Annotated in this window: 62 protein-coding genes and 1 pseudogene; 46 read left to right on the top strand and 17 right to left on the bottom strand. The window is 71.0% G+C overall.

Going from position 1 to position 52,890, the window contains the following annotated elements; genetic code table 11:
- Window positions 1-166 precede the first annotated feature (166 nt).
- From ACZ61E_RS28080 to ACZ61E_RS28045, 8 genes are all read left to right on the top strand, one after another.
- Window positions 167-1,156, top strand: coding sequence for a helix-turn-helix domain-containing protein (locus tag ACZ61E_RS28080; protein WP_469702759.1), 990 nt, complete (start codon window positions 167-169; stop codon window positions 1,154-1,156).
- The gene (locus ACZ61E_RS28075) at window positions 1,143-1,469 is read left to right on the top strand and encodes a hypothetical protein (RefSeq protein WP_469702758.1); all 327 of its coding nucleotides are present in this window, start codon (window positions 1,143-1,145) and stop codon (window positions 1,467-1,469) included. Before ACZ61E_RS28080 ends, ACZ61E_RS28075 begins: the two co-directional genes overlap by 14 nt.
- Complete coding sequence (locus ACZ61E_RS28070) at window positions 1,466-1,978, top strand: Lsr2 family DNA-binding protein (RefSeq protein WP_469702757.1); 513 nt, start codon at window positions 1,466-1,468, stop codon at window positions 1,976-1,978. Before ACZ61E_RS28075 ends, ACZ61E_RS28070 begins: the two co-directional genes overlap by 4 nt.
- Window positions 1,975-2,184, top strand: coding sequence for a hypothetical protein (locus tag ACZ61E_RS28065; protein ID WP_469702755.1), 210 nt, complete (start codon window positions 1,975-1,977; stop codon window positions 2,182-2,184). The genes ACZ61E_RS28070 and ACZ61E_RS28065 overlap by 4 nt, the downstream gene beginning before the upstream one ends.
- A 91-nt stretch (window positions 2,185-2,275) precedes the next feature.
- A complete protein-coding gene (locus tag ACZ61E_RS28060; RefSeq protein WP_469702754.1) occupies window positions 2,276-2,482 on the top strand; it encodes a hypothetical protein in 207 nt (68 codons plus the stop codon).
- A complete protein-coding gene (locus ACZ61E_RS28055; protein WP_469702752.1) occupies window positions 2,455-2,808 on the top strand; it encodes a hypothetical protein in 354 nt (117 codons plus the stop codon). Before ACZ61E_RS28060 ends, ACZ61E_RS28055 begins: the two co-directional genes overlap by 28 nt.
- A 2-nt stretch (window positions 2,809-2,810) precedes the next feature.
- Window positions 2,811-2,990: a hypothetical protein gene (locus ACZ61E_RS28050; protein WP_469702751.1), complete on the top strand. Its 180-nt coding sequence runs from the start codon at window positions 2,811-2,813 to the stop codon at window positions 2,988-2,990.
- The gene (locus tag ACZ61E_RS28045) at window positions 2,983-3,675 is read left to right on the top strand and encodes a zinc finger domain-containing protein (RefSeq protein WP_469702749.1); all 693 of its coding nucleotides are present in this window, start codon (window positions 2,983-2,985) and stop codon (window positions 3,673-3,675) included. The genes ACZ61E_RS28050 and ACZ61E_RS28045 overlap by 8 nt, the downstream gene beginning before the upstream one ends.
- A 55-nt stretch (window positions 3,676-3,730) precedes the next feature.
- Here the strand turns inward: ACZ61E_RS28045 and ACZ61E_RS28040 are convergent, their stop codons facing one another.
- Window positions 3,731-3,982: a helix-turn-helix transcriptional regulator gene (locus ACZ61E_RS28040; protein ID WP_469702748.1), complete on the bottom strand. Its 252-nt coding sequence runs from the start codon at window positions 3,980-3,982 to the stop codon at window positions 3,731-3,733.
- 209 nt (window positions 3,983-4,191) lie between these two features.
- Here ACZ61E_RS28040 and ACZ61E_RS28035 point away from each other — a divergent pair, with 209 nt between their 5' ends.
- From ACZ61E_RS28035 to ACZ61E_RS27870, 34 genes and pseudogenes are all read left to right on the top strand, one after another.
- Window positions 4,192-4,527, top strand: coding sequence for a hypothetical protein (locus ACZ61E_RS28035; protein ID WP_469702747.1), 336 nt, complete (start codon window positions 4,192-4,194; stop codon window positions 4,525-4,527).
- Entirely contained in the window at window positions 4,527-4,685 is a 159-nt protein-coding gene (locus ACZ61E_RS28030; RefSeq protein ID WP_355178605.1) for a hypothetical protein, read from the top strand. Before ACZ61E_RS28035 ends, ACZ61E_RS28030 begins: the two co-directional genes overlap by 1 nt.
- 71 nt (window positions 4,686-4,756) lie before the next feature.
- A pseudogene (locus tag ACZ61E_RS28025) lies at window positions 4,757-5,473 on the top strand (DUF2637 domain-containing protein); the annotation flags it as partial.
- Window positions 5,474-5,790: 317 nt separating this feature from the next.
- On the top strand, window positions 5,791-6,426 hold the full coding sequence (locus ACZ61E_RS28020) for a hypothetical protein (RefSeq protein WP_469702746.1): 636 nt from the start codon (window positions 5,791-5,793) through the stop codon (window positions 6,424-6,426).
- A gap of 9 nt (window positions 6,427-6,435) precedes the next feature.
- Window positions 6,436-6,882: a hypothetical protein gene (locus ACZ61E_RS28015; protein ID WP_469702745.1), complete on the top strand. Its 447-nt coding sequence runs from the start codon at window positions 6,436-6,438 to the stop codon at window positions 6,880-6,882.
- A complete protein-coding gene (locus ACZ61E_RS28010; RefSeq protein WP_469702743.1) occupies window positions 6,882-7,511 on the top strand; it encodes a hypothetical protein in 630 nt (209 codons plus the stop codon). The genes ACZ61E_RS28015 and ACZ61E_RS28010 overlap by 1 nt, the downstream gene beginning before the upstream one ends.
- Window positions 7,512-7,842: 331 nt before the next feature.
- Entirely contained in the window at window positions 7,843-8,073 is a 231-nt protein-coding gene (locus ACZ61E_RS28005; protein ID WP_469702742.1) for a hypothetical protein, read from the top strand.
- Entirely contained in the window at window positions 8,070-8,249 is a 180-nt protein-coding gene (locus ACZ61E_RS28000) for a hypothetical protein (RefSeq protein WP_469702741.1), read from the top strand. Before ACZ61E_RS28005 ends, ACZ61E_RS28000 begins: the two co-directional genes overlap by 4 nt.
- A gap of 161 nt (window positions 8,250-8,410) precedes the next feature.
- Window positions 8,411-8,686 carry a hypothetical protein gene (locus tag ACZ61E_RS27995; RefSeq protein ID WP_469702739.1) on the top strand — a complete coding sequence of 92 codons (276 nt, stop codon included), beginning with the start codon at window positions 8,411-8,413 and terminating at the stop codon, window positions 8,684-8,686.
- Window positions 8,687-8,700: 14 nt separating this feature from the next.
- Entirely contained in the window at window positions 8,701-8,985 is a 285-nt protein-coding gene (locus ACZ61E_RS27990; RefSeq protein WP_469702737.1) for an HNH endonuclease signature motif containing protein, read from the top strand.
- A 4-nt stretch (window positions 8,986-8,989) separates the two neighbouring features.
- Window positions 8,990-9,430, top strand: coding sequence for an AAA family ATPase (locus ACZ61E_RS27985; RefSeq protein ID WP_469702736.1), 441 nt, complete (start codon window positions 8,990-8,992; stop codon window positions 9,428-9,430).
- Between the two features lie 327 nt (window positions 9,431-9,757).
- Window positions 9,758-10,021 carry a hypothetical protein gene (locus ACZ61E_RS27980; RefSeq protein WP_469702735.1) on the top strand — a complete coding sequence of 88 codons (264 nt, stop codon included), beginning with the start codon at window positions 9,758-9,760 and terminating at the stop codon, window positions 10,019-10,021.
- Complete coding sequence (locus ACZ61E_RS27975; RefSeq protein WP_469702734.1) at window positions 10,018-11,583, top strand: terminase; 1,566 nt, start codon at window positions 10,018-10,020, stop codon at window positions 11,581-11,583. The genes ACZ61E_RS27980 and ACZ61E_RS27975 overlap by 4 nt, the downstream gene beginning before the upstream one ends.
- Complete coding sequence (locus ACZ61E_RS27970) at window positions 11,565-11,771, top strand: hypothetical protein (RefSeq protein WP_469702733.1); 207 nt, start codon at window positions 11,565-11,567, stop codon at window positions 11,769-11,771. The genes ACZ61E_RS27975 and ACZ61E_RS27970 overlap by 19 nt, the downstream gene beginning before the upstream one ends.
- Window positions 11,768-13,087, top strand: a complete 1,320-nt coding sequence (locus ACZ61E_RS27965) for a phage portal protein (RefSeq protein WP_469702731.1) — start codon at window positions 11,768-11,770, stop codon at window positions 13,085-13,087. The genes ACZ61E_RS27970 and ACZ61E_RS27965 overlap by 4 nt, the downstream gene beginning before the upstream one ends.
- A gap of 1 nt (window position 13,088) precedes the next feature.
- The gene (locus ACZ61E_RS27960) at window positions 13,089-13,910 is read left to right on the top strand and encodes an HK97 family phage prohead protease (RefSeq protein WP_469702730.1); all 822 of its coding nucleotides are present in this window, start codon (window positions 13,089-13,091) and stop codon (window positions 13,908-13,910) included.
- Window positions 13,907-15,364, top strand: a complete 1,458-nt coding sequence (locus ACZ61E_RS27955) for a phage major capsid protein (RefSeq protein ID WP_469702729.1) — start codon at window positions 13,907-13,909, stop codon at window positions 15,362-15,364. The genes ACZ61E_RS27960 and ACZ61E_RS27955 overlap by 4 nt, the downstream gene beginning before the upstream one ends.
- A 63-nt stretch (window positions 15,365-15,427) precedes the next feature.
- Complete coding sequence (locus ACZ61E_RS27950; protein ID WP_469702728.1) at window positions 15,428-15,823, top strand: hypothetical protein; 396 nt, start codon at window positions 15,428-15,430, stop codon at window positions 15,821-15,823.
- Window positions 15,820-16,242, top strand: coding sequence for a hypothetical protein (locus ACZ61E_RS27945; protein WP_469702726.1), 423 nt, complete (start codon window positions 15,820-15,822; stop codon window positions 16,240-16,242). The genes ACZ61E_RS27950 and ACZ61E_RS27945 overlap by 4 nt, the downstream gene beginning before the upstream one ends.
- A 10-nt stretch (window positions 16,243-16,252) precedes the next feature.
- Window positions 16,253-16,810: a head-tail connector protein gene (locus ACZ61E_RS27940; RefSeq protein WP_469702724.1), complete on the top strand. Its 558-nt coding sequence runs from the start codon at window positions 16,253-16,255 to the stop codon at window positions 16,808-16,810.
- Window positions 16,811-17,263 (top strand): hypothetical protein, encoded by a 453-nt coding sequence (locus ACZ61E_RS27935; RefSeq protein ID WP_469702722.1) that lies wholly within the window; start codon window positions 16,811-16,813, stop codon window positions 17,261-17,263.
- A 14-nt stretch (window positions 17,264-17,277) separates the two neighbouring features.
- Window positions 17,278-17,460, top strand: coding sequence for a hypothetical protein (locus tag ACZ61E_RS27930; RefSeq protein WP_469702721.1), 183 nt, complete (start codon window positions 17,278-17,280; stop codon window positions 17,458-17,460).
- On the top strand, window positions 17,460-17,957 hold the full coding sequence (locus ACZ61E_RS27925) for a phage tail tube protein (RefSeq protein ID WP_469702719.1): 498 nt from the start codon (window positions 17,460-17,462) through the stop codon (window positions 17,955-17,957). Before ACZ61E_RS27930 ends, ACZ61E_RS27925 begins: the two co-directional genes overlap by 1 nt.
- 1 nt (window position 17,958) lies before the next feature.
- Window positions 17,959-18,471 (top strand): hypothetical protein, encoded by a 513-nt coding sequence (locus ACZ61E_RS27920; protein ID WP_469702717.1) that lies wholly within the window; start codon window positions 17,959-17,961, stop codon window positions 18,469-18,471.
- A gap of 8 nt (window positions 18,472-18,479) precedes the next feature.
- Window positions 18,480-18,926 (top strand): hypothetical protein, encoded by a 447-nt coding sequence (locus ACZ61E_RS27915; RefSeq protein ID WP_469702716.1) that lies wholly within the window; start codon window positions 18,480-18,482, stop codon window positions 18,924-18,926.
- Window positions 18,927-19,059: 133 nt separating this feature from the next.
- Window positions 19,060-21,834, top strand: a complete 2,775-nt coding sequence (locus tag ACZ61E_RS27910; protein WP_469702715.1) for a hypothetical protein — start codon at window positions 19,060-19,062, stop codon at window positions 21,832-21,834.
- Window positions 21,835-22,812, top strand: coding sequence for a phage tail family protein (locus ACZ61E_RS27905; RefSeq protein WP_469702714.1), 978 nt, complete (start codon window positions 21,835-21,837; stop codon window positions 22,810-22,812). It abuts the gene before it with no gap.
- Complete coding sequence (locus ACZ61E_RS27900; RefSeq protein WP_469702712.1) at window positions 22,809-23,990, top strand: siphovirus ReqiPepy6 Gp37-like family protein; 1,182 nt, start codon at window positions 22,809-22,811, stop codon at window positions 23,988-23,990. The genes ACZ61E_RS27905 and ACZ61E_RS27900 overlap by 4 nt, the downstream gene beginning before the upstream one ends.
- Entirely contained in the window at window positions 23,990-24,928 is a 939-nt protein-coding gene (locus tag ACZ61E_RS27895; protein ID WP_469702710.1) for a hypothetical protein, read from the top strand. The genes ACZ61E_RS27900 and ACZ61E_RS27895 overlap by 1 nt, the downstream gene beginning before the upstream one ends.
- Window position 24,929: 1 nt before the next feature.
- Window positions 24,930-27,506 carry an SGNH/GDSL hydrolase family protein gene (locus ACZ61E_RS27890; RefSeq protein WP_469702709.1) on the top strand — a complete coding sequence of 859 codons (2,577 nt, stop codon included), beginning with the start codon at window positions 24,930-24,932 and terminating at the stop codon, window positions 27,504-27,506.
- A 68-nt stretch (window positions 27,507-27,574) separates the two neighbouring features.
- Entirely contained in the window at window positions 27,575-27,808 is a 234-nt protein-coding gene (locus ACZ61E_RS27885; RefSeq protein WP_469702707.1) for a hypothetical protein, read from the top strand.
- Window positions 27,809-27,811: 3 nt separating this feature from the next.
- The gene (locus ACZ61E_RS27880) at window positions 27,812-28,579 is read left to right on the top strand and encodes an N-acetylmuramoyl-L-alanine amidase (protein WP_469702705.1); all 768 of its coding nucleotides are present in this window, start codon (window positions 27,812-27,814) and stop codon (window positions 28,577-28,579) included.
- 46 nt (window positions 28,580-28,625) lie between these two features.
- Window positions 28,626-28,805 carry a hypothetical protein gene (locus ACZ61E_RS27875; protein WP_469702703.1) on the top strand — a complete coding sequence of 60 codons (180 nt, stop codon included), beginning with the start codon at window positions 28,626-28,628 and terminating at the stop codon, window positions 28,803-28,805.
- A gap of 14 nt (window positions 28,806-28,819) precedes the next feature.
- Window positions 28,820-29,113: a hypothetical protein gene (locus tag ACZ61E_RS27870; RefSeq protein WP_469702702.1), complete on the top strand. Its 294-nt coding sequence runs from the start codon at window positions 28,820-28,822 to the stop codon at window positions 29,111-29,113.
- 666 nt (window positions 29,114-29,779) lie between these two features.
- Here the strand turns inward: ACZ61E_RS27870 and ACZ61E_RS27865 are convergent.
- The 11 genes from ACZ61E_RS27865 to ACZ61E_RS27815 all read right to left on the bottom strand — a co-directional run bounded on the left by ACZ61E_RS27865 (window position 29,780) and on the right by ACZ61E_RS27815 (window position 42,217).
- A complete protein-coding gene (locus tag ACZ61E_RS27865) occupies window positions 29,780-30,313 on the bottom strand; it encodes an NUDIX domain-containing protein (protein WP_469702700.1) in 534 nt (177 codons plus the stop codon).
- Window positions 30,314-30,358: 45 nt separating this feature from the next.
- Entirely contained in the window at window positions 30,359-31,693 is a 1,335-nt protein-coding gene (locus ACZ61E_RS27860; RefSeq protein WP_469702699.1) for a transcriptional regulator, read from the bottom strand.
- A gap of 827 nt (window positions 31,694-32,520) precedes the next feature.
- Window positions 32,521-32,775, bottom strand: a complete 255-nt coding sequence (locus ACZ61E_RS27855) for a helix-turn-helix domain-containing protein (RefSeq protein ID WP_469702698.1) — start codon at window positions 32,773-32,775, stop codon at window positions 32,521-32,523.
- Window positions 32,776-33,283: 508 nt separating this feature from the next.
- On the bottom strand, window positions 33,284-34,666 hold the full coding sequence (locus ACZ61E_RS27850; RefSeq protein ID WP_469702697.1) for an MFS transporter: 1,383 nt from the start codon (window positions 34,664-34,666) through the stop codon (window positions 33,284-33,286).
- Between the two features lie 225 nt (window positions 34,667-34,891).
- Window positions 34,892-35,692, bottom strand: coding sequence for an APH(3'') family aminoglycoside O-phosphotransferase (locus ACZ61E_RS27845; protein ID WP_469702762.1), 801 nt, complete (start codon window positions 35,690-35,692; stop codon window positions 34,892-34,894).
- 149 nt (window positions 35,693-35,841) lie between these two features.
- Window positions 35,842-36,624, bottom strand: coding sequence for a hypothetical protein (locus tag ACZ61E_RS27840; RefSeq protein ID WP_469702696.1), 783 nt, complete (start codon window positions 36,622-36,624; stop codon window positions 35,842-35,844).
- Window positions 36,625-36,840: 216 nt separating this feature from the next.
- Entirely contained in the window at window positions 36,841-37,374 is a 534-nt protein-coding gene (locus tag ACZ61E_RS27835; RefSeq protein WP_469702695.1) for a DUF6630 family protein, read from the bottom strand.
- Between the two features lie 115 nt (window positions 37,375-37,489).
- A complete protein-coding gene (locus ACZ61E_RS27830) occupies window positions 37,490-39,106 on the bottom strand; it encodes an MFS transporter (RefSeq protein WP_469702694.1) in 1,617 nt (538 codons plus the stop codon).
- 193 nt (window positions 39,107-39,299) lie between these two features.
- Entirely contained in the window at window positions 39,300-40,631 is a 1,332-nt protein-coding gene (locus ACZ61E_RS27825; protein WP_469702692.1) for a DUF4032 domain-containing protein, read from the bottom strand.
- A 55-nt stretch (window positions 40,632-40,686) separates the two neighbouring features.
- Window positions 40,687-41,970 carry a damage-control phosphatase ARMT1 family protein gene (locus ACZ61E_RS27820; protein ID WP_469702691.1) on the bottom strand — a complete coding sequence of 428 codons (1,284 nt, stop codon included), beginning with the start codon at window positions 41,968-41,970 and terminating at the stop codon, window positions 40,687-40,689.
- 115 nt (window positions 41,971-42,085) lie between these two features.
- Entirely contained in the window at window positions 42,086-42,217 is a 132-nt protein-coding gene (locus ACZ61E_RS27815) for a hypothetical protein (RefSeq protein ID WP_469702690.1), read from the bottom strand.
- Here ACZ61E_RS27815 and ACZ61E_RS27810 point away from each other — a divergent pair.
- Window positions 42,216-42,992, top strand: coding sequence for a class I SAM-dependent methyltransferase family protein (locus tag ACZ61E_RS27810; RefSeq protein ID WP_469702689.1), 777 nt, complete (start codon window positions 42,216-42,218; stop codon window positions 42,990-42,992). The genes ACZ61E_RS27815 and ACZ61E_RS27810 overlap by 2 nt on opposite strands.
- Here ACZ61E_RS27810 and ACZ61E_RS27805 read toward each other — a convergent pair.
- Window positions 42,973-43,446 carry an anthrone oxygenase family protein gene (locus ACZ61E_RS27805; RefSeq protein ID WP_469702688.1) on the bottom strand — a complete coding sequence of 158 codons (474 nt, stop codon included), beginning with the start codon at window positions 43,444-43,446 and terminating at the stop codon, window positions 42,973-42,975. The two genes, ACZ61E_RS27810 and ACZ61E_RS27805, sit on opposite strands and share 20 nt — an antisense overlap.
- Window positions 43,447-43,768: 322 nt before the next feature.
- Window positions 43,769-45,361 (bottom strand): vWA domain-containing protein, encoded by a 1,593-nt coding sequence (locus ACZ61E_RS27800; RefSeq protein WP_469702686.1) that lies wholly within the window; start codon window positions 45,359-45,361, stop codon window positions 43,769-43,771.
- A gap of 368 nt (window positions 45,362-45,729) precedes the next feature.
- Here ACZ61E_RS27800 and ACZ61E_RS27795 point away from each other — a divergent pair, with 368 nt between their 5' ends.
- Complete coding sequence (locus ACZ61E_RS27795) at window positions 45,730-46,587, top strand: helix-turn-helix transcriptional regulator (RefSeq protein WP_469702685.1); 858 nt, start codon at window positions 45,730-45,732, stop codon at window positions 46,585-46,587.
- A gap of 53 nt (window positions 46,588-46,640) precedes the next feature.
- Here the strand turns inward: ACZ61E_RS27795 and ACZ61E_RS27790 are convergent, their stop codons facing one another.
- Window positions 46,641-47,516 (bottom strand): ABC transporter permease, encoded by an 876-nt coding sequence (locus ACZ61E_RS27790; protein WP_469702683.1) that lies wholly within the window; start codon window positions 47,514-47,516, stop codon window positions 46,641-46,643.
- On the bottom strand, window positions 47,513-50,155 hold the full coding sequence (locus tag ACZ61E_RS27785; RefSeq protein ID WP_469702682.1) for an alpha/beta fold hydrolase: 2,643 nt from the start codon (window positions 50,153-50,155) through the stop codon (window positions 47,513-47,515). The genes ACZ61E_RS27790 and ACZ61E_RS27785 overlap by 4 nt, the downstream gene beginning before the upstream one ends.
- 155 nt (window positions 50,156-50,310) lie before the next feature.
- Here ACZ61E_RS27785 and ACZ61E_RS27780 point away from each other — a divergent pair, with 155 nt between their 5' ends.
- Complete coding sequence (locus tag ACZ61E_RS27780; RefSeq protein ID WP_469702761.1) at window positions 50,311-50,727, top strand: GNAT family N-acetyltransferase; 417 nt, start codon at window positions 50,311-50,313, stop codon at window positions 50,725-50,727.
- Between the two features lie 21 nt (window positions 50,728-50,748).
- Here ACZ61E_RS27780 and ACZ61E_RS27775 read toward each other — a convergent pair whose 3' ends face one another.
- A complete protein-coding gene (locus ACZ61E_RS27775) occupies window positions 50,749-51,600 on the bottom strand; it encodes a class I SAM-dependent methyltransferase (RefSeq protein ID WP_469702680.1) in 852 nt (283 codons plus the stop codon).
- A gap of 209 nt (window positions 51,601-51,809) precedes the next feature.
- On the opposite strand from ACZ61E_RS27775, the gene ACZ61E_RS27770 reads away from it, so the two are divergent.
- Entirely contained in the window at window positions 51,810-52,745 is a 936-nt protein-coding gene (locus tag ACZ61E_RS27770) for an aldo/keto reductase (protein WP_469702678.1), read from the top strand.
- Window positions 52,746-52,890 lie beyond the last annotated feature (145 nt).

Here is a 52,890-nt window from a genome sequence, read left to right as displayed (position 1 = left end):
GGGGGGGGGTTGGGGGGGGGGGGGGAAGAGGCTCCCCTCCACCACTCCCCCCTCCCCGCTCTGCTGGGGAGTTGTGTGTTGCGGGGGGGGGGGGGGGGGGGGGGGGGCCCACCCCCCCCCCCCCCCCACGCCTTCACCTCCCGCACCACCACGAGAAAGAGAGCCCGTGAGCAGCAGCGAGAGCGACCGCGTCCAGTCCGTGCGCAACGCCTGGACCAACATGCTGCGCGCCGAGGTCCTGCGGTCCGATACCCCGGACCTGCCCCGGGTCGCTGCGGTCGGCATCTGGCTGGCTACGTACGCCGACGCCGACGGCAGCAACGCCTTCCCGTCCCGCGAGACCCTGGCCCGCCTCGCCGGATGCAGCGTCGACACGGTCACGAACGCCGTCAACGTGCTGATGCACGCCGGCGTGCTGGTGCGCCGGCGACGGCCCAACGCGAGCGCGGTCTACCAGTTGCTGCTCCCGATGGAGCGTCCCGACTGGGGATCGCACATGCACCTGATCACCGACACCCGGCAGCGGCGTGCGCACGCCGCGAAGAAGAAGCGCGAGGCCGAAGCCCGGACCGCGTCCACGGACGCTGTCCGGAAAGCGTCCGTGGCGGGGGTTCCGGAAAGCGTCCGTGGCGGGGGTTCCGAACTCCCGGGGGCGGCCCCGGAAAGCGTCCGTGGACGCCCCCGGACCGCGTCCACGGACGCTGTCCGGAAAGCGTCCGTGGCGGGGGTCTACCAGTACCCCTCTACCTACGGTAGAGACCCACTCCCTGACGAAGACACCGCCGGCCTTTCACCTCAGCCACAGGCCGCGGGGGCGCGCGAGGACGAGGGAACGATTCCTCCCCCCAGCAGCCAGCCGGACACCACCGAGCAGGACGCGCCGCAGCTGCACGCCCTGCCGACGCCGCCCGGCACCCAGGCCAAGACCGGCGGGCAGCGGCCGTTACTGCTCTCCGTCCGCACCGCCGCCGACGTCACCGCCGAGGACCGCATCGCGCTGCGCCGCGCCGCCACGCCGGATCTCGTCCGGCAGGCCGTCAGCGAGCTGGGCCGCCAGGAGGCCATCGCCCTCTACGGCATCCAGCGTGTCGCCATCGACGCCCCCGAGTCCTTCACCGACCACGGCCTCCAAGGAGACGCCCGTGCAGCCACCTAGCCGCCACGTGACCACCTGCCGACGGTGCCCCGCCCTCATCTGCTGGGCGCTCACCACCGCCAACGGCAAGCGGCAGCCGGTCGACGCCGAACCGAACCCCGCGGGCAACCTCGCCGTCTCGCGGGGATCGGACGACGTCCTGTACGTCCGCGCGCTGTCCGCCGCCCGGCCCGAGCTGAAGGCCGGCGAGTGGCAGGCCATGCCCCACCACGCCACCTGTAAGAACCCGCCGCCCAGGCGCACCAGCGCCAGCGCGCCGCGGCGCCGTACGGGCGTGCGGCCGGTGCCCTGGCAGACCCGCCCGGGCCCATGACGATCGCGGCCCTGCGCGCCCTCATCGATGAGGAGCTGCCGCACGTCCGCCGCCTTCCCGCCCCACGCCTTCCCGCCCAACACTTCAGCGCCAAGGAGACCGAGCCCGTGAACACGACCACCACCACCCCGGCCGGGACGGTCCCGCCGACGGCGCCGACGGACCCCGCGCCCCTACCCGTGGGCAAGCTCCTCGCCTGGGCCGCCTCACACCCGGACAAGACCCTGCGTGACCACGCCGAGAAAGCCCGCACCAGCCTCGACGCGCTGCGGGAGCGGCACGCCGCCGCCGAGGAACTGGCGCGCATCAGCACCGAGACCGCCGAGCTGGAGCAGCGCCTCGCCCAGCTCCGCGCACGCGAGACCGAGCTCAACCCCGCCGCCCGCAAGGGCCGCGACTACGACCTGGCAGAGGTCCGGGCGTGGGCTCAGACACAGGGCCTGACGGTCTCCGCCCGCGGTCGCGTGCCGAAGTCGGTCGTGACCGCGTGGCGGGAGCGGGCCCGGTGACCACGGAGTCCGGCGCCCTCGACGGCCGCCGGCCCCTCCACCTGGTTCTCGCGGAGTGGTGGCCGGACGGCACGTTCGGCGGCGTACGGACCGTCCCCGGCGTCCCGTCCGAGCCCATACGCATCCCGAACCCCGACCCCGAGGCGTCCGAACACGTGGCCGCCCTGGTGGCCGCTCTCCACCGCAGACGGAAGGACGCACCGTGACCCGCCTGTTGGACCTGCTCGCGTTCATGGCCGTCGTCTCTGCGGTCAGCGGCCTGGCCCTCGCCCACCACCTCCCCCGCGGACGGCGCTGATGACCACCACCCTCGACCCGGCGCCCGCGCCCACCGAGACCGACGACGGCGACTCCCTGACCCACATCTGGTGCTGTACGCCGGAGCGCGCGCTGTGCGGCGTCGACCTCGTCGCCTCGCCGGAGGGCTCGTTCGAAGACGTCGACTGCATCGTCTGTATCGACCTGTTCAAGCAGCCGTGCCCCCACTGCGGACGGGCCGGCTGATGGCCGCGGCGCGCGCCCTGGCCGTCGGCCTGGTCCTCACTGGCTTCGGGAACTTGGCACTCGCGGCGCTGTACGCCCACGCCCACGTCTGGCCGCTCGCCTTGTGGCTGGCCACCAGCGCGTGGATCTGCCCCGTCGCCGCCGGCTACCTCCTCCGGGCCGCCACGCAACGCCGCGCCAATGCCGTCGCCGCCGAGCAGCGGGCCCGTCGGCTCGCCATCGAGGACGAGGCCGCCCTCGCCATGGACGACTGCTGCGAGACCTGGTGGACCTCCGCCGGCGGACAGCACGAACCCACCTGCCGCAACCACGCAAGGAGCAACTGAACGTGTTCGCCCGAGGCTTCCGCCTCCACACCCGCGAAGGTGCGCTGGACGGCGCCGAGTTCCCCAGCGGCCAAGTCGTCGTCCTGGACGACGCCGAGTACCTGATCCTCACCGGCGCGCCGTCCATCGCCGCACTCCTCGCCGGCCACCCCTTCAGCCGAGTCGAGTGGTCTGATGACTGAGCCCACGCCCGCAGCCTGCCTGCTGTGCCACCGATCCGCTGACGGCGGATACCTGTGCGTCAGCTGCACGAAGGACACCCGGGTGCGGCTGGAGTGCTGGCCGGACCTGTACGTGGGCCTGGCGGCGTTCCTCGCTCCGCCCGGGGGCGCGAACCAGCTGCGCGGTTCACGGCCCGCGCACGCGCCGCTGCCGGTGTCGGAGGAAGTCCTCGACCTACGCGGCCCCGGCGGGCTCGTCGGCACCGCAGACGGCTGGGTGAGCGCCATCCGCCAGGAGCGGGGACGCGGGCCGGACCAATTCGACCCCGCCTATGCGACCGCCCTATGGGGCTCGCTGGCGGTGGCGGACCAGCTCAGGGCCACCGTTACCGAGCTGCTGGGCCATCTGCCGTGGGTGGCGGTGTCGTGGTCGTCCGCCGGCGCATTCGCCGTGGACATCCGAGACGTCACACGGTCGGTCGCCTCGATCGTTTCACCGCCCGAACCGGTCGACCGCGGTACGGTTCTCGGCCCGTGCCCGGCGCAGCTGCCCGACGGCTCGCTGTGCCGTACGGTCCTGCGGCTGTTCACCGGAGCCACGGTGGTGACATGCCCGAGCTGCGCGTCGACGTTCCCGCCGGCCACCTGGCCGGGGCTGAAGATCCTCATGGACTCGGATTCGGTGGCACCCAGCGATGCCACATGAGCGAGGGCCCACCGCAACTCCACTGCGGCGGGCCCTCGTTGCGCTGCCTCCACTGCTACTGCTCGGGCCGTTCGAGGTCGGTACGGCGTCCCGGCCGCGGCGGATGCTCGGCAAAGTACGCGGCCACCGCTCGCCGAGGGAACCTCGGCCGGGTGCTGCCCGGTGTCACGACCGCAGCAGGGAAGCCGCTGCGCGAGTTGGTCCGCAGCGCGTGGAGGGTCTGCCTGCTGATGCCGTGCTCGGCACAGACCTCGGCGATCGTCATGGGCTCATCACCGCTTTCGGGCGTCGTCTGCTCGTCGGGCACGGCCGTATCATCTCCTGACCTCTTGACAATGTAAAGAGGTTGCTTCTACGTTGGGCACGCATGAAAAACCCCCGTCCGGTGGTGAGACACCAGGCGGGGTCGCAGAACGGTCGGGCCCGGTGGTGAGACACCGGACCCGACCAGAACCCCGTCCGGTGGTGAGACACCGCGCGGGACATCCGACACCCTGCTGTGAACAGGAGTCAGACATGCGTGATCGTATCCGCGCCGCTGCCGCCCAGGCAGCCCCCACGGCCGACGAGGGCCTGAGCCGCATCCTCGCTCTCCCCAGCCTCGCGAGCCAGCTGCTCACCGCCGCCGCCGACGACCTCGCCGAGCGACGGCCCGCCGACGAGCTGACCGTCGCGGGGTGGGGCCGCGCCCTCGCCCGCGCCGACGCCCGCGTCCTCTCGGGCTACCCGTCGTACGTCGCGCAGCACGCAGGACGCCGCGCCCTGCGTGCGCTGAGCAACGACTTGTGGGCCAGCTCCCGTACCCGAGGCGAGTGGGCCCTGTGCCTGCGCGCAGCCGCGGGCACCGTCTGATGGCCGCCGACAAGCCGCGCCCGAGCCCCATCGTGGACGCCCCCGCGACCGTCGCCGCCTGCGCCGCCGACCGCGCCGAGGCGAAGGGCCAGGGGGCCGCGAACAACCAGCTCGCCGAGGCCCGGCAGCACGCAGCTGAGCAGGCCGCGACCCGCTGACCACCTGACCGGCCGGGCCCGCGACCACCCCCGCGCGGGCCCGGCCTCCCACGCCTGAAAGGCACGCCACCGTGCAACTCACCACGACACAGCGCCGTGTGATCGGCTCCGTCGTCGCCGGCGCGGTTCTCATCGCCGCGATCGGCTTCGCCGGGTCGTACGCCGCCGTGCGCGAGCTCGCCGAGGAGAAGGGCTTCGGGCAGTTCGCGCTCGTCTTCCCGCTCGGCATCGACGCGGGCATCTGCGTCCTGCTGGCCCTTGACCTGATCCTGACCTGGCTGCGCATGCCGTTCCCGCTCCTGCGGTCGACGGCCTGGCTCCTGACCGCCGCCACCATCGCGTTCAACGGCGCCGCCGCCTGGCCCGACCCGGTCGGCGTCGGCATGCACGCGGTGATCCCGGTCCTGTTCGTCGTCGTCGTGGAGGCCGGCCGCCACGCCATCGGCCGCGTCGCCGACATCACCGCCGACCGTCACATCGAGCCCGTACGGATCACCCGCTGGCTCCTGGCGCCCGTCCCGACGTTCAAACTGTGGCGCCGGATGAAGCTGTGGGAGATCCGCAGCTACCGGGCCGTCATCCAGCTCGAACAGGACCGGCTCGTCTACCAGGCCCGCCTCCAGGCGCGCTACGGGCGCAACTGGCGCCGCAAGGCACCCGTAGAGAAGCTGATGCCGCTGCGGCTCACGAAGTACGGCGTACCCCTCCCGGAAGCCGGCGGCCCTGCGGCGCATCAACCGGCCGTGCCAGTCGCCGCGCTCCCATCCCCCGTCCTTGCACCCGTGCCACCTGGCGTCCGACTGCTGACGATCGTCGCCCGAGACGCCCCGGCCGGGACCACCGAGCATCACGGTGACGGGCGTGATGCGGATGATGCGCCCTCTGATGCACCGCAGGTCACAGCGCGAGGCGCCAAGAAACAGGCCGTCCTCGCCGCCGCCGCCGTCCTCGGCCACGCCGGCGTCACGTCCTCCGACATCGCCGACCGCGTCCAGCGCATCAACGGCATCACGGTTGATGCGGCCTACGTCCGCACCGTCCTGTCCCGCGACGCGAAGAGGCCGAAGACCGCCCCGAGCGACCGCCCGATGGAAGGCGGATACGCGTGAACGCCGCACCGGAACCGGACGAGTCCCGCATCCGCCGCATCCTCCGGCGCAAGGTCGACGGCCCCCCGCCCGACGACCCCGCCACGCCGCTCGTCCAGGTACACATCATCCCGACCCCGGATCCGGCCGACGAGGACGACCAGGAGCAGGACGAGACCCTGCCCGAGGAGAAGCCCGCCTGGTGGCAGGTCCGCCCCCGCGAACTGCTCGGCGGACCGGGGGAGCCGGGCCCAGCGCCGCAGGACAGCGCGGCGACCGCGCCGGGTATCCACGTCACCGTCAGCCAGCCCACCCCTTCTGCGCCCCCCTGGACCGTGGTGGACCCGGCCGTCGAGCGGGCCGCGGAACGACGTCACCGCCGCCGGGTCTGGCTCGCGTACCACAGCAGCGCGGCCGGCGCGGGCTGGGCCTTCGGGCTGGTCGACGGCATGGGCGACATGATCGCCTCCGCCGGTCACTCCGCCACCCCCGTCGGCATCGCCATCGGCCTCGTCAGCTGGATCGTCGCCAGCTACCTGCCCGGCCTCCCGTACATCCCGCCCGCGCTGCGCCCCGTCATCGTCTGGGCCTCCCGCATCCCCGTTGCCTCCGCCGCCCTCGCCCTGGCGCTCCACGCGCCCGGCACCTTCTAGGAGATCGTCGTGAACCTCGCAGCAGAGACCGGTGGAGCCGTGTTCGGCGCCCTCGGCACCGGCGGTATCGCCCTCGCCGCGGCCCTCTTCCTCGTACTGGGCGTCAAGGGCAAGGGCCGGGTCAAGCTCAAGGACAACCCCGCGTTGATCAGCGCCTTCATCGCCGGGACCGCGTTCACCGCCGCCGGGGACATCTGGCTCAACCCGTCGCAAATCACCGCCCAGGGCCTGACCGGGCTCGGTGTCGGCACCGGCGGAGGACCGTTCGGCAACGTCGGGATCGGCGCCGTCGCGCTGATCCTGCTGATCGTCATCCTGACAGCGGAGTTGACCCCGCTGTTCGGCGCCGCCCTCGGCATGATCGCGTCGTTCGTTTGGCCCGCCACCGGGGACGGCACCGTCTGGGCCATCCCCGCCGAGCTGGCCGCCGCCGTCCTGATGATGGTGGGCTCGTGATGCGCGTCTGGATCGCAATCTGGGTCGGCTCGTCACAACTCTGCGCGGGCATCGCCGGATGGCTCGCGGGCGGTTGGGCGCTGCGCCTGGTCGCCCTCGGCCTCCTCGCAGGGTTCGTGAAGGGCCTCCCCTGGACCACGAACATCATGGTGCTCGTCGCCTCCGCGTGGCTCGTGACCGCCGCCGCTCTCGGCCTGCGGGCAGCCCCGGAGGACGTGCAGGAGACCGATGGCGACACGCCCGCCGAGGCTGCCGAGACAGCCCCGCTGACCGCCGCCGAACTGGGCGCGGCGATGCACGAGATCGGCGCCCCGCACGCCCACCTGTCCGCCCTCGCCACCCACCTGAACACCACCCCCGAGCGGGTCCGCGAAGGGTGCTCCCTCGCCGGTATCCCGATCGCGGGAGGAGTGCGGATGAAGGGGGCTGGCGTCAGCACCGGCGTGAAGGCCGACCACTTCCCCACCGTCAAAACCACCCCCACGACCCCGGTTGTTGGGCCGGTGACCAGCAACAACAACAGCAACAACGTAGCCGGAGAGGAGGGCCGAGAGGGGCGGTCGATCGTGCCCGACCCCGAGCACGGACACCGCTGGCTCGTCATCCAGCCCGACCAGAACGCCCGCTGAAGCCCCCGGGGCGGCCGTCACGCCGGCAAGCAGACCGGCCGCCCCGAGGCCCCATCCCATCTCTGAGACAGGACCCGATCATGGCACTCGCCGAACTCGTCGCCGCCTTGCACGCCTTCAAGCAGCCCGTCATGAACTACTGCCAGCGGTGCGCCTGGTGGTACCCGCCGTCCCACTGGCCTTGCCGATGAACCAGCCGAATCACGGCCCCGCCACGCACACGCGCGGCGGGGCCGCCCTGCAAGATGCGGCGGTGACGGCGCAACTGCTGACATACCACTCGGTAACGAGCCACAATTGCGCCCCGAGCCCTGACCAGAGGAGCCACATCATGAAGCCCCTGAACCTCGACAAGATCGGCCAGGAACTCAAGGTGGGCACTGTGGTGACCTACGCCAGCGGCAACGAGTTGTGCAGCGGGAAGATCGTTTACATTGCCCCGCCCAATACCGCCGAGCTCGCGATCGAGGGCGAGCAAGGACTAGTGATCCGCTACGGTGAGGAGAGGGATCGTCACGTCCACTACGCCCATGTGATGGCGAGGGGGATCATGAATCCATGAGCACTCCGATCATCGTGGACGTCTACGCCGCCATGACCGCCACCGGCGTCAAGCCGGGCACGCTGCGCGTCTGGCTCCACCGAGGCCACCTCACCCGCTACGGCCACGACCGCGCCGGCCGCGACCTCGTAGACCTCACCGAGGTACAGGCACGCCTCACCGCGAAGGCAGCTTGACCAGCTAGATCACCCGGTGTAACACTCAACCCACATCCGGCGTGCCCACACACCGCCAACTCAGGCCCTGACCAACCGGTCCGGGCCTTCGCCATTTCCCCACCGGGATCACCCGACATGACGCACGATGTCCCCCTCACCGCAACGTCCTTGGGGGGACCATGCGCATCAGACACGCCGCCGCGCTTACCGCGGCCCTCCTGCTCGCCCTTACAGGCTGTAGCTCCTACAGCGCCGAAGACTGCCAACGCGCCCTCACCAGCGAGTCGACCAAGACCGACAAGCCCGAGGAATGCCAGGACATCAGCCAGAAGGACTACGACACCCTCCTCACGGACCACGTCCTGAAGGAGACGCTGAAGGACATGGGCGAGGACGACCAGGACCTCCTCGACTACTACGACGACGGCACCATCAACGACAGCCTCACCGACTGACGGAGGTGGCGCCCGTGGCCGGCAACCCCCGCACCGGGCGCCCCTACCGCCGGCTGTGCGCCACGCAGCGGAGCTACCGGCTCCCCTGCTGGTGGTGTGGCAGTGCCATCCGGTACGACATCACCGGCCCCCTCGCCAGCCGTCACCGCGACGCCTTCACCCTCGATCACCTGATCCCCCTCTCACGCGGCGGCAGCCTCCTCGACCCCGCCAACGCCCGGTCTGCGCACCGCCGCTGCAACAGCGCGCGCGGCAACAAGACCACCGCCGCACCCGTCAGGACCTCCCGGAGATGGTGAGCCTGTGCTGTACGTCATCACCGGGCCGCCGGCCTCGGGCAAGTCGAGCTGGGTGGCTGCACGTGCGCAGGGGCGGGACATCGTCATCGACCTGGACCGCATCACCACCGCCTTGACCGCCCCCGGTGCGGGCGGGTGGAACCAGGACACCATCGCCGTGAAGGTGGCACAGCGCGCGCGGTTCGCGGCGATCGATGAGGCTGTGAAGCACCGTAACGAGGTGGACGTCTACCTGATCCACACCATGCCGAGCCCCAAGGCCAGGGCCAAGTACCGGCGCCTCGGGGCGGAGATCGTCACGGTGGATCCGGGCGAGGACGTGGTGCGTGAGCGTGTCGCGGCGATGCGGTCGCCGGCCATGGATGGTGTGGTCACCCGCTGGTACCGGGACTACCGCAAGGGTGGGTCACGCCCCGTCACCGCCCAGTCGTCCCGCTCGTGGTGACTGAGCGCGGTCGGCCCGGGCGAGCGGTCGGTCCGTCGCGATCGACTCTCGATGACGTCCGGTTCGCCTGCTCGTTCGCACCGGTGAGGCGCGGGGGGAGGGGGGCCGCGCGCCGACGGGGGATGAGGAGGCGGGCGACCCAAAAGCCCTTGGGGACCGTCTCTCTCCCCGCGCGGATCGCTAATCCCAGACCGCTGCTATCGGCACCATTAGTGACGCTGCGTTACATCACACTCTGTCACTGTTCGTGATCGTTCGCCTGTTACGGAGGGTGATGTCATGGATGGTGACGACAAGTCACGGCGTCGCAGTCTCCGGGCTGGCGCCGTGACGAAGGCGACCCAGGCCGAGCTCGAACACCTGGGGGTCGATCCGGAGGCCTCCGCCTCGGCTGCCGCCGCCGTACGGCTGGCGAAGGAGTTGGACTCGGCCCCCGACAGCAAAGCGGCGTCGGCCGCCGCGCGCGAGCTGCGCCAGGCGATGGCCGTCGTACGGGCTGCCGCTCCGCCCAAGGAGCGCGGGGACCGTATCGACAAGCTGGCGCAGAAGCGCGAGGAGCGGCTGTCCAGGGCCAGCCGGGGCGCTGGATGACCGGCTGCCAGACGCCGCGGATCCTGTCCGTGCCGTGGCGCCGGTACGTCGACACCGGTCGGTGGGACGGCACCGAGGACCAGGAAGCGCTCGCCTTCACCTCCCCGGCCGGCCAGGAGTGCATCGACCTCGCCGACGACGCGAAGCTGTACCTAGACCCGTGGCAGCAACTGGCCCTGCATCACTCCCTCGTGGAAGACGACGAGGGCCGCTGGTCTGCGCTGGACGTCGTGCTCAACGTGGCGCGGCAGAACGGCAAGGGCGGGTTCCTCGAGGCCCGGCAGCTCGGCGAGGTGATCCTGTTCGGCGGGCAGTTGGTCATCCACACCGCCCACCAGTTCAACACCGCACAGGAGTCGTTCCTGCGCCTGGACCGTGTCATTGAAGGCTCGTACGCCCTCAGCCGCCGGGTGAAGCGCGTACGCCGCAGCCACGGTGAGGAAGGGTTCGAGTTCTTCAACGGCGCGAGGATCCGATTCCTGGCGCGTGGCGGCGACTCGGGTCGTGGATTCAGTGGCGATTTGGTCTTGATGGATGAGGCCATGAAGCTGAGGGCCGCGCCGATCGGCGCGCTGATGCCGGTCCTGTCCGCGCGGCCCAATCCGCAGCTCGTCTACACCGGCAGCGCGGGCCTGGGCGCGGAGTCGGAGCAGCTGGCGCTGCTGCGCGCCCGTGCCATGGGCGAGGGTGAGCCGGATGCGTCGCTGGCGTACCTGGAGTATTCGATCGCGCCGCACGTGAAGGAATGCCCGACGGACCCCGAGGGCCGCATCGTCTGCGAGCACCACGACGACCGCGGCGAGGAGACCTCGTTCGCCCGGGCCAACCCCGCGCTCGGCATCCGTATCCGCACCTCCTACGTGCTGCAGGAGATGCGCAGCATGCGGCCCGATCTCTTCGACCGCGAACGCTTGGGCGTCGGCGACTACCCCGCCGTCACCGACGAGACCTGGCAGGTCATCCCGAAGCAGAAGTGGGAGGACCTGACCGACGCGACGTCGAAGCCGGGCGACCCGGTGGCGTTCGCCATCGACACCAACCCCGAGCGGACGTGGACAGCCATCTCTGTGGCCGGCGCCTCCGGCAACGGGGTGCACGTGGAGGTCGTGGAGCACCGCCCCGGTACGGACTGGGTGGTGGACTGGGTGGTGGAGCGTGACCAGCGGTGGAAGCCGTGCGCGTGGGTCATCGATGAGGGCGGCCCGGCCGGGTCCCTGGTGGAGTCGCTGCGCAAGGCACTGCGGTACGAGGACGACGAGGACCAGGACGCGCGGGATGAGTTCGTGATCTGTCCCAAGGTGCGGCAACTCGGCCAGGCCTGCGGCCAGTTCTACGACCGGGTCACCGACACCGGGTCGCTCGTGCACCTCGGCCAGGCGCCGCTCACGGCCGCGCTCGCCGGCGCGCAGAAGCGCGACCTGGGCGACGCCTGGGCGTGGACACGGAAGTCGGACGGCGTCGATGTGAGCCCGTTGGTGGCCGCGACGTACGCGGTGTGGGGGTGGGAGATGTTCAAGGACGCGGAGCCTGAGGAGGCGGAGCCGTGGGGCTTCTACGGGTGACGAGGTGGTCGCGGCTGGCCCGGGTCCGCCTCGGCTACTGGACGGGCTGTGCGGCCCTCTCGGTGGGTGCTGGGCTGGAGTTCGGCGTGGGGCTGGGGCTGATGGCCGGCGGTGCGCTGACGGCCGCCTCGTTCCTGCTCCTGGTCGACGTCAGCGATGAGCACGAGCAGGGTGAGGGGGAGCGGTGACGAGCCTGTGGCAGCACGCGCGGCGGCCGGCCACACGGGATGACGACTCGTGGCAGGTGGACGGGAACGTCTACTACGGCACCGGGCGGCCGGTGGACGGCAGGGAACGGCCTCTCCCGCAGGAGTTCGAGGCCAAGGTCCGGCACGCGTACAAGTCGAACGGGCCTGTGTTCGCACTGATGCTGGTGCGGCAGCTGCTCTTCAGCGAGGCACGGTTCCAGTTCCGGCAGATGCGCAACGGTCGGCCCGGTGAGCTGTTCGGGACGCCGGCGCTGGCGCCGCTCGAGACGCCGTGGCCTGGCGGCACGACCGGGAACCTGCTGTCGCGATACATCCAGAACGCGGACTTGGAGGGCAACGGGTACGTCACCAACTACAACCCGGGGCGGCTGAAGGTGATGCGGCCCGACTGGGTGACGATTATCACCGGGTCGGACGAGGCGCCGGGCCAGCCGAGCGAGGCGATCGACTCCGAGCTCCTCGGCTACATGTACGACCCGCCCACCGGCACCGAGCCGTGGTTCCTGCTGCCGGAGCAGGTGGGGCACTTCGCGCCGATCCCGGACCCGGAGTTTCAGTTCCGCGGCATGTCGTGGCTGACGCCGGTGATCAGGGAGATCGTTGGCGACACCGCGGCGACCCGGCACAAACTGAAGTTCTTCGAGAACGGGGCAACACCGCAGGTCGTGGTGTCCATGGACGCCTCGGTGACACCGGACAAGGTCCGCAAGTTCCAGACGCTGATGGACTCCCAGCACCGCGGCGTGGACACCGCGTACAAGACGCTGTACCTGGGCGGTGGGGCGGACGTCACGGTCGTCGGCAAGGATCTGCACCAGCTCGACTTCAAGGCCACGCAGGGCGCCGGTGAGACCCGTCTCGCGGCTGCGGCCGGTGTGCCCCCGGTCATCGTCGGGTTCTCCGAGGGACTGGCCGGATCGTCACTGAACGCGGGCAACTACGCCAGCTCGAGGCGCCGTCTGGCGGACGGCACGATGCGGCCCCTGTGGCGGGAGGCCGCCGGATCGCTGGCCCCGCTCATCGACGTCCCCGACGGCGCCGAACTCTGGTACGACGACCGCGATATCGCGTTCCTGCGCGAGGACCGGCGGGACGCGGCCGAGATCCAGGGCTTGCAGTCCCGCACGATCCGCCAGCTTGTCGACGCCGGGTACGAACCGAGGTCCGTCGTCGCCGCGGTGGAGGCCGAGGACTACAGCCTCCTCGCCCACACCGGCCTGTACTCCGTCCAGTTGCAGAAGCCCGGCAGCGGCGAGCCCGCTCCGGCCACCGAGGAAGACCCGGAGGTGACCTGACATGGACTCAGCCACGTTCCTGCGGTCCTTCCCGCTGGAGGACATCCGCGTCCGCGCCGGCGGGGACGGCCGCACCGTAGAGGCGTACGCCGCGGTGTTCGACACCCCGGTCGAAATCCACGACCAGGACGGCGATTACCTCGAGCAGATCGACCGCCGTGCGTTCGACCGCACCCTGCAGCAGCTCGCCCCCGCCGGGTCCCGGTCGACGTGGCGGGTGGGGGTGTTCTACAACCACGGCCGCACTCTGTGGGGGACGCCGTCCGAGCGCGGCTCGATGCCGATCGGTACCCCGGTGGAGTTGAAGACCGACACCCGGGGCCTGCTGACGGTGACCCGGTACAACAAGACCGAGCTCGCCGACGAGGTCCTGGAGAGCATCCGCGAGGGCGCCATCAGCGGACAGTCGTTCACCGGCCGGTTCACCCGCTCCGACCCCGGCCGTACGCCGCGCAGCGGCTACCGGGCCGACCGCGACGGCAAGCTGAAGACGGTGCGCCGCCAGGAGATCGCGCTCAAGGAGTACGGGCCCACCCCGTTCCCCGCCTACCCGGACGCCGCCGTGATCGGCGTCCGCGCCGAGCAGGTCATGCCCCTGCTCTCCGAGCTGTCCCCCGACGAGCGGGACAAGCTCGCCCACATGCTTCGGACCGGTACTCCGCTGGACCCGCCCCCTGAGGGCACTCCGACGGACCCGCCGGCCGCCGGCGACCCCGCCCCGGGGTCCGCCGCCGAGGACCCGCCCTCAGGGCACTCCGCTCGGCAACAGATCGCGTGGATCAAGCTCCGCGCCGAGATCAAGGCCAGGAGGGCCCACCAGTGACCACCAAGCGGAAGAAGAAGAGCGACAAGCTCAAGGAGTCCCTCGAAGCGCTGCGCTCCGAGCTCTTCGAGCTCGAGGAGCTCGAAGAGCCGGAAGAGGAGCAGGTGACCCGGGCGCGGGACCTGCTGACCGAGGTCGACACCGCGCAGGAGGCGTACGACGAGCAGCTGGAGCACGAGCGGCGCGTGGACGCCGTCCGCGCCGCGGCCACCGTCCCCGGCAGCCAGGAGCGGCCGGGCGGGGACGGGCCGCAGTTCCTGCGGCAGCGCGGCAACCCGTACGAGGAGCTGGACCGGGTGCGCGGTGCGAACCTCAACGAGCGGTCCACCCGCGGGGACCTGAGCTCCCGTGCCCTGTACGCGGTGGAGCTCGCGGCCGAGCAGATCACCGAGGACCAGCAGGAGCGTGTCGAGCGCCTGGTCCGCGCCGACCGGCGCGGCCGGATCGCACAGCACCTGCTGCTCACCGGCTCGGACGACTACATGCGCGCGTTCGAGTCGCTGCTGGAGAACGCGGGCAACCCCGCGCTCCTGGACGAGGACGAGACCGCGGCCTACCGGCTGGCCGAGGCGCACCGCCGGGCCATGACCCTGACCGACGCCGCCGGCGGGTTCCTCGTCCCGTTCACACTGGACCCGACGATCATCCTCACGAACGCCGGCAGCGCGAACCCGTTCCGGCAGGTGTCCACGATCAAGACGATCACCACGGACACCTGGAACGGCGTCAGCTCCGCCGGTGTCACGGCGTCGTGGCTGGCCGAGGCCGACGAGGTCGGCGACAACTCGCCCGCGTTCGCCCAGCCGTCCATCAAGCCGGAGAAAGCGTCCGCGTGGGTCCAGGGTTCCTTCGAGGTCCTGGCCGACTCCGGGTTCGGCGCCGAGATCGGGCCGCTCCTGGCGGACGCCAAGGACCGCCTCGAGGCCTCCGCGTTCGCCACCGGCGACGGCTCCGGCAAGCCCAAGGGGGTCGTACCGGCGGTCGCCGCCGTGTCCGGCTCGGTCGTGCCCTCGGCGACCACCGACACCTACGCGGTCGCCGACGTGTACGCGGTGGAGCAGGCCCTGCCGCCCCGGCACCGGATCACCGGCGTCCCGTCGTGGATGGCCGCCAAGCCGATCATCAACAAGACCCGCCAATTCGACACCGCTGGCGGCTCCAGCTTCTGGGCGAACCTCGGCATGGGCCAGCCCGAGCAGCTGCTCGGCGCCCCCATCCACGAGGCCTCGGCGATGGACGGCACCATCAACGCCGGCGCCGAGAACTACGCGCTCCTCCTCGGGGACTTCCGCAACTACTACATCGTCGACCGGGTCGGCATGACCATGGTCTACGAGCCGCTCGTCAAGGGCGCGTCCGGCCGGCCCACCGGCGAGGCCGGGTGGTTCGCCTACTGGCGCGTCGGCGCGGACGTCGTCAACCCGGACGCCTTCCGGCTCCTGAACGTCACCTGATCCACCCACCCCAGGGCGCGGCCGCCCCAACGGCCGCGCCCGCCTCGCTTTCAGGAGCACGCCGTGTATCGAGCGAAGGAAACGTTCTGGGCGCCGGACAACCGGCGCGTCGTGAAGGGCGACCTGGTCGCCGCCCACGACACCGTCATCAGCGGCCGCGAGGACCTGTTCGAGGCCGTCGTCATCCCCCAGGCCCTCGAACCCTCCACCGTCTCCGCCTCGCAGCAGGAGACCGAGCACCCGCCGCCGAACCCGCAGACCCCCGCCACCGGCGACCCGACAGCACCCGGCGACGAGAAACAGCCCCCCACCCCGGCACCGGCCCCGGTCCCCACCCCGACCCCCACCCCGGCACCGGCACCGGTGCCGGCACCGGTGCCGGTGCCGGCCGCGAAGAAGACCGCGGCGAAGAAGACCACCACGGCCACCCGCACACCGGCAGGAGGTGCCACGAAGTGAGGCGCACCGTCTACAACCACGTCCGTGGGAAGGCCACCCTGGCGATCGCGGCCCGGACCGCGACCGCCAACGGCACGGCGGTGGACCGGAAGCTGTCCGGGGCGTCCGGCAGCAATGAGTGGCACGACTCGGCCACTCTCCTCGTCCACACCGGGGCCATCACCGATGGCACGCACGCCATCACCTTGCAGGTCAGCGACGACAACTCCACCTGGGCGGCGGCGTCGGCGGCCGATCTGCAGGGCGCCCTGCCCTCGATCAGCTCCTCGAACGACGACACGGTCTATGAGGTCGGCTACACCGGCACCGCCCGCTACCTGCGCGCGGTGACGACCGTCTCCGGCACCACCACCGGCGGCGTGTACGGGGCCACGATCCTCCTCGGCTTCCCCCGCACCGTCCCGATCTCCCGGACCTGAGGGGGACGGCGTGGCGCTGCTGACCCTGCAAGATGCAAAGAAGCAGCTCAACCTCACCACCGACACGGACGACGACGAGCTGCAGACCTACATCGAGGCGGTGACCACGCCGATAGAGGACCTCATCGGCCCGGTCGAGCCGCGCGAGGTGACCGAGCAGCACGACGCGGAAGCAGGGCGCCGCACCCTCGTCGTACGGAAAACGCCGGTCCTGTCGCTGACCTCGATCGAACCGCTCCTGTCGGGTGGCACCAGCTACCCGGCCGGCGGTCTGGTCCTGGACCTGGACACCGGGGAGATACGGCGCCGGAACGGAGGCGTCTTCCGGGGGCTGCTGCTGGTCACCTTCCAGGCCGGCCGCACCGAGACCGGCCCGACGATCAACCTCGCCGCACGGATGCTCGTACAGCACCTGTGGCGCACCCAGCGACCCGGCCGCTCCGGCGGCCTGGCCGGCGGCGGCGAGGACTACAGCGTGGGCCAGCCGATCCCCGGATTCGGCTACGCGATCCCCAACCGCGTCCTTGAGCTGCTGAGTGATTACCGACTACCCCCAGGAGTCGCGTAGATGGCATCCCGTATCCCCGAACTGATCGACGCACTGGTGGAGATGGCGCGCGTCGACCAGCTGCTCGACGGCGTCCAGGTGGCCGACGGCCCGCAAGTCACGGACGACGCGGCGGGCGACTGGCTCGTCATCGGCTGGGACGCCGACCCGGGCGGCGACTTCGAGGCCGCCCAGACCCTGGGCGGCTGGTCCGACCTCGGCACCGGCCGCGAAGAGGAATTCCAGGTCGTCGTGGCGGCGGTCGCCAGCCGCGGCGACACCGACATCGTCACGGCCCGTCGGCGCGTGTACGAGATCGGGACCCGCGTCGAAGCGTGGCTGCGCGCGGCCCCGGGCCTCGGGCTCGACTCGCTCGAGGCCAACGTGGCAGGCACCCGGCTGATCCAGGACCAGACCGACCAGGGCGCACAGGCCCGGCTGCTGCTCACGGTCGCCGGCCGCGCTTTCACATAGAAGGAGGTACCGCCGTGGCGGTACTCATGCAGCACCCGACCCTGCCGACCGAGCAGACGATCAAGGTCCCGGCCGCCTCGGTCCGCGCGCACAAGCGCATGGGCTGGACCGTCGTGGACGACCAGGCCCCCGAGCCCGAGACACCGAGCACGGCCGAGGGCAAGACCCTGCGGCGATCCCCGAAGGAGAACATCTGATGCCGGCGACACCGATCAATGCGTCCGTCAGGTACTACCGGCGCGGCATCACCCGCGTGCTGTGGGTACCGACGATCGCGAACAAGGCCGCGCCGACACGGTCCGAGCTGGACGCGGGTACGGCGCTGGAGGGCGAGACCGGCGCGATGGGCGGCTGGCAGACCACCAGCGAGACCGTACCCACCCCGGCACTCGGCAGCAGGTTCACCCCAGTGGTGGGCGGTGCGATCACCGCGGCGGACTCCAGCCTGACGTTCTGGGCGAGCAAGGACGCCGACGACGTCCGCGAGCTCCTGGTGCGCGAGGCCGCCGGCTTCGTGGTCTGGATGGACGAGGGCGACGTGCCCACCCAGCCGATGGACGTCTACCCCGTGACCGTCACCTCGCAGGCCAAGGTCCGCGAGCTGGACAGCGCGGCGCAGATCATGTGCCAGTTCGCCATCACGAGCGAGCCGGCCGAGAACGTCACGATCCCGGCTGCGGGCGGGGGCGGCTGACATGCCGGGCACGGTGCAGATCCACGGGACCGGCCAGCTGCTGACGCTGTCCCGCCGTCTGCGGACGGCGGGCGGCCCCCGGCTCCAGCAGAACTTCGCCCGGCGGATCCGGCGTACGGCCGAGCCGCTGCACCGGGACCTGAGATCCACCGTCGCCCGGCTGCCGATCCGCTCCGCCGGCCGCGGGGCCGGAAAGCGCGGCGGCCCGTCGCCGACCTCGCGCCCCTTCCGGGCCACGCTCGCCGGCGCGGTCCGGATCAGCGTCCGTACCGGCAGCAGCCCCGGCGCCAGGGTGTACGTCGACAAGTCGCTGTTGCCCCCGGACATCTCGGTGGGCGTGCTCTACCAGCTGAATGACGGCCGGCTCAGGCATCCCGTGTTCGGCAACAGGCGCCGCTGGGCGAACCAGACCACCGCCGCCCGCTGGTGGGACCGGACCGTCAACCGTCACACCCCGCGCATGAGAACAGAGGTCGCACGCGTCCTGGACGACGTGCGCCGCCAACTGGAGTAGAGGAACCCATGATCGTCACGCACACCCCCGCCGACGGCACGGTGGAGCAGGTCTCCACGCTCGACCTCTCCGCGATCGAGTCGGCCGAGATCGAAGAGGTCCTGGGCGGCGTCGCTTGGCGCGCGATCGAGGACCAGCTGAGAGCCCAGAACCCCACCGCGATGCGCGCCGTTCTGTGGGCCGTACGCAAGCGGGCTGACGAGAAGCTGACGTTCGCCTCGGTCGACGTGCCGCAGTGGAAGCGCCGCCTCAAGGCCCGTATCGAGCGCACAGAGATTGACGAAGTCCTCACCAACATCATGACCGAGGCGCTCGCCAAGGGTGAGGACGCGGCCATCGACGCGATGCTCCCGCACTTCCGGAAGCTGGCCCACAACCGGGACGACATCGAGGCCGCGCTCGACGCCCTGGGAAAAGGCCACTTGGTTCCGGGCCGCCAGGACTCCGGGGACTGATCCTCGAGTACCGGTGGCTCCTCGCGCACTACCTGCACATCCGCCCCTGGGAGATCCAGCACCTGACCGCCGACGACCTCGAGTCGGCCGTCGCCTGGATCAACCGGCACATCGCATCGTGAGGGGGTGACCGGTGGCGACGCGCCTGACGTTCACCCTCGACGGCCGCGACGAACTCTCCCGGGTCCTCAACGGCACAGCCGACAGCGCCGACCACCTGCGGCTGCGCATGGCCGGGATGACGGCGGACGCCGACGGCAACCTCCGTGACCTCCAGGGCCGTTACGTGTCCGTCGCGGACGCGCAGCGGCGACTCGCCGGCGATACGGACGACACGGCCCGCCGGTTCCGCGGTCTGACGGACGCGTCGTCCAAGCTCGGCGAGTCGCTGAAGTCCAGCCTCATCAGCCTGGCCCCGGCGGCGATCCCGCTGGTGGCCGGGCTCGGCGGCGCCGCGGCCGCCGTCGGTGCGCAGCTCGGTGCCGCCGGCGTCGCCGCCGGCGCTTTCGCGCTGGCGCTCGGTCCGCAGATCGGCGCGATCAACAAGGCTCGGGAAGCACAGAAGAAGTACGAGCAGACCGTCTCCGAGTCGGGCCGCACGTCTCAGGCCGCGATCGAGGCCGAGGCCGCCTACCGGCGAGAGCTCGCGCAGCTCCCGCCGGAGACGCGGAAAGCGGCCGTTGCCGTAGGCCTGCTCGCGGACGGCTTCAGCGAGTGGTCGGACTCCCTGTCCGGCGATGTGATGGGCCCGTTCATCAAGGGCGTCGGCGTCGCGAACGCCTTGCTTCCGAAGACGACCGGCCTGGTCAAGGGCTCGTCCACCGAGCTGGACCGGCTGATCACCATGCTGGGCGGTGCCGTCGCATCGCCTGGATTCGACGCGCTCAACAGCAGGTTCACCACGTTCGCGAACGACACGATGCGCAACGCGGTCGACGAGGTCGCGATGTTCTTCGACCGGCTCGACCGGGGCGAGGTGGACGACACCGGTCTGCAGCGGTTCCTCGACTACTGCCGCGACAACGCACCGTTGGCCATCGAGACGCTCAACAACCTCGGCGACGCCGCGTTCAACCTGATCGAGGCCGGGTCCGGTGTCGGCGTCGGCATGCTGGACCTGATCAACGTTCTGGCCGGGGTCGTCTCCGCAGTGCCGCCGGGCGCGATCGCCACGCTGCTCCAACTCGCCATCGCCATCAAGGCCGTACGCCTCGCCGCTGCCGGCAGCGCCGCGGCCGGGGTCGCCATGGCGGGCCTCGCCGGACAGATCGCGGTCGCACGCGCGGCGGCGGCCGCCGCGCCCGGGCCGCTCGCCGCAACCACGGCCGCGATCGGCGCCCTGTCCCGCACCGCGAAACTCGCGGTCGCGGGCACTGCTATCGGGCTGCTCCTGATCGGGCTGACCGAGCTGTCGCAGCGCGGGCAGAAGGCGGGCCCCGATGTGGACCGTCTGACCACCAGCCTGGGCAAACTCGCCCTGTCCGGCAAGGTGAGCGGCGAGGCAGCGCGCGCGTACGGCAAGGACTTCAGCGGCCTGGCCGACAGCCTGCGGGAGATGGCTCGCCCGTCGAACATCGCGAGCTTCCAGCAGTGGGCCACGCAGCTCGTCGGCCTGGACTCGACCCCCGTTAAGGAAGCAAAGAAGGACCTGGACGGGGTCGACAAAGCCCTCGCCAACATGGTGTCCAGCGGCAACGCGGACCAGGCGGAAGCCGCGTTCAACCACGTCGCCGCGGCGATGAAGAAGAAGGGCCTGTCCGCTGGCGAGCTGCGGGCCGAACTGGGCGACTATAAGGCAGCCCTGTCCGCGGCCGCGTTCGAGGAGCAGCTCGCCGCCGAGTCCATGGGTCTGTTCGGCGAGCAGGCGATCGCCGTGCAGGCGAAGCTCGACACGCAGAAGGCGAGCGCGGACGGGCTGGCCCAGTCCATCCACGCCCTGAACAACAGCTACCTCATGGCCAGGGGCGGCGTGCGCGGGATGGAGGCCGCCATCGACGCGGCCTCCGAGTCGATCGCGAAGAACGGCGCGACCCTGGACGAGAACAGCGCGAAGGGCCGAGCGAACAACCAGGCGTTGGACGACCTCGCCGCCGCGACGATGAAGGCGGCGGAGTCCGCGCGCGCCAACGGCTCGTCATGGGACGAAGTCTCCGGGATCTACGACCGGGGACGCGGCGCTTTCATCCGCTCCGCTCAGGCGATGGGGATGACCGAGAAGCAGGCCCGGTCCCTCGCCAACCAGATTCTCGAAACCCCCGACAAGACCGCCTACCTCAAGGGCGACCTGGACGATCTGAGGGCAAAACTCGCCGACGCGAAAGAGCGACTGCGGAAAGCGCCCAGCTCGAAGACCGCGAAGATCAAGGGAGAAATCTCCGATCTGCGGGCGAAGATCCGGGCGGCCGAGGCCGCGCTGGCCCGGGTCGACGGGAAGACGGCCACCACCTACGTCGTCACCAAGTACCTGGTCCAGGGGTCGACGGGCGAGACCCGTAACCGGGACAAGCTCAGGCCAGGTAGCTACGCCCAAGGCGGACCCATCCGGCGTGCGCAGGGTGGGCCGATCCCCGGCTACCCCGGCGGCGGCCTGCTTCAAGGGCCGGGCACGTCCACCTCGGACTCGATTCTGCTGTGGGGCTCGGACGGCGAGTTCATGATCAAGGCGTCGTCCGTGGCCAAGTACGGCGAGGCGTTCATGCGGGAGATCAACGAGGGACGTCTGCCGGTGGGGCGTGCCGCGGTCCCCGCCGGGCGGGCTGCCGCGCCGCCGCCGCAGGCCGCACCGGTGAGCGACCAGCCGCGCGTCACCTACAACGTCTACCCCCGGTCCAGCGTGATCGACGCGGGCGACCTGCTGCTGATCCAGCGGCAGGAAGAAGCACGGCAGCGCGTGGGGAGGCCCAGGTAAATGCCCCTGTTCACAGCGCCGTACGTCACACCGGTAGAACCGCCGATCACGCCGCCGCCGACGGAGATCCCCGGAGTCGGCTACGCGTCCATCACCTACATCGACCCGACCGGCACCCGGTGGCCGATGACGGACCTGGCCGCCGACTGGTACACCCTCGCCGAGGGGGTGTCAGGTCTGGGCGCGGCGCCGTACGTCCTGACCTCCGACCCGCACCCGCGCGGCGGCGCCAGGCTGCGGCACGTCCAGCCGCAGGCGCGCACGATCGTCTGGCCGGTCCTCGTCAAGGGCGCCGACCACATGCGGTTCACGGAGAACTGGCGGGCACTCGCCGCCGCGTTCACGAGGACGCTGCGGCTCGGGCCTGACGGTCTCCGGACGCCGGGGGTGCTGGAGGTCGCACGGCCGAACGGCACCGTACGGACGATCGAGGTCTACTACCACTCGGGGTGGGACGGGCTGGGCAGGGCCGCGACGGGCATCACCTGGGACAGCGCCGTCCTGACCCTGTGGTGCGAGGACCCCTACTGGGTCGACGCCGTACCGGTGACGGTGCACCGGGAGACCGGCGAACAGGTCGACTACCTGGTCCCGTACCCCTCCGTCTCGTCCAGCCAGGTGCTCGGGGAGACCACGGTCACGAACCCGGGTGCCGTCGACGTCTGGCCGGTGTGGACGGTGACCGGCCCGGCGACGGCGATCACCTTCACCCGGCAGGACTCGGGCGACGCCTTCACCCTCACCATGGCCGACACCCCCCACGGTGACCTCCTGGCCGGGGAGACCGTCACCATCAGCACCGCCCCGGCCCGCGTCCGCTCCGACACGGGCGAGAACTTGACGGGCGGTCTGGACTGGCCGGGGGCCGTGCTGTGGTCCGTGCCCCCCGGTGAAACGCCGGTCGTCTTCCAGCTCTCCGGGGCCGCCGCCGGCTCGGCCGTGGACCTCACGTTCTACCCGAGGTACGAGACCGCATGACGATCCAACTGCTCGTCACCGACCGGAACCTCAACGTGATCGGCGACCCGCTCGACGGGTGGACCGACCTGAAGTGCGATGTGAACTTCAACGCCCCCGCCGCCGGATCGGTGACGCTGCCCGCGTACCCGGCCTACATGCAGCTGCTCCAGCCCGGGAACCGGCTCGTCCTGATCCGGGACGGGGCAATCTGGTGTGCGGGACCGCTGGAACAGCCACAGGAATACACCTGGGACCTGGCCGGCAACGCGGACCCCGGCGCGGTCAAGGTGATGTTCACCGACGACCTGGCCCGCGTCGCCGGGTACCTCACCTACCCCGAGCCGACGAAGACGTTCGGCGCACAGACCACGACGTCGGACGTCGGACGCAAGCTCACGGGGTCGACCGCGGAAGGCGTCATCCGGCAGCTGGTCACGGAGAACTGCGGGCCCGGCGCGATCACGTCCCGGCGCATCGAGCGCCTGGTGCTCGATGCCGTGACCGGGGCCGGGCACTTCGCCGCCATCGGCACACGGTTCGAGCCGCTGCTCGACGCGTGCCGCACGGTGGCCGCCCGCGACGGACTGGGCTTCCGTACCCGGCAGGTCGGCGACGAGATCCGGTTCGGGGTGTACGCCCCGGTCGACCGCACGGCGACGGCCCGTTTCTCCTCCGGGCTCGGCAACCTGCGCTCGGTCTCGTTCACGATGGCGGCGCCGCTCGCCACCTCCGAGCTGGTGCTCGGCGGCGAGGACCCGAGGCAGCCCCCGCCCGAGGGCGAGCCCGCGAACCAGCGGATCTACCTGGAGATCGCCTCGGGTGCGGCCGCGGACTGGTACCGCGTGGAGAAGCTCGTGGACAAGAGCGGCTCGGACGACTCCGAGGGCGAGCTCACCGACGCCGGAAACCTGGAGCTCGGCAACGACAACCCTCAGGCGTCCCTCGCCACGGTGACCGTCGACACCGAGGACCTGCGCGCCGGACGGGACTACGGCCTGGGCGACCGCGTCACGGTGGAGCTCCCGACCGGCCTGGAAGTCACCGACCTCGTACGCACCATCCGCCTGGAGGCGACGCCGGACGACGGCGAGCTCGTCACCACCGTGATCGGCGACTCCGACAAGACCACCACCACGGCCACGGTCCGCGCGGTGCGCGACCTCGCCCGCAGACTCGGCAGACTGGAGGCCAGATAGTGGCACAGGACTCATGGCCGTCCCCCGACCACAACGACCGGGCGGTGACCGACTCGGAGTACGAGACGGCGGCCGCCCGGTTCTCCGACGACGGGGTGTACGGCGACCCCACCCAGCCGGCCGTCGTCACCGCCGGCACCGGCCGCACCGTCACCGTCCGGGCCAACATCGACGGGTCCCTGCGCGGGCACGCCTGGACCTCGGGCACCACGCCCGTCACGCTCACCGTCGCCGCCAACATCTCCGGGCAGACCCGCACCGACCGCGTCGTCCTGCGCCTGGACCGAGACGACTGGACCGTGCGCGCCGTCGTCAAGACCGGCACCCCCGGCGCCGGCCCGCCGACGCTGACGACCGGCGACGGCTTCACCACCTACGAGGTGCTGCTCGCCAACGTCACCGTGCTGAACGGGGCGGCCACCGTCACGGTGACCCGCGCCGAGCGGTACGTCGGTACGCGGATCCGGCCCGCCACCGCTGCGGCGTCCTCGGACCCCAACCCGCGGCTAGGGGACGTGACCTGGGAGACCGACACCAGACGGCTGCGCATCTACGACGGGACGTCGAAGCGCACCATCTACATGGACACCGGCACCATCGGCGTCAACGCGGACCTGGCCGCCTGGTCCAACGAGGTGGAGTCGGTCATCGAAGTGCGCAGCGGCCTCGTCTGCTGCCGGTTCGGATCACTCAGACGACAAGCCGGGACCCTGTCGTCGGGGACCGAGTCGCGGCTGCCGATCGTGATCCCGGCTGCGTACCGGCATCCGAGCCGTGACCAGTACGGCATCGCGATCGCGGGCAGCAGCGCGTGCCGGTTCATCGTCTACGCCGCCTCCACCTCGCGGGCCGGACAGGTCTGGCTCGTCAACCACCCGACCATCGCAAGCGGTTCGTTTCTACTGCCGGTCTCCGGCATGAGTTGGGTGGTGGACTGACATGGCCAGGTCCCAGTTCGGCCGCGGCGTCGCGGACTACGTAGTACGGCCCAGTGACGGCCTGTGGGGAATCGGTGCCGGCGTCACGCTGACGTTCTGGTCCGACGCCGACGCCGGCGAGCAGTACACCGACCTCCTCAACGCCGTCGGCGAGCCGACCACCGAGATCACGACCGACGAGCAGGGCGGCATACCCACGTTCTCAGGGCCGGACTCCGTGACGGGTATGTGGGCATCCGCCGGCGGATCCTCCCGCGTCTGGATCACCGCACGGGGCACCGGCACCGGCGGCGAGGACGGCGGCGGCGCATACACGTCGATCACCCGCATCGTCGCCAGCTCAACGGCGCCCGCCGACGTACGAGCCGCCGCGCAGTACGTGTGCGACGGCGTCGCCGACAACATCGAGATCCAGGCCGCGCTCGACGACGCTCGCGACAACGGCGGCGGCGAAGTACAGCTCACTGTCGGGACCTTCACCCTGGCCGCGCCGCTGACCATCGAGGGCACGGACGACGTCGACGTGGAAATCGGCATCGCGCTCCGCGGCCAGGGCGCGCGGGCGACGATGCTCACGGCGGGCGACGGTCTGACCTCGGCAGTCCACCTGACCAAGGTGGTCAGAGTCCTGCTGGAGTCCCTCGGGCTGACCATCGACGGCGCGACCGACGGCATCACCTCGGCGACGACCGACGGAGCGTCGAGCGGGCACCGAAGCTTCTGGAACTCCAGCTTCAAGAACCTCCAGATCAACGGGCCCTGGGACGGCGGGCACACCGGCTGGGCGATCAACATGGGCAGCCCGTTCCGGTCGGTGTTCGAGAACATCGAGATCGGCGGGGTCGGCAACGGGGTCCGCTTCTACTCGGAGCACGAGGACTTCAACCCCGGCGACCTCACCGCCGAAAGGATCTTCGTTGAGCTGGTCGGCGCCGGCGGCACGGCGTACATGATCGAGTCCACCACCGCTGACGGCGTCATGAACCAGATCGAGTTCGAGATGTGCGAGGCGATCGCCAACGGGTCGGACTGCACCGGCATCCACATCACCGGGGTCGGCGGCTGGGGCACCGCACACACCAACTGGCGTGGCACGAACTTGGAGCAGTTCGACCGGCTGCTGCATGTCGAGTACGGCAGCAGCAACACGTTCCGGTTCAACCACATCGGCCTACGCGCTGGCGTGCCCGGGCTCACCGCCTTTGCATTCGGCGCGAGCAGCTTCAACAACACGATCCTGTCCGCCGGGCTGCTGTACGCCTCGGACGACTGCACCTTGTACGCCGACGCCAACACGATGGAACCGGGCGCCCCCAACCGCGTGCTGGACACCCGCGTATACCGGGCATCGGACACCGTCGCCGTGGGCGGCCGTCTCAACCCGGGAGCGACCACGGTCCGGCGCGGCATCGTCGGCAACACCACGATCAACACGCCGAGGCCGGCACCGCCCGGCATCTACGTGCCCGACGGCTGGGGACGGAACTGGCTCGCCGCCCGCACCCAGGCGGCGGCCGGAACCGGCCTGGCCCGGATCGTGACCGTGGGCGGCTCGGCCACCCTCGGGTACTTCGCGAGCAACCCACGCACGAAGTCGTGGCCCGGTCTGCTGGCCGGCCAGCTCCAGGCCGCGTACGGGGACGGCGGGAGCGGCTTCCACGGCGTGTCCCTGTCGTCGTCCCTCACCGGGGACAACGCCACGGCGTACGCCGCCTGGCTCGCCAACGGGTCAGCCGTCGCGCAGACAGGCACCTGGACCCAGGGCGGCAGCAACTACGGTCCCGGCGGCACGTACCTCTACAGCGACACCACCGGGTCCACGCTCACCTTCCGGGCGCGCGGCACGACCGTGCGGATCTACACCGTGATCGGCGGCAGCACCCGGGCCCCGATGCTCTACAGCATCGACGGCGGCACGGACGTATCCGTCACCCAGCCATCGGGCACGGCCGCGATCCAGACCACCACGATCACCGGCCTGTCCGCCGGCGAGCACACCGTCCAGGTGAAGGTCGGCACCGCGACGTCGGGCCAGTACGTGTCCGTCTGCGGGGTCGCGGGCGAGTACGCCGCCGGCGTCATCGTCCACAACATCGCGTTGGCCGGGGCCACCAGTTCCCGCTACTCCAACGACGCCAGCGCCGCGCTGAACGGTGTATGGAACGGCGGGGTCAACTTCCCCGCCCACTTGGCCCTGTACTCCGCCGCGCCGAACGACGCTGCGGCGAACGTCACGGGCGACACCTGGCTGGCCAACCTGATGGGCTGGCTTCGCGCTGTCCGTGCCTCCGGCGTCGCCACCGACATCGTCGTCGCCCTGCCTCACATCGGCACGCACGAGGGGACAAACAACAAGTACCAGGAGTACAGCCGTCATGCCCGGTCACTGGCCGACACCTACGGGTTCGCCCTCGTCAACTGGTGGACGCTCGGCGGGAACGCATGGTCGGTGTGGAACGCGCTCGGGTACTGGGGGAACAACTCCGGCGACGGCGCGACCGGCACGGACGGAGTCCACATGAGCGACGACGGATTCGCCTACATGGCGTCCACGCTCCTGCCTCACATCGCGAGCTGACCACTGCCCCGTAAGCCCCGGGCCCCGAGCCACCAGGCCGGGGCCTCACCCATGACCAGGAGGAACCCGTGAGCCATCCTGTCCCGCCCGTGACGCCGCCGATCCTGCGGTACTTCACCTTCGGCCACCTCCCGCCCGAACTGCGGACCGTGTCGGCGCCGTTCTACGACCTGGCCCACCGGCTCGTCGACCAGCTGCCGCCCGGCCCCGAACTGTCCGTCGCGCTGCGCAAGCTGCTGGAGTCCAAGGACGCCGCCGTACGCGCGGCCCTGCCCCCCGACACCACGACACGGGAGGGCTGACCCATGGCCACACCGATGACCCCCGCCCGACTCGCTCAGGCCCTGCGCGACGAGGGCCTGGTCGTCGTCGAGGTCGGCGACTGGGAGACGCACAACCGGAATCACGTCGGCCCGTGGGGCCCCGTGCACGGCGTGATGATGCACCACACCGTGACCAAGGGCACGGCCGCGACCGTGTCCATCTGCCGCCACGGCTATGCCGGCCTGCCCGGCCCGCTCTGTCACGGCGTTATTTCCAAGGACGGCAGAGTCCACCTCGTCGGCTACGGCCGCGCCAACCACGCGGGCAGCGGCGACGGCGACGTCCTGCGCGCCGTCATCGCCGAGAAGAAACTGCCGCCGGACAACGAGGCGACCACCGACGGCAACCGGCACTTCTACGGGTTCGAGTGCGAGAACCTCGGCGACGGCAAGGACCCGTGGCCGGACGTCCAGGTCGAGGCGATGGAGGCCGCGGCGGCTGCCGTCTGCCGCGTCCACAACTGGGGCGGCCCCTCGGTCATCGGCCACCTGGAGTGGCAGCCCGGCAAGATCGACCCCCGCGGCGTGTCCATGGCCGGTCTGCGCCGCCGCGTTGACGAGCGACTGATGACCAAGCCCAAGCCCCCGACCCCCGCGACGTACACGGTGAAGAAGGGCGACCACCTCTGGGGCATCGCCACATCCAAGCTCGGCTCCGGCGCCCGGTACCCGGAGATCCAGAAGCTGAACAAGTTGAAGGACGCGGACGAGATCACGCCCGGCCAGAAGCTCAAGATCCCCGCCAAGTAGCAGGCACAGCCACCCCACCCATCAATCTGATGAGAGGTCCACCACCATGAGAGTCTCCGCCTTCGCGAAGGCCGTCGCCGCGGCGTTCGCCGCCGGTTCCGCCGCCGTCGCCACCGCCGTCCAGGACGGCGCGTTCACCACAGGGGAGGGCGTCACCGTCGCCCTGGCCGTCCTCGGCGCGCTGGGCATCACCTACGTCGTGCCCAACAAGCGGCCGGCCGCCTGACCTAGGAGCAGCACGTGTCTGATGAGCCGTCGAACGGCGAGCTTGGGCGGCTCATCCAGTCTCTCCGCGGCGAGATGCGCGAGGACCTGGGGCAGCTCAACGGCCGCCTGGACAAGGTCGTCCCGATGGACGTCTACACCATCGAGAAGACGCAGATGGCCGACCGGGTCACCGCGCTGGAGACACAGCGGGAGAAGGACGCCGAGCGCATCATCGCCACCCGCCGGTGGATGATCGGCGTCGTCATCACCGTGTGCCTGGCCCTGCTCCCCTACCTAGTAGCGATCGTGACGGGGGCCAGGGCATGAGACGGCACAAGGTGACGCCTGGTCGTGGCCGGTCGTGGCGGGGCAACGCGCTCGCCGTCGCGGGCGCGGCTCTGGCCGGCGGGGCTTTCCTCACGGTGCAGGATCTCTCGCATGATCTGCGGGAAGCGAACGAGGCGAGAGACGCGCTGGCCGTACAGGTGGAGCGTCTCGGCGCCAAGCCGGTGGCCGGCCCGCCGGGTAGCCGTGGGCTGCCGGGCGAGGGCATCGTCGGTCCCGCAGGGCCGCAGGGCGAGAGGGGGCCGGTCGGCCCAACCGGGCCCGAGGGGGCGGACGGTGTGGGCGAGCCCGGAGAACCGGGCGCCGCTGGCAAGGACGGGACGAGCGCCGTCGGTGAGCCGGGCCCGGCCGGTCCGCAGGGTGCGCCCGGTCCGGCCGGGCCTCCCGGCGCGGACGGCGCGAACGGGACCAACGGCAAGGACGGTCGCGACGGCCAGACGTGCCCGGCTGGCTACTCGCTCCAACCCACGCCGGCGGATCCTGACGCACTCGTCTGCCGCAGGAACGGCGCGTCCGAGCCGGGCCCTGAGACTCCGCCAAGTAGTTCGAGCCTGCTCGGTCTCCCGGCTGACCGGCGTCAGTATCCATGAACCACCGCGCCCCGCTCTCCTCGATCGAGGAGAGCGGGGCGCTTTCATGCGTCCGGAGTCAGGCGAGACGACGATGGTGAAGGAGCAGGAGGCCAGCAACAGCGACGGCGCTGCGAATCTGTCCGGCGGCCACCAGCTCGGGCACGCGCCGCAGCGGTACCCACTCGCGCCGCGCTGACTCGAAGTCGTCCTCCGGTCGACCGATCTGCTCGGCCTGATCGGACCAGTACACGCGGTGGTGTGACGTTGAGATGCCGGGCTGGGGATCGACCGTGAGCAGCAGTTGCATCGGCCCGGACCGCCACCCGGTCTCCTCCTCGAACTCCCTCGCCGCAGCTGCCGCCGGATCCTCTCCCTCGCCTGTTCCGCCGGACGGGAGTTCCCACCCCCACGCCTTGGTGATGAAGCGGTGTCGCCAGAGGAGAAGCACCTCCTGGTGCTCGTTGACGACAGCCGCCACGGCGACCGGGCGTAGCCGGATGACGGTGTGGTCGAGGTGGCGGCCGTCGGGGAGTTCAACGTCGGCCATCGCGACGCTTACCCACGGGTTCTGGTAGACGGTGCGCTCGCCGAGGTTCTTCCACTCCGACATGATCAGGGCCTCTCGCTGGGGGTGCTCTCATCCCAGCACGCCGGACTACATCGGGATGCGCAGGGTGTCATCGATTCGTCCGACAACGTCGACTGTCACCCGGCTCTGGAGACCGACGAGGGAGCGGCGGACCTTGACGAGCCTGTCCCGTAGACGCTGCGACTCCATGCCCTCCATGGTGTCGAGCATCGTGCTCGCGGTGGCGGCTGCCAGCTCGGCCTCACCGCCGCGCAGTTGGCAGTCCGAGAGGGTCGCCAGGCGGTGCACGCGGCCCCGCTCGTGTGTCTGCACCGCGACGGCTTCAGCCGCGTAGGTCTGCGCCGGTCCCATCTCGCCGAGGCGCATCAACGCGTCTGCCATGTTGGCTTCGAGGAGACCGGCCTGGACGTATCCCGTCTCGGCGGGTTCCTCGTCCCGGCGGATGAGACCGGCCTCGATCTCGGCCAACTTCATGGCCGCGTGGGCCTGCGTCTGGGCGCCCATCCGTGAGTACGCCTTCGCCTGCATCGCGTGCAGGTCGCAGGCCAGAGCGTGCGAGATGTGCGCGCCCGCGGTCCGGAGCCCCGCTTCGGCGAACGCGACCGCCTGCCGGTACTCCCCCATGAACAGCGACTGGTTGACGAGCAGCGCTATCACGTACCCGCCGAACGCCCGGTCGCCCGAGGCTTTCGCGAGCCGTAGCGCCTGGTGAAAGTAGCGCTGCGCGAGGCCCTGCGCGTCGGAGTCGTACGCGCAGATGCCAGCCACGGCGACAAGGCCGCCCACGGCGCGGTGGAGTTCGCGGCCGGTGGCGTCCGTGTAGGACCCGCGCAGGAGGGGGGCAGTCTCCCCGGTCAGGAAGCGCAGCACCCGGTCGCGTGTGGCGACTCCGCCGGCCTTTCGGTACATCTGTTCGTAGTGGCTGCGGGCGGTGCGTAGCGCGTCGACTTCCACGAGACCGACACGCATGGTTCCAGGGCGCGACACGTCCGTGTCGTCCGGCGGGTTCTCCCACTCCCAGACGGGCCCAACGGCGGGCAGGCCGGTGATGACTGGTGCCTGCTGGACGTCGGGCCGTTGCTGGACATCGCCGCGCCACAACGCGGTTGAGCGGTCGATGAAGCCGGCCAGTGGGGTTGATGCCGAGGGTGCTGCCGCGGTGCCCATGCCGATGTCGTCCAGGGAGAGGGGCCGGCCGAGCCGGTCGGTGAGGATCGTGCAGATCAGCTCAGGGACGATGCCGCGCGGGCGTTGGCCCCTGAGCCACCTGATCACTGAACTGTGGTCGTAGGCAGCCGACTTGCCGCGTTCATCGGCTGCCTTGTTGACACGGGCAGCAAGGCCGACGCGGCTCATGCCGGCCTCATCCAAGAGGGCGTCGAGAAGGGTGTTGGGTTCCACGCATATCCCCGATCACTGACTGTGCCCGAGCGTATACGTGTCTGAATCACACAGTGTGTGGAAGCACCAATGAGGCAGGCGCCCTGCACACACTGCCGATCCCGCGATCACAGCGAAACCATCGGGGCATGGACCCAGCGATCCACGCCCCGAGCGCCTCAACAGATCCGGGCGATCCCGCAGCCGAGCTGCCTCCGATCGATTCTCTTACCGAGCGGCAGGTACGCGGTGCCGACTGTGTGAGCTGCGAACAGCCCCTCAGCAACGCAACGGCGATCAGTCTGGGAACCCGGCGGGCGGACGTCTTCGGCATGGCGGTCGACTGGTTCCCGCGGTGCTGCTCGGGGTGTGCGTCATGACGCGCCTGGACTGGCAGTGGCGGGAGCGCGGGAGCGGCGGCTCCCCGTACCGGCAGCGCGTCACCGTGTCCGATGCGCCGGCACCTGTGCCTGGCACTGAGGAGTTGCTGATGCTCGCCAAGCACGAGAGGAGTTGCACCGCCTGCCAGCTGCGGACGGACGGTGCGTATTGCCCGGAGGCCGCTCGCCTGGTCCGCGCGGAGAGGGAGGCACGGAGGTGACGATGTTGAGCCCCGGCCGCACGATGATCGGCCTCAGTCCTCTGTGCTGGACGCTCAAGCCGAAGACGGCGGTGCGGTGCATGCATCTTGACCCGGACCACGATGGTCCCCACAGGAACGAGTACGTGGGCAAGAGCGGAGTCGTCTGGCCGCGTACTCGGTCAGACCGCAAGTGACAGACTCCCCGTTCGTCGTGCGGCGGCGCTGCGACGAGCGGGGGCCCCACGCCCCGGCCGGTGCAACCCCGTCACCGGCCGGGGTTCTCCTCACGGACGAGATCCGCGAGCGGCACGCCGATGGCGTCGGCCAAGCGGAACAGCGTGTCCAGGAGAGGCGAGGCGTGACCCTGCTCGATTCGGTTGTAGTGCCCGTAGTTCACACCCGCGCGGAGCGCGACGGCCTCCTGGGTGAGGCCGGCTTGAATGCGGGCCGCCCGGATACGGTCGCCGACGGCCCGGCGGCGGGACAAGACCCGGTCGGAGGGCGGGGGCGAGTGCGGCACCCGTCTAAGCTCAATGGATCTTGGTCCATTGTCCTTACGGTCAACCGTAATTTATGTGATCTTGGCAGGGGCTGACTCCCTGTTGTGTGCTTCCAGCCGCTGTGACGGCTGGGAGGCGTCGCGGTGCGATCCTCTGCGCGAGGGTGACTTCCACCCAGATGGTGGAGCCGCGGCGCCGGTCTGCCTCGGATCCCTACAACGGGATCCGAGGCAGCTCCGTACGGAGGGGCGATTCTCCGTCGATCTTCCAGAAACTCAGTCCAAGCGCCTTTCCTTAGACTGGTCCCACACCACCAGCCTTTATGCAGGTGAGCACATCGCTAAAGCCCGCACACCTTCTAAGCGCTTGGCCGCAGGTTCGAGTCCTGCCGGGGGCGCAACAGGCATCACGCCGGGCCACGCGCCGTGGACGGCGCCGAAACCGCCGCTTCGAAACGGCGGTTGCGCCGCCCCCACCGCCCCGCCCGCGCCGCCTCGCCCCCGGCCCGGCCCCGGCGTGCGGGCGCCGCTAGCCCGAGGCACCACCGGGGTGACCGCGCGGGACCGCCCCGCCGGGCGTCGGCAGCTCCTTCCCCAGGCGTGCGAGCGGGGAGAACGCCATGAACAGCGGGGACAGCGCCATGCCGACCGCTGTGGCCAGCAGGCCGGTTCGCGGATCCCACCGCCCGGCCAGAAAACCGCCCAGCAGTGAGCCGAGCGGGGTCAGCCCCATGCCGAAGAAATTGATCGTCGCGACCACCCGGCCCTGGACCGGCAGCGGAGTGATCGACTGGCGAACCGCCATCACCGTGACGTCGACCAGCTGACCGAAGGCGCCGAACAGGAAGTTGACCGCCATGAGGAAGGCGACCGTGAGAGCGGTGGAGCCGCGCACGGCCGGGACGCAGAGCATCACACCGTCGGCGAGCACCGCCGACGTCACCAGCACGGGCCCGTGGCCGAACCTCTTCGGCAGCCGCGCCGCCAGTACCGATCCCGCCAGCGCTCCCGGGCCCATGGCCGCGAGCACCAGACCCACGGCCGTAGCGGACAGCCGGAGCTCGCGCGACAGGAAGAGCAGATAGACGGTCATCAGGGCCGCGAAGAAGAAGTGGAAGAGGGCCGAGGCGAGACCCACGGCCCGCAACGAGGGGTCACGGGCGACCAGCCGGAGCCCTTCGGCGATCTGCCGGCGCATCCGGGGGCGCCGTCCGGGAGTGCGGGGCAGCGACTCGCGGTGCCGGATCCGCCGGATCGACAGACAGGACACGCCGAAGAAGAACGCGCCCGCGACGACGGCGATCGGCGCCGTGAGGAGCGATACGAGCACACCGCCGAGCGCCGGTCCCCCGATCTGCGCCGCGGATCTGCTGCCCTCCAGCGCGCTGTTGCCCCGCACCAACTGGTCGCGTCCCACCAGCCGTACGAGGGCGGCCTGGTAGGCCACGTCGAAGAAGACCGTGAGTACGCCGACGAGGAAGGCGAGAACGAGCAGCAGGGGAATGCCCAGCACTCCGAAGAGGAAGGCCACCGGGATCGCGGCCAGTGCCGCCGCCCGGCCGAAGTCCGCCAGCACCATCACGTTGCGGGATCGCCAACGGTCCACCCACACGCCCACGAAGAGCGAGAAGAGGAGGATCGGTATCTGCTGGACTGCGCGGAGGGCGCCGAGCTGGGTGGAGTCGGCGTTGAGCGCCACCACGGCGAGGAGCGGCAGCGTCACCTGGCCGGCCTGGGCGCCGAAGTGGGACGCGGTCTGGCCCGCCCAGAGCCTGCGGAAGTCCCGGTCCCGCCAGAGGCTCGGCGGAGCGGGTGACGCGGGAGACCCGTGAGACGCGGGAAGCGAGGGAGGCGGGGAGGGCGAAGAAGCCGAGGGAGGCGGGGAGGTGGAAGAGGAATCGGATGACGGCACAGCCGGCACGGACGGCACAGGGACCCCTTGAGTCGCCGAGAACGAGATCCACCCAGACAGGGCAGGGAAAGGTTCGCTGTGCCACGGCTCGGAAGGGCGGCACGCGATGACGGGTCGGTCGTGACCTACGACGTCAGCGCGCGCTCGGGCAACCGGGTGCTCCGGGCATCTCAACTCCTCTCGCGGAAGCGGCCTGTTGAAGACTGATCGCCGGTCGGTTCATCGTCAGCCCCAGGTGAGCGGGTCGAGTTGGAGATAGAACCTCTCCCGGTCGCGGTCGAGCACGATGCCGTACCGCTCGGCGAACGCCTCGTCCGCGGAGTTCGCCCGCCCCTCGTCCTCCCAGGTCTCCCGGGAGTTGGCGAGCAGGAGAGCGATGTCCGCGTACGGGTCGGCCGCTCCGAGGCGTCCGAGATCGATGAAACCCGCCACGCCCATCGTCTCCGGGTCGAGGACGATGTTGGGCAGGCACAGGTCCCCGTGGCAGACGACGGTCTCGGTGGCCTCCTGGGCGAGGCGCTGCCCGAGCTGCGGTTGGAGACGCGCGAGCAACGCGTCGGCCGGGGTTCCCCGCCGGTCCTCGGGGAGGAACTCGGGATTGACCGCACCCCGCGCGACGACGTCACGGGCGGTCGCGAACATCTCCGCGAGCCCGCGGGTGAACGGACAGTCCCGCACGGGCAGTTCGTGGAGGCGGCGCACGGCGTCGGCGATCGGCTCCCAGGCGTCCAGCAGCCGCGCGGGCGGCACACGGTCGGCGGTGACCCCCGCGACGGTGCTCGTCACCAGACAGGCCGCGTCGGGGGTGACACGCCAGTCGAGTACGCGCGGACCCGGCACGCCCTGCTCGCCGAGCCAGCCGACACGATCGCGTTCCTCCTCCAGCGAGGCCATGGAGCCGGCCGGAACGCATTTCGCGTACCGCGAGCCGTCCCCGGACCGGAAGACACCGGCCCCGGATTCGCCGCCCTGGACGGGTTCCCACGCGTCACCGTCGTGGCCGCCGTCCAGCAGCGTCCGGAACATCGAATCGATCACGACGGCCACCCTAGCCAGAGCCGCCCGCACCGCACCCGGCATTATTCGCGTGACCACGCCCGCGCCGACGACCGAACACCGCCCAGCCCCGGTTCCCGGAAACGGACCCGGGGACCCGCCGCCGGTACCGCGGCGGCTCAGGCCGTACGAAGCGCGTCCACCGCCATCCCGCGTACACGCTCGTCGCCGACCGCGATCATGTACGAGCCCAGTCGCCGGACCTCCGCGGCCGATGAGCGGTGCAGAACGGTGACGGCGTTCAGCAGAGCCCGCCGTGACGGTTCGACCTCCAGGACCGCCAGGGCGAGTCTCGCGGCGAGGACCCCGTCGACGGAGGCGACCGCGCCCGCCAGATCGACAAGCTGGGTGGCGAGGTCGAAGTGGGGCCGCACCCCGACGATCCCCGTCAGGGAGCCGACCCCCCTGTCCACCGTCTCGCTGATGTCGGCAAGGAGCGACCGGGCCGTCGACTCGTCCACGAGATCCCCGAGTTGGTCCTCGAAGTACTCGGTGTCGGCGATCCTCACCAGCGCGCGGAAAGCGGATTCACGCTGCGCGAGCGTCCCCTTCTCCGCCGCCATGTCCCTGCTGTCGCCCAGGGCCACCGCGAGTTGGGCGAAGGTGCTGTCCACCGAGAACTTCCGGTCGACGAGGATGCCGTACCAGGGAGCGCGCCTGCCGGACACGGCGGCCTCCACGACCGCCATGTATCCGGCGGGCTCTCCCCAGGTCGTCAGGGCCGCGCACGCGAGGAAGCGTTCCCTGTCGGATGCGGCGGAGTCGGTCAGGATCGCGACGAGGCCGGGCACCCGTTCCCGGTGCCGCTCCGGGTGGTCGAGTCCCGCGTAGATGACCTCGCCCGTGTCGGACGTGGGCCGATCTCCGAAATCAGTGCCGAGCAGCTGGTCGAACCCGCCCATCCCGACTTCCCTTCCTGAAGGGCCACCGGGGCTGTTCGCTCACGCCTGCGATTCTCCCGGTCACCGCGCACGCTAGTTCGGGCCCAGGGACAGGGCTCGTGGACCCACTCGTGGACCTAACGGAGTGTCGGACACGGCCCTCGCGCCGACCTTGAACGCGCCTTGCGCAATGGTCGGGCACCCTTACGGGACGGCCGGCCCGGGGGCCGGTGCCGGTCAGGCCCCGAGGGGCCATGCGGCGAAGCCCGCACTCTTCGCGAGCGGCACCAGTTCGTCGAGGCGTCCCGCGCTCAGGCCCGCCACCGGATAGCAGTCGGACTCGATGTCGAGCACCACGAGGGCCGCGCCGACCTCGCGGTAGTGCCGACCGCAGACCTCCAGGAAGTCATGGGTCGTCAACTCCGACTCACCGTCGTCGAACAGCGCCCAGGGATCCACGGACGGGCGCGAGACCAGGCCCCTCAGCCCGAACCGGATCTCGTCCGCGCTCTCCTTCCAGTCGAACTCCGCGAGCAGCTTCTCCTCGTGGAGCGCGTCCACGAGTGCTATCCACGCCAGCCCGGGAAACGGCTCGTCAATGCCTCGATCGTCCAGCCGGTCCGCGTACGTACGCACATAACCGCCGGGGTCCTGGTGGGCGAACCGCACCTGTTCGGCGACGGACGGACGGCCGGGCGCGAGCAGCGACGCCACGGCCGTCAGGGAGGCGAGGACCTCGCCATCGGCGGAACCGGGACCGGGACCGGACATGGATGTGCTCCTTCTGCGGCGAAGGTCGACAAGTCAACAAGTGGAGAGGCGCCAGGTGTTCGGCATCGGGAAAACACCCTGCCACAGGGGTACGACAACGGTCCGCGAGCCGCCGTTACGGTCCGGTGCTCCTCGGAGCACCCGCCGGCTCCGGCGTGCCCGTCACCCGCGTCCCGGGGTGGAACAGCGAGCAGATGAACGCCAGCGCGAGCGCGATGGCCATCCCGTAGAACACCCACTGATTGGCCTGCGCGAAGTCCATCCGGATCGCGTCCATCGACTCGCGCGTGATCCGCGCGACCTCACCGGCGCCCGAGGGCTGACGGGTGTCCGCCTGCCCGGACACGGCCTCCGCGACGCCGCTCGCGGCGTCGCGTGCCTCGTCCGCCGGCAGGCCCTTCGCCCGGAGGGTCTCGGCGACCCGGTCGCCGGTGATGTGCGTCAGCACGGTGCCGAACACGGCAAGGCCCACGCTCGCCGCGAAGTAGCGGATGGTCTGGGTGATTCCGGTGACCTCTCCGTAGGAGGCACCGATCGCACGGTTGACCGCGTCGGTCGCGGCCGGGGAGAGCAGCAGACCGATACCGGCGCCGGCCAGCGCCACGTACGGCCACTGGTCGTGCATCGACAGGTCCGTCAGCTTGGAGGCCCACAGGGCGAACCCGACCGCCCCGATGGCGGTGCCGAGTCTGAGCGCCGGTCCGGCGCCCCGCTTGTCCAGGACGCGTCCGCCCCACTGCGAGGCGATGGCGAAGCCCACGAAGAAGTACAGCAGGAAGAGCGCGGCCTGGTTCGGCGACGCACTCAACGACACCTGCGCGTAGACGGAGGCGAAGAAAAAAACCGGGACGAACGCGAGCATGGCGAAGAACAGCACGGCACAGTCCACGGCGAACGCCCGGTCCCGGAAGACCCGGAGCTTGACGAGCGGGTCCCGGACGCGGAGTTCGAAGCGGCAGAAGACGACCAGGACGAGCAGTCCGCCGACGATGCACGCCCAGGTGGCCGCGCTGCCCCAGCCCCAGGTGGACGCCTGCTGGAAGCCGAGCACGCTCAGTGCCATGCCGCCGGCCACCAGGACGGCGCCGGGCACGTCCAGCCGGTCGCGGCGCGAGATGTTCGGGACACGGGCCATCGCCGTCAGTACGAGGGCGATCACCGCCACGGGGACGTTGACCCAGAAGATCGCCCGCCAGGTCCAGTCGGTGAGCCAGCCGCCGAGCAGCGGCCCCACGGCGGTGAGGGCGCCGGAGAGCCCGAAGAACAGCGCCAGGGCCCTGCCCCGTCTCTCGACCGGGAAGACGTTGATGACGACGGCGAGAGCGGCGGGGAACATCAGCGCGGCACCGAGACCCTGGAAGGCCCGGAAGGTGATGAGCCAGCTCTGCGCGAGGTCCCCGCGCGGCACACACCCGCACAGGACGGAGGAGATCACGAAGACGAGGGTGCCGATCACCATGATCCGGCGGTGACCGGCGATGTCGGCCAGCCGCCCGCCGAAGGCGAAGAACGCCGCCAGCGTCAGCAGATACGCGTTGATCACCCACTGCATCCCGGAGGCCGTGAGCCCCAGTTCGCCGATGATGTCGGGGGCGGCGATGGCGACGATGGTCTGGTCGATGAACGTCATCGACACGGCGAACAGCGTGGCCGCGAGGGCCAGCGTCTGATTCGGCGCGCCCTTCGTACCGAGGGGTGCGCCGGGATTCGGAAGATCGCCTCTTTCTGTCATGGACCGGGATTTTCCCCCGTTCTGCCACATCAGGCGCATTCGGCGCGCGCGACGGGGGGAAGGTCATCGGCGTGGGGGCGCGGCGCGTGAACGTATGTGTAATCGGTGGCGAAGAGGGAATTCGCTCTCAAGGTCCCGCCGCGTTTCCCCCGTCGCGGCGGGGCCGTTCACATCCGCGGAGGTCCGGCGGGGGTCAGGAAGCGCGCGGCCCCGGCCCCTTCGGCACGGCCGGTTCCCCCGTCTCGTCGCCGTTCTCCGGCTGTTCCGGTTCCTCGGGTTCGGGAGAAACCGGCGCGGACGGATCCGGCGCGGACGCGCTCTGCGTGCGCGGCAGTATGTTGGCGACGTAGTCCTCGATCGTCACGTCCAGCCCGACGTCCTTCCCTGCGCTCTCGGACAGGTACCAGCGGTGCTCCAGCACCTCGTGGTAGATCTGCGCCGCCTCCGTCCTGCGGCGCAGCTCCAGCGGCACGGCCCGTACGGTCGGCCGGAACACGTCCCGCACCCAGCGGTGCGCCAGGACCTCCGGACGGGCCCCCAGCGGGTCGCCGGGCGCGTAGTCGTCCTGGCCGGCCATCCAGCTCTCCAGGTCGTTGAGCAGCCGGCGTGCCTGGTTCTCCTCCGCGTCCAGGCCCGTCAGACGCAGCAGCTGGCGCTGATGGTGGCCCGCGTCGACCACCTTGGGAAGAAAGGTGACGGTGTCGCCCATCGGCGAGCGCTCCATCTGCATCTCCGCGACGTCGAAACCCAGTTCGTTCAGTCTGCGGATCCTGCGGTCGATGTAGTGGCGCTTGTCGACCGGGTAGACGGACTCACGCGTCAACTCGTGCCACAGGTCCTCGTAGCGCCGTACGATCGCCGCTCCGAACGGCACCGGGTCGACGGACGGATGGAGCGAGCCGGAGGCTTCCAGGTCCATCAGCTCCCCGGCGATGTTGACGCGCGCCAGCTCGATGTCGTAGTCGCGCTGGCCACGGCTGAGCGTCGGCTGGATCTGACCCGTCTCGGCGTCCACCAGATAGGCCGCGTAGGCCCCGGCGTCCCTCCTGAAGAGGGCGTTGGACAACGAGCAGTCGCCCCATGCGAAGCCGGTCAGATGCAACCTCACCAGGAGGACGGCGAGCGCGTCCATGAGCCGCTTCACGGTGCTCGGGCGCATGGTCGACTCGAACATCGAGCGGTACGGCAGCGAGCCCTTCAGGTGCCGTGTGATGAGCGCGGACTCCAGCGGTCTGCCGTCCGCGTCCACCCGCCCCGTGACCACGGCGACCGGGTCCACCGCGGGTATGCCGAGCCGGTGCAGATCCCTCAGCAGCCCGAACTCGCGCACCGCGGGACGCTCGGCTATCTCCTTGACCGCCAGCACCTCGGACCCGGCGCCTGCGAAACGCACCACATGGCGCGAGATGCCGCGCGGCAGGGCCACCAGGCAGTCGTCGGGCCACTCTTCGAGCGGGATGCCCCAGGGCAGGTCGAGGAGCACGGCCGGCTGCTCCGGGTTGGTCGCGCTGATCTGGAGCGCCATGACGCTGCCTCCGACGTTCGTCTGCTGGTTCCTCGCCGCCGGCGAGTCGGCTCGGTCAGGGCCTGACCTGGATGAGCGCGTGCGTGCCACTCGTACGCCATGCCCGGACGGCGCCGTCCCCCGCGCCCGCGTCCGCGTCGTCGAGCCGCGCCACGGTGCGCGGGTCGAGGCCGACGATCACATCGGACTTCAGGGTACGCAAGGCCGCGACCGGCCCCGGGAAGTGCGCCGTGCGCTCGGCGAACGACGTGGTGGGCGCCCAGAGCCGGTCACCGACGAGACGGCGGTAGTTGAGGTCGCCCTTCACGAGAGTCAGGGCCGCGCCCGCGAACTCCCCTCGCAGGTCGTCGGGCATCGCGCCGTACGGGAGCGGCGCGCAGTAGAAGGCGTGCGTGCGTACGGCGAGCCTCCCGTCGCCCATCGCGGCCCAGAGCCGCTCTCCCGCCTCGCCCGCGCTGCCGGACGCCTGTACGAGACGGCGCGCGCAGCCGACGACATCGGCCGTGGTGGCGTCGGAGACGTAGTACGGATACGGCTTCACGTGCAGCACCACTTCGTCCGCGCGCCCGGTGGTGAGGAGGTGGTCGACGAGGACGAGGTCGGGGATCAGCTCGCGGCCCGCGTTGTCGGCGACGACATGGACGGTCCGTACGGCGCCGGACGCGCGGCCGGCCGGCAGCAGCGCCCAGAGCGCCTCACTGTCGTCCGCGACGAGGGGCGGCGGGTCGTCCTCGGCAGCGGAGGCGGCGGACGAGCCGCCGACGGAGCCGCCGGGGCCCGCGTGGGGGCCGCCGGGCCCGTTCGCCGGGCGCGCCCCGTCCGGCGAACCGGCGGTGAAGCCGAGGTCCGCGCGGTTGCCCCAGAGCGAGCCCTGGAGGCAGGCGGCGGCCCGCTCCTCCACCGGCCGCGGGGAGAGCGCGTCGAGCGCCGCGAGTTCGTCGTCCACGAGTGAGCCGCGCAACTCGGCCCGCTTGAAGGGCTCGAAGGGGTCGATGCCCTGCCACGGCCCGGGAGCGAAGTAGCCGGTCGCTTCGAGGAGCCGGCGGTAGAAGTAGCTCTCGGACCAGAGGAACGGCACGTCGAACCACGAGCGGCCGATGTATTCGCTGCCCCACGCGTCCCACTGGTCACGGTCGTGCGCGTCCGGACCCAGCGGTCCGATCACGCCCTCCGTACAGGAGGCGAGCAGTTGGTCGAGCGCCCGGCGCCGCTCCGGCGGCCACGGGAAGGCGTCGCGCACCCGCCGGACGAGGGCGGGATGGCGCTCGGCCAGGACGCCGTGCGCGAACGAACCGGGCACGCTGCTCACGATCACGGGCGCGTCGTCCACTTCAGGCATGGCTTCCCTGTCCTCCGGTGCCGGTCGTCGTCCGTCGCACCGTACCTCCACGGTTTCGCCGCCCCGGCGTGCCGGTGGGCCGGGTCGGTCCCGGCGGGGATGTACGCGGACCTACTCACGCGCTGTCCGAGTAGCCGCGCGGATACCGGGACCCGTGCTCCGGGCCGACGCTGATGCGCATGACGAAGAACGGGACGAAGAACAGGACCAGGACGACTCGGTGGCGGGACGCGCGGTGGGCGGCCATGCGCGTCCTGCTCTCCACCGTCGGGCGTGCGAGCACCGGTATCCGGATCGGTTACCGGCACGGCTTCGACAGCGGTTCGATGCTGGACTACGTGTATGTCAACAAGGCCGGCGGCTTCCCGGTCGTCGGGCACCTGATCGACCGCGTGTACCTGAACGCGGTCGGGTGGCGGGCCATCCGCGCCCGTCGCGAACTGCTCAAGGACGTCCTCCGTAAGGAGATCGCGCGGCGCGGCGGCACCGGGAGCGGGGGCGGAGGCGGGGTACGCGTACTGGACGTGGCGTCGGGCCCCGGACGGTATCTCCAGGACCTGGTCGCGGAGTACGCGCCCGGCACCCTCCACGTCGAGTGCCGCGACCTGGACCGCGCCGGTCTCGCGCAGGGCCGGCGTCAGGCGGCGGAGCGCGGGCTGACGGGGATCTCGTACGCGGACGGCGACGCGCTCGACCCGGCACCGGCCTCCCCCGCTCCCGACATCGTCGTCGTGTCGGGGCTCTACGAACTGCTGCTGGACGACGCCGTCATCGCCGCGTCCGTCGCGCGACTGCGCGGCATGCTCGCGCCCGGCGGAGTGCTGGTCTTCACGACCCAGACCCGGCACCCTCAGTTGGAGTTCATCGCGAACGTACTGCCGAACCGGGAGGGCGTCCTCTGGGAGATGAAGTGCCGGCCGGTGGAACTGGCCGAACAGTGGGCCGACCGGGCGGGGTTCGCCGAGGTCGCGAGCCGGCGGGAATCCGTGGGACTGTTCACCGTCACGACAGCGAGGCACTGACGATCAGCGCGAACCCGCCGACCGCGAAGGCCGTACGGACGGCGTGGAAGCGGTTCCAGCGGCTCTCGAAGGCCGCGCGGACCGCGCTGTCGGGGTCGGCCAGGGGAGCGGCCCCGGACGACGCGAGGGCGCTGTTGAGCGGGATGTTGCCCCCGACGGTGACGAGGTGGTTGACCACCACGCAGATCAGGCCGGCCAGCAGCAGCCACCACTGGGTGTTCGAGCGGTCGTCGGCGGGGACGGCGAGCGCGGCGACCGGGAACGCCACTTCGGCGAGGAACAGGAGCAGGAACAGCCCGCGCGGGACCTCCTCGTTGATCCGGCGCATGGCCGTCACGAACTCCCCATCCGAGAGCCGGGCCAGCGCGGGCATGATCCCGGTCAGGAAGACGAGCATCATGCCGGCGTAGAGACCGGTGGAGACGACGGCGAGCGCGAGCAGGACGGTGGCCATGCCGCACATCATGACCTGTGGAGTGGGGGTGGCGCGGCCCCGTTCCGCCCGCGGGCGCCGGGCCGCCCGGCGCCGCGCCGCCCCCACCGCTCGCGCCGCGCCACCGGGACCGGCCGCGCCCGGTGCCGCCCGGCCGTAGGTCGTGTCTTCACAGTCCCGCCCGGCCCCGACGCCCGGCGCGGGACCTCGCCGCGTTGTCGGAGTCGGAGTCGGAGTCGGCCGGGTACGCCCCGTACGAGACCGGTCCTCCGCCTCGCGACGCACCGCACCGGCCGCCGCCGGCCCCGCCCTGCGGGCGGACGGCGCTACTTCGGAGACACGACTAGTCCCGGAGGCGGCTCGCCCGGTCGATCGCCTCCGCCAGCTCCTTCACCGACCCGTCCTCCGTGGAATCGGCCAACGTGCGTGCGCGCTCCTCCAGTTCACCGAGACCGGGGGCGCCGGGCAGGGTGCCGTCGCCCGACGAGCCGCCGCGCAGCGACTCGGCGAAGTACGCGGCGACAGCGGTGACCTGGAGCCGCGGCTTCGCGTCGCCCCAGAGCCGTGCGCCGACCGCGCTCGCGCCGACCGAGCCGGAGCGCTCGTGCGGCGCCCGGGTCTCGGGGTCCAGCCAGCGCACCGTCGCCCGCGCCACCTCGCCGCTCGCGCCGGGCCGCAGCCTGACGGCGTACAGCGCCGTCACCGTGTGCCCGGGCCCGACCTCGCCGCCGTCGACCCGGTCGTCGCGGAAGTCCTCGTCCGCGACGGCCCTGTTCTCGTAGCCGATCAGCCGGAACCGTTCGACCGTGTCACTGTCGAACGCCACCTGGGCCTTGGCGTCCCTGGCGCGCAGTTCGACGTTCATGGGGAGCTGGTCGACGAAGACCTTCCTGGCCTGTTCCCGGTCGGAGACATATGTGGTGTGTCCGTCGCCCCTGTCGGCGAGCCGTTCCATCAGGGCGTCGCCGTAGTCGCTTCCGACGCCCACGCCGAAGAGGGTGATGCCGTGCTCACCGCGCGCGCTCCCGATACGTTCGAGGATCGCGTCCGCCTGCGTCTCGCCGGTGTTGGCCAGCGCGTCGGACAGCAGGACGACCCGGTTGGTCGCCCCGCTCCTGCGGCCGTCGACGGCTTCGTCGTAGCCCTTCTCGACGCCCGCCCCGACATTGGTCGAGTCGGAGGGCTCCAGCTCCTCGATCACGTCGTGGATCCGGGCGCGGCTGTCGCCGACGCGGGTCATGGGCAGCCGGGTCTCGGCCTCCCCGCTGAAGGTGACGAGCGCGATCGAGTCGTCGCCGCGCAGCTCGTCCGTAAGGATGCCGAGTGATTCCTTGACGAGGTCCAGGCGGCCGGGCTCGGCCATGGAGCCCGAGGTGTCGATCACGAACGTGAGCGCGGCGGGCGGGCGTTCGCCGTCCTGGTCGGCCTGCCGGGTGGCGAGACCGACGCGCAGGAGTGACCAGTCGTCGTCCGCGCCCGGCGCCGCCGCGCCGTCGACCGTGACGGAGAAGCCGTCTCCTTCGGGCCGTTCGTAGTCCTGGCGGAAGCTGTTGACGAACTCCTCGGGCCGTACGGTGCCGGGGTCCGGCAGCCGCCCGTCGTCGAGGGTGCGGAGCGCGTATCCGTAGGAGGCGGTGTCCACGTCCAGTGCGAAGGTCGACAGGTAGTCCGGTTCCGGTGCGAGATCCCGTTCGCTGTCGTCCTGTTTCTGTTCGCCCTCCCGGCGGTCCTCGCCCTGCTCGGCGCCGTCGGCCGGCGCCGCAGCCCCCGAGCCCCCGGTGGACCCCGGCCCGCCGCCGGGGGCGCTTCCCGCGGCCGGCCTGTCGGCCGCCCCGCTCGCGTCCTGCCGGTTGTCGCCGGAGCAGCCGGTGAGCAGCAGGCCGCCCGCCAGCAGCGCGATCACCGCACCCCGGCATGTCTCTGTGTGGAGCTTCATCTCGGTCCCCCTGGATCGTCGTGACTTGTGGATGTGACGTCCGGGCCGCCCGGCAGGACCGGCACGGCAGGTTGCGGATGAATCTCAATGCGGCAACGGACCATGGGAGTTGTCCGCCCACGCCCCGCTGTTCACGCCGCTTGCGCGCGAACTCGTACGCGCGGCTTCGCCGTTGATGCGTGGATCAACTCCTTTGGCATGGAGTCGCCACTCCCTGAACTGGCACTTGTCACGGTGTGCAGTCTCATGAGTACATGGAGTGGCGTACGGCTCCGAGGGGATGGCGGGGGTGGTCAGCCGTGGCACATGTTCCGGGGTCTGTACTCAACAGGTGGGCCCTGCCGAGACGCGTACTGCGGGGGGAGGCGGTGGAGAGTCTCCGACCGGCCGGCCGGACGGTCCGCGGTACCCATCAAGTGGCGGCCGCGCTGGCCGCGCTCGTCCGTTCCGCGCGTCGCGAACTGCTGACGTTCGACGATCCGGGCCGTTCCCCGGGGAAGGGCCTGCCGTTGCCGTTCCTGGATTTCGCCACCGGGTGCGTCCGCGCGGCCTCGGAACGGGCGGACCCGGTGGCACGTCCCGGCGCCGGGGACGACGCGCGGGAGAGCGCCCGTGACCACATGGGATCCGACGCGGGATCCGATGCCGCGACCACTGCGCTGCCAGCCCACCCGCTCACGGTCCGCCGGATCGTGCCGCGCCGCAGCCTGGCGGGGCTGCCCCACACGCTGCGGGCTCTCGCCCGTGGCGCACGGCAGACGGAGACGATCCCGTTCAAGATGGTCCTCGTGGACCGCACGACGGCCGCGCTCCCCCTCGATCTGGACCTCCACTTCAACGGGGTTCTGCTGATCCGGGACCCGGTGGTGGTCGGGGCCCTGGTCCGTATCCATCAGCACTGGTGGGACAGTGGCGAGGAGCTGACCGTGCGGCCGGACCCGGTGGCGGGCGCGCCGTCGGGCCGGTCGACGCGCCCGCCGCCTGCCGACGCGGAGGCGGGGCCCGGTTCCGGGGCCAGGTCCGGAGCCGGACCGGCCGCCCTTCCCCGTCAGTTACGGTCCGTGCTCGACGCCATGCTGTGCGGGCTCACCGACGAGGCGGCGGCGGCGCGGCTCGGTATGTCGCCCCGGACCTACAGCAGGCGGGTCGGTGAGCTGCTCACCGCCCTCGGCACGACGAGCCGCTTCCGCGCGGGGGCGGAAGCGGCTCGCCGGGGCTGGGTGTGAACGCGCCGCGCGCGTCGGCCCACGGTGTCGGGCCGGCCGCTCGGCGGGAGGGCTCAGCTCACGATGTCCTTCCGGGCGAAGTTCCTGAAGGCGAGCGCGAACAGCACCAGTGCGTAGGTCACCGAGATCGCCGAGCCCTTCAGCATGCCGCTCCACTCCAGCTGCGGCTGGAGCGCGTCCGCCCAGGCGTACTGCCAGTGCGCGGGCAGGAAGTCACGCCAGGTCCCCAGCGCCGTCACCTGGTCCAGGACGTTGCCGATGATCGTCAGCCCGACGGCGCCGCCGACCGCTCCGAGCGGGGCGTCGGTCTTCGTGGAGAGCCAGAAGGCGAGGCCCGCCGTGACCAGTTGGGAGACGAAGATGAAGCCGACGACGAGGGCGAGCCGGGGGACGGTGTCGGCCGTGCCCAGCGATCCTCCGGTGGGCAGTTCCAGAGCGCCCCAGCCATAGGCGGCCGTGCCCGCCGCCAGTGCGACGACCGGCAGCAGCACCATCGCGGCCAGGCTCATGGAGAGCGCCACCGCCAGCTTGCTCCACAGCAGGCGGGCGCGCGGTACGGGCGCGGCGAGCAGATAGCGCAGGGAGGACCAGCTCGCCTCGGAGGCCACGGTGTCCCCGCAGAACAGCGCGACGGGGACGACCAGCAGGAAGCCCGCCGAGACGAAGAGGCAGGTGGCGGCGAAGTTGGCCCCGGACGCGGTGGCGGTGTCCATCAGGTTCAGCCGGCTGCCGCCCCCGCCGTCGCCGTCCTCGTCGGCTCCCGGGGTCCCGCCGATGGCGAAGGCCACGATCAGCACGAAGGGCAGGACGGCCAGGATCCCGCCCATCGCCATCGTGCGCCTGCGCTTGAGCTGTCGTACGAGCTCGACACGGAACGGGAGGGTGCGGCCCGCACGGTAGCCGGGAGCCGTTTCGGTCAGCGCGCTCATGCGGAGGCTCCTGAGATGAGGGTGAGGAAGGCGTCCTCCAGGCGGCGGTGCGGTCCGACGCCGAGCAGCGTCACGTCCATCCGGATCAGTTCGGTGACAAGGGTGTTGGTGCCGGCACCGTCGAGCCGTACGAGCAGCCCCTCGTCCGTACGGATCGCGGATCCGATGCCGGGCATCGCGGCGATCTTGTCCACGACCTGTTCGGGCACCTGTCCGGCCGTGGTGACGAGCACGGTGTCACCGGATCCGGTGATCTCGGCGACGGGACCTGCCTGGACGAGCCGGCCCCGGTCCATGACCACCAGATGCGTACAGGTCTGCTCGACCTCGGAGAGGAGGTGGCTGGAGACGATGACGGTCCGGCCTTCGGCCGCGTAACGGATCATCACGTCACGCATCTCGCGGATCTGCGGCGGGTCGAGGCCGTTGGTCGGCTCGTCCAGGATGAGCAGGTCCGGCAGGCCGAGCATGGCCTGCGCTATGGCGAGGCGCTGCCGCATGCCCTGGGAGTAGGTGCGCACCGCGCGGGCGAGCGCGTCGCCGAGGCCGGCGATCTCCAGGGCCTGCTCGATGTGCGAGTCCTCGGCGGGGCGGCCGGTGGCCCGCCAGTACAGCTCCAGGTTGTCCCGTCCGGACAGGTGTGGCAGGAACCCCGCCCCTTCGACGAAGGACCCGACGTGGGAGAGGACGGGTGCGCCGGGCCTGATGGCGTGCCCGAAGACCCGGATGTCTCCGGCGTCGGGGGTGATGAGACCCATCAGCATGCGCAGGGTCGTGGTCTTGCCCGCGCCGTTCGGGCCGAGGAGTCCGAGCACCTGGCCCTTCTCGACACGGAAGGACAGGTCCCGCACGGCGTAGCGGTCGGTGGACTTGGCGTAGCGCTTCGACAGGTCGGTGATCTGGAGGGGTACGTCGGCGAGTTCCGGATCGGGCGCCGGCGCGCTGACCCTGCGGCGTGCGGTGAGCAGCAGTGCGGCGGCGATCAGCGCACCGGCCAGCGGCAGACCCCAGACCCACCAGGCGAGGGTGGGCGCGGCGGTGCTGAGCGCGGGCGCGGTGGGTACGGACAGGTCGCCGTCGACGGTGACGGTGTAGGTGGCCGGGGTGGCGGGTGAGGCGTAGGCGAGGTCGGTCGCGGCGAGGACGAGGCGCAGCCGGTGTCCGGCCTCCACCTTGTGGTCGATGGCCGGCAGGGTCAGTTCGACGGTCTTGCCCTCGCCCGCCTTGGCTCCCTCGACCCGTACGGGGGAGACGAGCTGGGAGGGCAGTACCTGCTGGCGGCCGTCGGGGCCCACGTCGTAGACCTTGCCGAAGAGGACGGCGTCGTCGCTGTCGGACTTGACGGTGACCCGGACGGTCGGTGAGCCCGTCACCTGGAGCGATGTGTCGAGCGGCCGGGAGTCGAAGCGCGCGAACTGTCCGGGGAAGTCGAGGGCGAGGCCCAGCCCGAACGAGGACAGCTGGGACAGCCCGCCGCCGACGGCCGGGACGGTGGAGATGGCGGGCGGGTTCGCGCCGGCGGGATTGTCGAACGACTGCTCCCGCCCGGTGAGGGGGATGTCCGTCATCCCGCTCCGCAGCCCGGGGTAGCTGTCGCTGGTCGCACCGCGCAGCAGTGCGCGGCCGTCGGTGGAGTCGACGCCTCCGGTACGGCTGACGCGGAACCCGGGCCCCGTGTCGACGCTCGTGTCCTTCTTGAGGTGGCGGTCGAACCAGGAGTTGATACGGCTCTCGACCCGGCCGGTCTCGGCGTTCCCGCCGTCGTGGCCGCCGGCCATCCAGTCGACGGCGACAGGTGCGCCGTTGGCCTTGATCGTCTTCGCCATGGCGTCCGACTGGCTGAGCGGGAACAGCGAGTCGGTCTGGCCCTGGATGATCAGCGAGGGGACCTTGATGCGGTCGCCGACCGCGGACGGGCTGCGCTCCGTGAGGAGTTCCCTGGCCGCCGCGTCGGGCTTCCCGGCGACGGCGACCCGCTCGTACATCTCGCAGAGCTGCTTCTCGAAGGTGTCGCAGCCACCGCCGGTGGAGAAGAAGATCCCGGCCCAGAGCTTCTTGAAGACGCCGTCGGGGAAGAGGGAGTCCGCGAGATTCCAGTAGGTGATCACGGGTGCGATCGCGTCGACGCGTGGGTCGTGGCCCGCGCCGAGCAGGGAGACGGCTCCTCCGTAGGAGGCGCCGCTCATGCCGACGCGGGGGTCGCCGTCGCCGTCGAGCTGGACCTCGGGGCGCTCGGCGAGCCAGTCGATCAGCCGGGAGACGTCCTTGACCTCGTGGGCCGGATCGTTGAGTCCGATCGTGCCGGTGGACTCCCCGAACCCCCGTGCCGACCAGGTCAGTACGGCGTATCCGTCGCGGGCGAGCTTCTCGGCCTGGGCCCGTACGTCGTTCTTGCTGCCGCCGAAGCCGTGGCCGAGCAGGACGGCCGGCCTGCGGCGGTCGCCGTCGCCCGCGGTGAAGTACGAGGTGTCGATCCGGGCGCCGGGCATCTCCATCGTCTGGTCGTCTCGGTGCACGGTGGGTGCGCTGTCCGAGGCGACGGCTGTCCAGGTGCCGGCGCCGACGAGCACGGCGGCCGCGGCCAGACCCGCGAGCCACCGTTTGCGCAGCCGTGGCCGTCGGGGGGTTGGGATCTCCATTCTTGAACCCTAAACGGCCTTTCGCTCCGTCCGCGCTGACACCGGTCGGAACTCACAGGCCTCCTTGAGGAGTACGGGGTAGCGTCGCCGTACACCAGCCGTGGTACGGCGGCCACTGTCCCGACGCGCGAGGAGTGACCAGCGACATGACCGGCATGGAGATCCGCCGGGCGACGACGGCCGGCGAACTCGTCGCCGTCCAGCATCTGTACGACAACCCGGCCCGGCCGGAGTGGGCGGAGTGCTTCCTCGCCGCTCCGGGTCATCTGATGCTGATCGCCTATGTCGAAGGCGTCCCGGCCGGATTTGTCTCCGGTATCGAGATGCTGCATCCGGACAAAGGCGTTGAAATGTGTCTGTACGAACTGTCCGTGGACGAGCCGTACCGTCGCCGGGGCATCGGCAGGGCGCTGACCGAGGCGCTCGCGGGGATCGCGCGTGAGCGCGGCTGCTACGACCTATGGGTGGGGGCGGACACCGACAACGACCCGGCGCTGGCGACGTACCGCGCGGCCGGGGCACGTGACGAAGGCCACTTCGCCATGCTGACCTGGGAGTTCAACACCCCCTAGACGTGCCGGCCCCCAGGGTGTTCACGGCCATTCGGCGGTGACGAGCCACAGACGGCTGGTCAGCCGTACGCCCTGCCGGGTCTCGAAGGCGTGGAACGCCTCCGTGGCGGCGTCGTGGGCGCGTGTACGGGTCCGCTCGTCGGCCTTCGCGAGGGCCAGCCAGTGCTGAAGCGGCCCCCATCCCATCAGGAAGGCGGAGGCGTCCGAGGCGTCCTTGCCCCAGTGCTGGCTCAGTGCGAGGGATCGCAGGCCGATGCCCTTGAAGCCCGCCGCGCTCAGCACCCGCTCGGTGTGCGCGGGGTCCGCGAAGGAGGCGGGCTGGTGCTTGCTGTCCTCGTTGAGCGGCGGGAGCGTGACCTGGGTGCCGATGGCCGCGAAGATCACCGCCTGGTCCATGAGGCTGAACGACTGCGGGCAGACGAAGGCGAGCCGCCCACCGGGCCGTAACGCGCGTCCGATGTTGCGGAACGCGGCGGCGGGGTCGGCGAAGAACATCACGCCGAAGCGGCTCACGGCGATGTCGAAGGCCCCCTCCTCGAAGTCGTGCACCTGCGCGTCGCCCTGGACGAACGTGGCGTCCTCGATCTTCTCCGCCACCGCCGACGCTCTGGCGCGCGCCAGCATCGGTAAGGACAGGTCGATCCCCAGGGCACGGGCCCCGCGAAGCGCGGCGAGCCGCGTCACCCGGCCGTTTCCGCATCCGATGTCCAGAACGCGGTCACCCTCCTTTATCCCCGCGGCTTCGAGCAGCGGGGCATTGGCGGCGTCGTTCAGATGGTCGTACCGATCCTGGTGTTCCGCCCAGTGCCTGCCCTCGTAGCCGTTCCACGCCTCGGTCTGGGCTGAATTCACCATGTCCGTCATGCCGTCCATACTGCCGCTCCTCCCGTCTTGGGCCCAGGGCATGGCGAGAACTCGACGCGCGCGGCGAACCTGTTTCACGAAGGGTGTTCGTGCGGCGCTCGAATACGGCGGGCCGCGGGGGCGACTCGCTGCTCTGCGCCGATGGACCCTCCGCCGCCTAGAGTGCGGGGCGGCCCGGTTTGCACTGTGCGGGCCTGGAATCCGAGAGGGAGACCGTCGTGAAGACCTTCACCATGCCCGGCACCGACATCCTCGCCCCGAACGTCGTACTCGGTCTGATGCGTATCGCCGACAAGACGGACGACGAGATCCGCGGACTCGTTCGCACCGCGCGTGACGCGGGCATCGACTTCGTGGACCACGCCGACGTCTACGGCGGCGAACTGCACGGTTGTGAACGCCGCTTCGCCGAGGCCATGGCGCTGACCCCGTCGCAGCGCGACGAGATCACGATCCAGACCAAGGCGGGGATCGTCACGGACGGGCCGTACTACGACTTCTCCTACGAACACATCGTCAAATCGGTCGAGGGCTCACTCGAAGCCCTGCGGACCGACCGCATCGACATCCTGCTGCTGCACCGCCCCGACGCGCTCGTGGAACCCGAAGAGGTCGCCCGCGCCTTCGACGCTCTCGAATCGTCGGGAAAGGTCCGCGCCTTCGGTGTCTCGAACCAGACCCCACGTCAGATCGAACTGCTGCGCAGGTACGTGCGTCAGCCCATCGTTGCCAACCAGCTCCAGCTCTCGATCACCCACCAGCCGATCATCGCTCAGGGCGTCGCCGCGAACATGCTCGCGGAGCAGCAGGCGGCCACCCTCGACGGCGGCGGGATCGTCGACTACTGCCGGCTGAACGACATCACCATCCAGGCGTGGTCCCCGTTCCAGGCGGGTTTCTTCACCGGCGTCTTCCTCGGCTCGCCGGACTACCCCGAGCTGAACGCGGTCATCGACCGTCTCGCCGCCCGTTACGACGTCCCCGCCATCGCGATCGCGACCGCCTGGATCACCCGCCACCCCGCTCGGATGCAGGTCGTCCTCGGCACCACCAGCCCGGAGCGCGTCACGGGCGCCGCCCAGGGCTCCGAACTCCCGCTCACCCGGGCCGAGTGGTACGAACTGTTCCGCGCCGCGGGCCACCTCGTTCCCTGAACCCGGCGCCGGGGAGACGGCCGCCCCGTGGGGGGGGGGGGGGGGGGGGAGGGGGGGGGGGGGGGGGGGCGGGGGGGGGGGGGGGGGGGGGTGGGGGGGGGGGGGGGGGGGTGTCGTAGGTGGATGCGATGGCCGTGTCCGGGTG

The organism is Streptomyces sp. NPDC104581, assembly GCF_055583685.1.
Note: the sequence above shows the minus strand (reverse complement) of the source record. Positions and strands in the feature narration are given on the sequence as shown.

Excerpts from the sequence above, each read along its gene's own strand:
- ACZ61E_RS27780 (WP_469702761.1), top strand. The coding sequence starts at position 50,311 with ATGGAGATCCGCCGGGCGACGACGGCCGGCGAACTCGTCGCCGTCCAG.
- ACZ61E_RS28005 (WP_469702742.1), top strand. The coding sequence starts at position 7,843 with ATGAAGCCCCTGAACCTCGACAAGATCGGCCAGGAACTCAAGGTGGGC.
- ACZ61E_RS27935 (WP_469702722.1), top strand. The coding sequence starts at position 16,811 with ATGGCATCCCGTATCCCCGAACTGATCGACGCACTGGTGGAGATGGCG.
- ACZ61E_RS27995 (WP_469702739.1), top strand. The coding sequence starts at position 8,411 with ATGCGCATCAGACACGCCGCCGCGCTTACCGCGGCCCTCCTGCTCGCC.
- ACZ61E_RS27830 (WP_469702694.1), bottom strand. The coding sequence starts at position 39,106 with ATGACAGAAAGAGGCGATCTTCCGAATCCCGGCGCACCCCTCGGTACG.
- ACZ61E_RS27975 (WP_469702734.1), top strand. The coding sequence starts at position 10,018 with ATGACCGGCTGCCAGACGCCGCGGATCCTGTCCGTGCCGTGGCGCCGG.
- ACZ61E_RS28045 (WP_469702749.1), top strand. The coding sequence starts at position 2,983 with ATGACTGAGCCCACGCCCGCAGCCTGCCTGCTGTGCCACCGATCCGCT.
- ACZ61E_RS27890 (WP_469702709.1), top strand. The coding sequence starts at position 24,930 with ATGGCCAGGTCCCAGTTCGGCCGCGGCGTCGCGGACTACGTAGTACGG.
- ACZ61E_RS27840 (WP_469702696.1), bottom strand. The coding sequence starts at position 36,624 with ATGGGCGGGTTCGACCAGCTGCTCGGCACTGATTTCGGAGATCGGCCC.
- ACZ61E_RS27905 (WP_469702714.1), top strand. The coding sequence starts at position 21,835 with ATGCCCCTGTTCACAGCGCCGTACGTCACACCGGTAGAACCGCCGATC.
- ACZ61E_RS27845 (WP_469702762.1), bottom strand. The coding sequence starts at position 35,692 with ATGTTCCGGACGCTGCTGGACGGCGGCCACGACGGTGACGCGTGGGAA.
- ACZ61E_RS27790 (WP_469702683.1), bottom strand. The coding sequence starts at position 47,516 with ATGAGCGCGCTGACCGAAACGGCTCCCGGCTACCGTGCGGGCCGCACC.
- ACZ61E_RS28070 (WP_469702757.1), top strand. The coding sequence starts at position 1,466 with ATGACGATCGCGGCCCTGCGCGCCCTCATCGATGAGGAGCTGCCGCAC.
- ACZ61E_RS27880 (WP_469702705.1), top strand. The coding sequence starts at position 27,812 with ATGGCCACACCGATGACCCCCGCCCGACTCGCTCAGGCCCTGCGCGAC.
- ACZ61E_RS27925 (WP_469702719.1), top strand. The coding sequence starts at position 17,460 with ATGCCGGCGACACCGATCAATGCGTCCGTCAGGTACTACCGGCGCGGC.
- ACZ61E_RS27900 (WP_469702712.1), top strand. The coding sequence starts at position 22,809 with ATGACGATCCAACTGCTCGTCACCGACCGGAACCTCAACGTGATCGGC.
- ACZ61E_RS27825 (WP_469702692.1), bottom strand. The coding sequence starts at position 40,631 with ATGGCGCTCCAGATCAGCGCGACCAACCCGGAGCAGCCGGCCGTGCTC.
- ACZ61E_RS27865 (WP_469702700.1), bottom strand. The coding sequence starts at position 30,313 with ATGTCGGAGTGGAAGAACCTCGGCGAGCGCACCGTCTACCAGAACCCG.
- ACZ61E_RS27810 (WP_469702689.1), top strand. The coding sequence starts at position 42,216 with ATGCGCGTCCTGCTCTCCACCGTCGGGCGTGCGAGCACCGGTATCCGG.
- ACZ61E_RS27775 (WP_469702680.1), bottom strand. The coding sequence starts at position 51,600 with ATGGACGGCATGACGGACATGGTGAATTCAGCCCAGACCGAGGCGTGG.
- ACZ61E_RS27785 (WP_469702682.1), bottom strand. The coding sequence starts at position 50,155 with ATGGAGATCCCAACCCCCCGACGGCCACGGCTGCGCAAACGGTGGCTC.
- ACZ61E_RS28000 (WP_469702741.1), top strand. The coding sequence starts at position 8,070 with ATGAGCACTCCGATCATCGTGGACGTCTACGCCGCCATGACCGCCACC.
- ACZ61E_RS27835 (WP_469702695.1), bottom strand. The coding sequence starts at position 37,374 with ATGTCCGGTCCCGGTCCCGGTTCCGCCGATGGCGAGGTCCTCGCCTCC.
- ACZ61E_RS28060 (WP_469702754.1), top strand. The coding sequence starts at position 2,276 with ATGACCACCACCCTCGACCCGGCGCCCGCGCCCACCGAGACCGACGAC.
- ACZ61E_RS27815 (WP_469702690.1), bottom strand. The coding sequence starts at position 42,217 with ATGGCCGCCCACCGCGCGTCCCGCCACCGAGTCGTCCTGGTCCTGTTC.
- ACZ61E_RS28030 (WP_355178605.1), top strand. The coding sequence starts at position 4,527 with ATGGCCGCCGACAAGCCGCGCCCGAGCCCCATCGTGGACGCCCCCGCG.
- ACZ61E_RS27800 (WP_469702686.1), bottom strand. The coding sequence starts at position 45,361 with ATGAAGCTCCACACAGAGACATGCCGGGGTGCGGTGATCGCGCTGCTG.
- ACZ61E_RS27875 (WP_469702703.1), top strand. The coding sequence starts at position 28,626 with ATGAGAGTCTCCGCCTTCGCGAAGGCCGTCGCCGCGGCGTTCGCCGCC.
- ACZ61E_RS27805 (WP_469702688.1), bottom strand. The coding sequence starts at position 43,446 with ATGGCCACCGTCCTGCTCGCGCTCGCCGTCGTCTCCACCGGTCTCTAC.
- ACZ61E_RS27820 (WP_469702691.1), bottom strand. The coding sequence starts at position 41,970 with ATGCCTGAAGTGGACGACGCGCCCGTGATCGTGAGCAGCGTGCCCGGT.
- ACZ61E_RS27960 (WP_469702730.1), top strand. The coding sequence starts at position 13,089 with ATGGACTCAGCCACGTTCCTGCGGTCCTTCCCGCTGGAGGACATCCGC.
- ACZ61E_RS28010 (WP_469702743.1), top strand. The coding sequence starts at position 6,882 with ATGCGCGTCTGGATCGCAATCTGGGTCGGCTCGTCACAACTCTGCGCG.
- ACZ61E_RS27915 (WP_469702716.1), top strand. The coding sequence starts at position 18,480 with ATGATCGTCACGCACACCCCCGCCGACGGCACGGTGGAGCAGGTCTCC.
- ACZ61E_RS27920 (WP_469702717.1), top strand. The coding sequence starts at position 17,959 with ATGCCGGGCACGGTGCAGATCCACGGGACCGGCCAGCTGCTGACGCTG.
- ACZ61E_RS28035 (WP_469702747.1), top strand. The coding sequence starts at position 4,192 with ATGCGTGATCGTATCCGCGCCGCTGCCGCCCAGGCAGCCCCCACGGCC.